Origin of the sequence: Phenylobacterium sp. (assembly GCF_035569475.1) — a bacterium.
Lineage (GTDB): Bacteria > Pseudomonadota > Alphaproteobacteria > Caulobacterales > Caulobacteraceae > Phenylobacterium.
Genome location: NZ_DATMNA010000007.1, coordinates 1 through 41,096, shown reverse-complemented (window position 1 = coordinate 41,096; position 41,096 = coordinate 1). Strand labels below are relative to the sequence as shown.

38 protein-coding genes, 1 tRNA gene and 1 pseudogene are annotated in these 41,096 nt (G+C 69.8%); 18 read left to right on the top strand and 22 right to left on the bottom strand.

The features are described 5' to 3' along the window. The 3 genes from rpoD to VNW53_RS00995 form a co-directional block, all read left to right on the top strand. Positions 1–785: RNA polymerase sigma factor RpoD (rpoD, locus tag VNW53_RS01005; protein ID WP_325552996.1), on the top strand; the 785-nt coding region annotated here is incomplete at its 5' end. Between the two features lie 31 nt (positions 786–816). Next, entirely contained in the window at positions 817–1,107 is a 291-nt protein-coding gene (locus VNW53_RS01000; RefSeq protein ID WP_325552995.1) for a hypothetical protein, read from the top strand. Next, positions 1,104–1,376 (top strand): type II toxin-antitoxin system RelE/ParE family toxin, encoded by a 273-nt coding sequence (locus VNW53_RS00995; protein ID WP_325552993.1) that lies wholly within the window; start codon positions 1,104–1,106, stop codon positions 1,374–1,376. The genes VNW53_RS01000 and VNW53_RS00995 overlap by 4 nt, the downstream gene beginning before the upstream one ends. 6 nt (positions 1,377–1,382) lie before the next feature. Here VNW53_RS00995 and VNW53_RS00990 read toward each other — a convergent pair whose 3' ends face one another. Further along, entirely contained in the window at positions 1,383–2,003 is a 621-nt protein-coding gene (locus VNW53_RS00990; RefSeq protein WP_325552992.1) for a TIGR02466 family protein, read from the bottom strand. A gap of 130 nt (positions 2,004–2,133) precedes the next feature. Here VNW53_RS00990 and VNW53_RS00985 point away from each other — a divergent pair, with 130 nt between their 5' ends. The 4 genes from VNW53_RS00985 to VNW53_RS00970 all read left to right on the top strand — a co-directional run bounded on the left by VNW53_RS00985 (position 2,134) and on the right by VNW53_RS00970 (position 5,364). Next, positions 2,134–3,024, top strand: coding sequence for a hypothetical protein (locus VNW53_RS00985; RefSeq protein ID WP_325552990.1), 891 nt, complete (start codon positions 2,134–2,136; stop codon positions 3,022–3,024). An 86-nt stretch (positions 3,025–3,110) separates the two neighbouring features. Beyond that, positions 3,111–3,569, top strand: coding sequence for a DUF6152 family protein (locus tag VNW53_RS00980; protein ID WP_325552988.1), 459 nt, complete (start codon positions 3,111–3,113; stop codon positions 3,567–3,569). A 344-nt stretch (positions 3,570–3,913) separates the two neighbouring features. Further along, positions 3,914–4,528 carry a DUF6644 family protein gene (locus VNW53_RS00975; RefSeq protein WP_325552987.1) on the top strand — a complete coding sequence of 205 codons (615 nt, stop codon included), beginning with the start codon at positions 3,914–3,916 and terminating at the stop codon, positions 4,526–4,528. Beyond that, complete coding sequence (locus VNW53_RS00970; RefSeq protein ID WP_325552986.1) at positions 4,525–5,364, top strand: DUF6644 family protein; 840 nt, start codon at positions 4,525–4,527, stop codon at positions 5,362–5,364. The genes VNW53_RS00975 and VNW53_RS00970 overlap by 4 nt, the downstream gene beginning before the upstream one ends. A 54-nt stretch (positions 5,365–5,418) precedes the next feature. Here VNW53_RS00970 and VNW53_RS00965 read toward each other — a convergent pair whose 3' ends face one another. Beyond that, positions 5,419–5,658 (bottom strand): flagellar basal body rod C-terminal domain-containing protein, encoded by a 240-nt coding sequence (locus VNW53_RS00965; RefSeq protein ID WP_325552984.1) that lies wholly within the window; start codon positions 5,656–5,658, stop codon positions 5,419–5,421. Between the two features lie 160 nt (positions 5,659–5,818). Between VNW53_RS00965 and VNW53_RS00960 the strand changes: the two genes are divergently transcribed. Continuing rightward, positions 5,819–6,184 carry a hypothetical protein gene (locus VNW53_RS00960; protein ID WP_325552983.1) on the top strand — a complete coding sequence of 122 codons (366 nt, stop codon included), beginning with the start codon at positions 5,819–5,821 and terminating at the stop codon, positions 6,182–6,184. Between the two features lie 5 nt (positions 6,185–6,189). On the opposite strand, the gene VNW53_RS00955 is transcribed toward VNW53_RS00960, so the two are convergent. Beyond that, complete coding sequence (locus tag VNW53_RS00955; protein ID WP_325552981.1) at positions 6,190–7,440, bottom strand: serine hydrolase domain-containing protein; 1,251 nt, start codon at positions 7,438–7,440, stop codon at positions 6,190–6,192. Positions 7,441–7,625: 185 nt separating this feature from the next. Between VNW53_RS00955 and VNW53_RS00950 the strand changes: the two genes are divergently transcribed. Together VNW53_RS00950 and VNW53_RS00945 are read left to right on the top strand one after the other, a co-directional pair. Continuing rightward, positions 7,626–8,501 carry an alpha/beta hydrolase gene (locus VNW53_RS00950; RefSeq protein ID WP_325552980.1) on the top strand — a complete coding sequence of 292 codons (876 nt, stop codon included), beginning with the start codon at positions 7,626–7,628 and terminating at the stop codon, positions 8,499–8,501. A gap of 54 nt (positions 8,502–8,555) precedes the next feature. Next, positions 8,556–9,020: a hypothetical protein gene (locus VNW53_RS00945; RefSeq protein ID WP_325552979.1), complete on the top strand. Its 465-nt coding sequence runs from the start codon at positions 8,556–8,558 to the stop codon at positions 9,018–9,020. Here VNW53_RS00945 and VNW53_RS00940 read toward each other — a convergent pair. Continuing rightward, a complete protein-coding gene (locus VNW53_RS00940) occupies positions 9,017–9,751 on the bottom strand; it encodes an SIMPL domain-containing protein (RefSeq protein ID WP_325552978.1) in 735 nt (244 codons plus the stop codon). The two genes, VNW53_RS00945 and VNW53_RS00940, sit on opposite strands and share 4 nt — an antisense overlap. Before the next feature lie 125 nt (positions 9,752–9,876). On the opposite strand from VNW53_RS00940, the gene VNW53_RS00935 reads away from it, so the two are divergent. Beyond that, positions 9,877–9,952 (top strand) — tRNA-Ile (locus tag VNW53_RS00935). Between the two features lie 18 nt (positions 9,953–9,970). Here the strand turns inward: VNW53_RS00935 and VNW53_RS00930 are convergent. From VNW53_RS00930 to VNW53_RS00900, 7 genes are all read right to left on the bottom strand, one after another. Next, the gene (locus VNW53_RS00930; protein ID WP_325552977.1) at positions 9,971–10,384 is read right to left on the bottom strand and encodes a hypothetical protein; all 414 of its coding nucleotides are present in this window, start codon (positions 10,382–10,384) and stop codon (positions 9,971–9,973) included. Then, positions 10,384–14,934, bottom strand: a complete 4,551-nt coding sequence (locus tag VNW53_RS00925; RefSeq protein WP_325552976.1) for a S8 family serine peptidase — start codon at positions 14,932–14,934, stop codon at positions 10,384–10,386. Before VNW53_RS00925 ends, VNW53_RS00930 begins: the two co-directional genes overlap by 1 nt. Before the next feature lie 76 nt (positions 14,935–15,010). Further along, complete coding sequence (locus VNW53_RS00920) at positions 15,011–15,700, bottom strand: hypothetical protein (protein ID WP_325552975.1); 690 nt, start codon at positions 15,698–15,700, stop codon at positions 15,011–15,013. Between the two features lie 24 nt (positions 15,701–15,724). Then, a complete protein-coding gene (locus tag VNW53_RS00915; protein ID WP_325552974.1) occupies positions 15,725–16,318 on the bottom strand; it encodes a hypothetical protein in 594 nt (197 codons plus the stop codon). Beyond that, positions 16,305–16,958, bottom strand: coding sequence for a hypothetical protein (locus VNW53_RS00910; protein ID WP_325552972.1), 654 nt, complete (start codon positions 16,956–16,958; stop codon positions 16,305–16,307). Before VNW53_RS00910 ends, VNW53_RS00915 begins: the two co-directional genes overlap by 14 nt. Next, positions 16,945–18,225, bottom strand: coding sequence for a hypothetical protein (locus tag VNW53_RS00905; RefSeq protein ID WP_325552970.1), 1,281 nt, complete (start codon positions 18,223–18,225; stop codon positions 16,945–16,947). The genes VNW53_RS00910 and VNW53_RS00905 overlap by 14 nt, the downstream gene beginning before the upstream one ends. A gap of 25 nt (positions 18,226–18,250) precedes the next feature. Continuing rightward, the gene (locus VNW53_RS00900) at positions 18,251–18,598 is read right to left on the bottom strand and encodes a hypothetical protein (RefSeq protein ID WP_325552968.1); all 348 of its coding nucleotides are present in this window, start codon (positions 18,596–18,598) and stop codon (positions 18,251–18,253) included. A 300-nt stretch (positions 18,599–18,898) separates the two neighbouring features. Between VNW53_RS00900 and VNW53_RS00895 the strand changes: the two genes are divergently transcribed. Then, positions 18,899–19,630, top strand: a complete 732-nt coding sequence (locus VNW53_RS00895) for a response regulator transcription factor (protein WP_325552966.1) — start codon at positions 18,899–18,901, stop codon at positions 19,628–19,630. Positions 19,631–19,750: 120 nt separating this feature from the next. On the opposite strand, the gene VNW53_RS00890 is transcribed toward VNW53_RS00895, so the two are convergent. From VNW53_RS00890 to VNW53_RS00875, 4 genes are all read right to left on the bottom strand, one after another. Next, positions 19,751–20,488, bottom strand: coding sequence for a GntR family transcriptional regulator (locus tag VNW53_RS00890; protein ID WP_325552965.1), 738 nt, complete (start codon positions 20,486–20,488; stop codon positions 19,751–19,753). Position 20,489: 1 nt separating this feature from the next. Next, positions 20,490–21,383: an N-acetylmuramic acid 6-phosphate etherase gene (locus VNW53_RS00885; RefSeq protein ID WP_325552964.1), complete on the bottom strand. Its 894-nt coding sequence runs from the start codon at positions 21,381–21,383 to the stop codon at positions 20,490–20,492. Positions 21,384–21,391: 8 nt separating this feature from the next. Next, entirely contained in the window at positions 21,392–22,951 is a 1,560-nt protein-coding gene (locus tag VNW53_RS00880; RefSeq protein WP_325552963.1) for a sodium:solute symporter family transporter, read from the bottom strand. Between the two features lie 126 nt (positions 22,952–23,077). Then, entirely contained in the window at positions 23,078–25,810 is a 2,733-nt protein-coding gene (locus VNW53_RS00875; RefSeq protein ID WP_325552961.1) for a TonB-dependent receptor domain-containing protein, read from the bottom strand. Positions 25,811–26,219: 409 nt separating this feature from the next. Here VNW53_RS00875 and VNW53_RS00870 point away from each other — a divergent pair, with 409 nt between their 5' ends. The 6 genes from VNW53_RS00870 (at position 26,220) to VNW53_RS00845 (ending at position 33,981) form a co-directional block, all read left to right on the top strand. Beyond that, positions 26,220–27,233, top strand: coding sequence for an SIS domain-containing protein (locus VNW53_RS00870; protein ID WP_325552960.1), 1,014 nt, complete (start codon positions 26,220–26,222; stop codon positions 27,231–27,233). Then, entirely contained in the window at positions 27,230–28,372 is a 1,143-nt protein-coding gene (gene nagA / locus VNW53_RS00865; RefSeq protein WP_325552959.1) for an N-acetylglucosamine-6-phosphate deacetylase, read from the top strand. The genes VNW53_RS00870 and nagA overlap by 4 nt, the downstream gene beginning before the upstream one ends. Before the next feature lie 221 nt (positions 28,373–28,593). Next, entirely contained in the window at positions 28,594–29,853 is a 1,260-nt protein-coding gene (murA, locus tag VNW53_RS00860) for a UDP-N-acetylglucosamine 1-carboxyvinyltransferase (RefSeq protein WP_325552957.1), read from the top strand. Continuing rightward, positions 29,850–30,740 (top strand): N-acetylglucosamine kinase, encoded by an 891-nt coding sequence (locus VNW53_RS00855; protein ID WP_325552955.1) that lies wholly within the window; start codon positions 29,850–29,852, stop codon positions 30,738–30,740. Before murA ends, VNW53_RS00855 begins: the two co-directional genes overlap by 4 nt. Positions 30,741–31,079: 339 nt before the next feature. Further along, entirely contained in the window at positions 31,080–33,482 is a 2,403-nt protein-coding gene (locus VNW53_RS00850; protein ID WP_325552954.1) for a TonB-dependent receptor, read from the top strand. Positions 33,483–33,519: 37 nt separating this feature from the next. Beyond that, the gene (locus tag VNW53_RS00845; RefSeq protein ID WP_325552953.1) at positions 33,520–33,981 is read left to right on the top strand and encodes a hypothetical protein; all 462 of its coding nucleotides are present in this window, start codon (positions 33,520–33,522) and stop codon (positions 33,979–33,981) included. Between the two features lie 40 nt (positions 33,982–34,021). Here VNW53_RS00845 and VNW53_RS00840 read toward each other — a convergent pair whose 3' ends face one another. From VNW53_RS00840 to VNW53_RS00810, 7 genes and pseudogenes are all read right to left on the bottom strand, one after another. After that, positions 34,022–35,467, bottom strand: coding sequence for a HAMP domain-containing sensor histidine kinase (locus VNW53_RS00840; RefSeq protein ID WP_325552952.1), 1,446 nt, complete (start codon positions 35,465–35,467; stop codon positions 34,022–34,024). Next, positions 35,464–36,210 (bottom strand): response regulator transcription factor, encoded by a 747-nt coding sequence (locus tag VNW53_RS00835; protein WP_325552950.1) that lies wholly within the window; start codon positions 36,208–36,210, stop codon positions 35,464–35,466. The genes VNW53_RS00840 and VNW53_RS00835 overlap by 4 nt, the downstream gene beginning before the upstream one ends. Positions 36,211–36,265: 55 nt before the next feature. Then, positions 36,266–37,051 (bottom strand): phosphatase PAP2 family protein, encoded by a 786-nt coding sequence (locus tag VNW53_RS00830; RefSeq protein WP_325552949.1) that lies wholly within the window; start codon positions 37,049–37,051, stop codon positions 36,266–36,268. Between the two features lie 345 nt (positions 37,052–37,396). Further along, positions 37,397–38,008 carry an ABC transporter substrate-binding protein gene (locus VNW53_RS00825; protein WP_325552947.1) on the bottom strand — a complete coding sequence of 204 codons (612 nt, stop codon included), beginning with the start codon at positions 38,006–38,008 and terminating at the stop codon, positions 37,397–37,399. A 4-nt stretch (positions 38,009–38,012) separates the two neighbouring features. Then, the gene (dxs, locus tag VNW53_RS00820; RefSeq protein ID WP_325552945.1) at positions 38,013–39,908 is read right to left on the bottom strand and encodes a 1-deoxy-D-xylulose-5-phosphate synthase; all 1,896 of its coding nucleotides are present in this window, start codon (positions 39,906–39,908) and stop codon (positions 38,013–38,015) included. Between the two features lie 48 nt (positions 39,909–39,956). Beyond that, positions 39,957–40,913: a farnesyl diphosphate synthase gene (locus VNW53_RS00815; protein WP_325552944.1), complete on the bottom strand. Its 957-nt coding sequence runs from the start codon at positions 40,911–40,913 to the stop codon at positions 39,957–39,959. A 2-nt stretch (positions 40,914–40,915) separates the two neighbouring features. Next, positions 40,916–41,096, bottom strand: a pseudogene (locus VNW53_RS00810) (4-hydroxy-3-methylbut-2-en-1-yl diphosphate synthase); the annotation flags it as partial.

Below are 41,096 nucleotides of genomic sequence, written 5' to 3'. Positions count from 1 at the left end.
TGCCGATCGACGACTACCGCCGCATCGTCCAGACCGTGCAGAAGGGCGAACGCGAGGCCCGCCAGGCCAAGAAAGAGATGGTCGAGGCGAACCTGCGCCTGGTGATCTCCATCGCCAAGAAATACACCAACCGCGGCCTGCAGTTCCTGGACCTGATCCAGGAGGGCAACATCGGCCTGATGAAGGCGGTCGACAAGTTCGAGTACCGCCGCGGCTACAAGTTCTCGACCTACGCCACCTGGTGGATCCGCCAGGCGATCACCCGCTCGATCGCCGACCAGGCCAGGACCATCCGCATCCCGGTGCACATGATCGAGACGATCAACAAGATCGTCCGCACCTCGCGCCAGATGCTGCATGAGATCGGCCGCGAGCCGACGCCGGAGGAACTGGCCGAAAAGCTCGCCATGCCGCTCGAAAAGGTCCGCAAGGTCCTGAAGATCGCCAAGGAGCCGATCAGCCTCGAAACCCCCATCGGCGACGAGGAGGACAGCCACCTCGGCGACTTCATCGAGGACAAGAACGCGATCCTGCCGATCGACGCGGCGATCCAGTCGAACCTGCGGGAGACCACCACCCGCGTGCTCGCCTCGCTGACCCCGCGCGAAGAGCGCGTCCTGCGGATGCGCTTCGGCATCGGCATGAACACCGACCACACCCTCGAAGAGGTCGGCCAGCAGTTCAGCGTCACCCGCGAACGCATCCGCCAGATCGAGGCCAAGGCCCTGCGCAAGCTGAAGCACCCGTCGCGGTCACGGAAGCTGCGGAGCTTCCTGGACAGTTGACGGCCGTCGCCGCCGGACGGAGCATCGCGCCATGGCCGATGGCGAAACGACCCTAAGACTGGAAGTCACAATCAGTGACTTGGCGCTCCGTCACCTCAAGGAGCGGGCGGAGAAGCTTGGCATCACGCTGGGGGCGGCCGCCGCCGAGGTCATCGAACAACAGATGTTCGACTATGAAGACTATGACTGGGGCGGCGATCCCGAAAATGATCCGCGCACCGCGTCCGTTCGCGAAGACCTGGACGAGCCGACCTATCCTGCTGAGGAGGTTCTTGCCGAGTTTCGCGCGGAGCTTGAGAAGCGGCTCGCCGTCAAGCGGTGAAAGTCCTTTTCGGTCGAAGGGCGCGTAGCGATCTTATGTCTCAGATCGCCTGGCTCGCCGAACATGCCCCGGGTGCAGCGGCGGTGGCTGCGGATCAGGTCGATGCCGCCGTCGAACTGCTGGGCGACTTCCCGCTTGTGGCCCCGGCCGTAGGCGATCTGTTTCGGGAACTGCCCGTCGATTTCGGTCGGGACGGTTTCGTATTGCGCTACAAGGTGACTGATGTCGTCACCATCGTTCGGGTCTTCCACGGACGGCAGCGGCGCTGAACGTCCTTACCGCCAGCCGTAGTTGAAGCTGATCGAGATGCGTTCGGCCTTGGCGCGGTTGGCAGGCACCTCGTGGCGCAGCCAGCTCTCCCACATCAGCACGGCGCCGGGCTCCGGCTGCAGATAAACGAAACTCTGGGCGTCCTGCGGCGCATCGGCGCGCCGGGGCGGCGCGGCCATCATCAGCGGCAGGCGCGGGTCCTCCAGCTTCAGGGCGCTCGCGCCCGGCGGGGTGGCCACATAGACCGTGCCGGAGATCGCGCTGTGCGGGTGGATGTGGCCGGAGTGGGCCGCGCCAGGCTTCAGGACATTGACCCACAGGCTGTCCAGCTTCAGCCGTCCGCCCCGCAGGTCGAAGCTGAGGGCCTCGGCGAAGACCTTGGCGTGGCGGTCCAGCAGGGTCTTCAGCTCTCCGAACACGCTGGCCCGGGTCGGCAGGTCGTCCAGCGAGGCGTAGGAGGTGTAGCCGCCATAGCCGTTGGCCTTGCACCAGGCGCGGCCGGCCGCGTCCTCCGCCGCCAGCATCCGGCAGGCGGCTTCCAATTCCGACCTGAAATTTTCGAAACTCCGGTGCGTGCTAAGCGACGCTTCATAGACCGGAGTCGTGAACAGTGGACGCAGCGCCATGTGAGGCGCGCTAAGCTGCAAGCGAGGCATTGTAAAGTCAGGGCGGCTGGCGCTTCGTCCAAACGTCCGTTAGAAATTTGAGAAATACGACTCTGCCACGTCGAGGGCGGAGGGGATCTGGGGAGCAATTATGATCAGAACCATGGTGGCGCTGGCGTTGGCCGGTGCGGTGATTGGCGGTCAGGCGCAGGCGCAAACCGCGCCTGCCAAGGCCAAGCCGGCGGCGGTGAAGGCCTCCGGCAAGGCGATGGCCTATCGCGCGCCGCGCGGCCCGGACGGCAAGCATCCGGACCTGAACGGCGTCTGGCAGGTGATGAACACCGCCAACTTCAACATCGAGCCGCACGCCTCGAGCGCGGCGCTGCAGATGCGTCCGGGGCCGGTCGTTCCGGTGCCGGCCAAGGAAGTCCTGGCGCTGGGCGCCGTGGGCGCAGTGCCCGCAGGCCTCGGCGTGGTCGAGGGCGGGGCGATCCCCTACAAGCCCGAAGCCCTGAAGGTCCGCGACGCCAACAAGGCCGACTGGATCCACAAGGATCCCGAGATCAAGTGCTACCTGCCGGGCGTGCCGCGCGCCAACTACATGTCGCTGCCGTTCCAGATCTTCCAGTCCGAGAGCGCGACCCTGATCGCCTATGAATATGCGGGCGCGGTGCGCAACCTGCAGTTCAAGGATCCGGGCCCGGCGCCGGTGGATAGCTGGATGGGCCAGTCGGTGGCCCACTGGGAAGGCGACACCCTGGTCGTCGTCGTCACCGGCATGCTCGACTCCACCTGGTTCGACCGGGCCGGCAACTACCACACCGGCGATGTGAAGGTCGTCGAGCGCTGGACGCCTACCGGCCCCGGCGTGATGCGCTACGAGGCGGAGATCACCGATCCGGAGATCTTCACCCGCCCCTGGAAGATGAGCATGAACCTCTACAAGCACGTCGGCGAAGACGCGCGCCTGCAGCAGTTCAAGTGCGTCGAATTCGTCGAAGAACTCATGTACGGTCACCTCCGGAAAGAGCCGCTGAAGTGACCTGACCCGCCCTGTCCTTCTTCGTCGCAGTGAACGCGGCGCGGGAGGATGATAAGAAAGCAGCATCCTCCGCTGGAGACGTCCAAATGAACTTCCGTCGTTTCATTATCCCCACTGTGATTTCCGCCGGCCTTCTGGCCGCCGCCAGCCTGGGTGTGACCCAGGCTGTCGCCCACCACGCCTTCGCCGCCGAATTTGACGGCAAGTCGCCCGTGCTGCTGCGCGGCAAGGTGACCAAGGTCGAGTGGATCAACCCGCACGCCTGGGTGCATGTGCAGAACACCAACCCGGACTTCGCCCAGGTCGAGTGGATGGTCGAGGGCGGCACGCCCAACACCCTGCTGCGCGCCGGCATCGACCGGAACTCCTTGAAGGTCGGCACCGAGATCGTGGTGCGCGGCTATCAGTCCAAGGACAAGGCCTGCACGCCGATCTGCAAGGCCAACGGCCGTGACGTGACCTTCCCCGATGGCCGCAAGCTGTTCATGGGCTCGTCCGGCACGGGCGCGCCGAAGGACGGCGCCGACGCCACCGAGAAGCCGTAGTCGGTCGACGCCGGAATTCGAAAGGGGGGCGGTTTCGCCCCCCTTTTTTCTGACGGCGGGTTTCGCCGCGGTCGGGGGGCCGGCGGCGGGTTACGGCAGGTTGCAGGGCGAACTCTCCGAGGCGCGTCACCGCCGCCGTCGCCGGCGGGTGCAGGCTTCGGCCGGCGCGGCGGTTCCGCTTGGAAAGGGTTCGGAATTCTGCGCTGTAACGGATGCGTAACGGCGCGGGAACCGTACGCTGCTTGATTGCCGGCTAGCGCCGGTGTGTGTGCGCAAGGCTTGACCGGGCGGATTCGCGCCGAAAGCTTGGGGAACGGGATGAACGGACATCGGGAGCCGCGTCGATGATCGGCGCATTCTTGAACTGGCTCGAGCACTCGCTCGGCAAGGGCGGCGGCGACACGGCCCAGTCCTGGAGCGAGGCCCTGCTGGGGTCGCTGAACTTCTGGAACCTGCTTGAAGGCACCCACCTGATCGCGCTGATGCTGTTCGCCGGCACGATCATGGTGGTCGACCTGCGCCTGCTGGGCGTCACCTTCCGCAAGACCCGCGTCTCGGTGATCAGCGACGCCATCCTGCCGCTGACGGTGTTCAGCTTCGCCTTCGTGGTGATCACCGGCATGGGCCTGCTCTTCGCCAAGCCGATCTTCTACTATCACAACGTCTGGTTCCGGGTGAAAATGGTCTTCCTGGCCCTGGCCCTGATCAACATCGTGGTCTTCCACGGACGGGTGCAGGCCACGCAAGGCTCCTGGGATTCCGATGAGCTCCCGCCGCGCGCCGCCCGCCTGGCGGCCGCCGGCTCGCTCATCCTGTGGCTGCTGGTGATCGGCTGCGGCCGCTTCATTCCCTACAACTGGTACGAATGCGGCAAGCCCCAGACGGCTTTCATCAACTGGGTCGAGGAGTGCAAGACCTCCGAGCAGGGCGAAGTCAACCTGGCGGGGCAACATCCATGAGCCTGAACCTCGAGCAGCTCTTCCCCCACGCCAAGCCGTGGGTCGACAATCTCGCCAACATCCCGCCGGCGACCTGGGTCAACGGGCCGAAGTTCGGCTTCGCCACCTGGGAGGTGGGCCACATCCTGTCGCTGATCGTCCTCGGCGGCACGACCATCCTGATGAACCTGCGCCTGCTCGGCGCTGGGGTGACGCAGGAAAAGCCCTCGGAGATCTACCGCAACCTGCGCTTCTGGCAGAACGTCGGCGTCATCGGGATCGTCGTCACCGGCATCTTGATCGGCTCGGCCAATGCGGTGCGCCTCTACGACAGCGCGGCCTTCATCGTGAAGATGCTGGCCCTGCTGGCGGGCGTCATCCTGACCTACGGCGTCAGCCGGCCCGTGGCGGCTGCGGAAGGCGCCGTGGGCCCGATGCAGAAGATCTGGTTCGCCCTGGGAAGCGCGATCTTCCTTCTGGGCATCTATGTCTTCGTGACTTCGGAGCTGATCAATGTGGGCGTCTACCACATCATCACCGGGGCGGCGCTGATCGTGCTGTTCGCCACCCGCGGGCGGCTGCGGTGGGTCTACGCCGGCGTGCTCGCCGCGCTGATCGTCGCCCAGTTCCTCAACACCCACGTCCTCATCAAGCCGGACGACTACGACCACCTCACGCCGGTCAACAAGGTCTGGACGGGGGTCTTCACCGCCTGGATCGTGGGCGTGGCGCTGTTCCAGCTATTCCGCGCGGGCAAGGGCGAGGAGGGCGGGCCGCTCACCAAGATCATCGCCTACGCCACGATCCTGGTCTGGGTGATGGGGGCCGCGGCCGGGCGCTGGATCGCGTTCGCCTAGCGTGCGTCCCGGTCGACTTGGATCGGGTCAGCCGATCGGGACGCGCGATCGGCCCTAGCCGTGGTGGCTGCTGGACGTGCTCTGCAGGTCGAGCAGGGACTGCCACATCTGGTCGGCGACCTTGATCACGCCCACGTTGGCCTGGAAGGACTGCTTGGCCTGGATCTGGGTCACCGTCTCGGCGGCGTAGTCGACGTTGCCGCTGGGGCCGCCGGCCGCGACGCGGCTGGCCGAGGCGGTCAGTTGCTGGGTGGCGGCCATCATGCCGTAACGGGCGGTGGAGATCGGGTCCATGTCGCCAGTCTGCCCACACGACGGTTAAGCTATCGCGAGGTTTCGTGGTGAACGGCTCAGGCGCCTGTCGCCGCTGTTTTGCGCCAACCGCGGCGGTTGACGCGCACGTCAGATCGGCGGTTCAATGCCGGCGTGCGGGGGACAAAGACGGAGACGCGCCATGAGGCTTCCCATCCTTCTCACCTCGGCGGTCCTGAGCCTGAGCGCCGGCGCATTCGGCGCGGGCCTCGCCTCGGCGGACACGCTGGACCGCAACTCGACCAGCATCTGCCTGGACGGCAGCGGCCATCAGAAGCCGGTCCATTGCCGCGGCCAGGACGCCAGCCGGCTGAACCAGCAGACGGACATCTGCATCTGTCCCGGCGCGACGCGGCAGGTGACCGCGCCCCTGTGCCCGCCCGGCGTCAAGGCGCCGCCGGAGAGCATGGACTACGTCCAGGCGCGGCTGAAGGCGATCAACAACGGCAGCGTCGTGGGCGCCACCTGGCACGGCCAGCCGATGTGCGTGGCGCCGCACAGCGGCTGAGCCGGCTATTTGCCCAGCGCGCCGTAGACCATCTTCTGGAAGACGGGCAGGGCCGCGCGCCCGCCCATCCGCTGGCCGGTCGCGAGCTGCGCGGCCAGTTCGGGGCCGAGCGGCATGGAGTTCTGGATCAGGTAGATCACCACCATGTCCTGCGCCGGATCGGCCTGCCACCAGGTGCCGAAGGCGCCCGGCCATCCGAAGGCGCCCTTCGATCCTGCCCCCATCCAGGCCTGTTTCTCCGGGTCGGTGATCGTCGAGACGCCCAGGCCGAAGCCCTGGCCGAGCCAGAAGGGAATTCCCATGAACGGGATCTGACGCTGGGCCTCGGTCAGCCGGTTCTGGGTCATCGTCTCGAGGGTGGAGGTCTTGACCAGGCGCACGCCATCGACCTCGCCCTGGCCCAGCATCATGCGGGCGAACTTCAGATAGTCGTCGGCGGTGGAGATCAGGCCGCCGCCGCCGGCTTCGAACGCCGGCTGGCTGTCGACATGCGGGAAGGAGACGTCCTGCAGGCGGTCGGTCTGCGGGTCGATCCGATAGAGCTTGGCCATCCTGTCGCGCTTCTCCGGCGGGCACCAGAAGTCGGTGTCGGCCATGCCCAAGGGCGCGAAGATGCGGTCCTTCAGCACCTGGCCGAGCGGCTTGCCCTCGATGCGGGCCACCAGGAAGCCCAGCACCTCGGTGGCGTGGCTGTAGTGGAAGCGCTCGCCCGGCGCGTAGGAAAGCGGCAGGGAACCCAGCCTGGCCAGCCAGTCGTCGGGCGCAAGGTGGCCGGCCAGCGGCGGGCCCAGCGCCTTCTCATAGGCCTCGCCGATCGGCCCCACCGAGGTGAAGGCGTAGGCCAGGCCGGACCGATGGGTCATCAGGTCCTCGACGGTGATCGCCCGCGGCGCCGGCGACGTGTCGTCCACCGGCCCGGCGGCGTCCTTCAGCACCCGCATGTCGGCGAACTCGGGCAGCCATTTCGTGATCGGGTCGTCGAGCTTCAGCTTGCCCTCCTCCCACAGCATCAGCGCCGCGATGGAGGTGACCGGCTTGGTCATGGAGGCGATGCGGAACAGGGTGTCGCGGGTCATCGGCAGGCCCGCCTCGACGTCGCGATGGCCGATGGTGTTGACCTGGGCCACTTCGCCCTTGCGCCAGATCAGGGTGACGAAGCCGGAGAGGTCGCCCGCGTCCACGACCGCCTGCAACGCCGGTGGAATCTGCGCGAGGCCCGCCGCCACGAACCCGCCGTTTGCCTGATCGCCGTCCATGGCCGCACTCCCTGCCGTCGCCGGTGATCGGCGTTAAGGTGGCCATTGGCGCGGGCGCGAGGCGCCGCGTCAAGGCGATCCGCCGCGCGGCGTCGTGGCGCGTCTCCGTCCAGGATTCCCCCGTATAGTCGAAGGGCAGGCGGGAGAGTTGCGGCGCGCCGCGCCGTGACCTAGCTGGGGACGCGATGAGCCAGACGGGACGAGTGACGCGCAGGGTAAGCCTGACGGCCGCGGCCGCGGCGCTCGCGTCGGCCTGCGCCCCGCTCAGCATGTTCGCGACCTTCACGCCCAAGGACCCGGCGATGCGCAGCGCGCGCAACGTGGCCTATGGCCCGCAGGCCCGTCAGCGGCTCGACGTCTACGCGCCGCGGCGCATCGGCGGCCAGGCCGCGCCGGTGGCGGTGTTCTTCTACGGCGGGTCCTGGGACACCGGCCGGCGGCAGGACTACAACTGGGTCGGCCAGGCGCTGGCCTCGCGCGGGTTCGTGACAGTGGTGCCCGACTACGGGCTCTATCCGGCGGTGCGCTATCCGGGCTTCCTGGAAGACGGCGCCCGCGCCGTGCGGTGGGCCCAGGACCATGCGGCCGAGTATGGCGGCGATCCCAGCCGGATCGTCCTGGCGGGCCACTCGGCCGGCGCCTACAACGCCGCGATGATCGCGCTCGATCCCCGCTACCTGACCGCGGCCGGCGTCGATCCGCGGCATGTCAAGGCGCTGGCCGGCCTGTCGGGGCCCTACGACTTCCTGCCGCTCACCGATCCGATCGCCCAGCGGACCTTCGGCGAGGCCGAGGACCTGGCCGCCACCCAGCCCACCACCTTCGTCACGCCGGCCTCTCCGCCGGCCTTCCTGGCCACCGGCGACGACGACACCATGGTCTATCCGAAGAACACCGTGAAGCTGGCCGCCAAGCTCCGCGCCGCGGGCGTCGAGGTGCGCGAGGAGCACTATCCGGGCATCGACCACGTGCGCATGGTGCTGGCGCTTTCGCGCCCGTTCCGCGGCCGCGCCCCGGTGCTGCAGCAGATGAGCGAGTTCCTGCACGCCCACGCCGGCTAAGGATCGCGGGGTCCCCGCGTTGAACCGGCGGCGCTTCCTGCGTATTGGAACGCCATGTGGTTTCCCCGCGTCGCCGCCCTCAGCCTCTCCGTCCTGGCGCTCGGCGCCTGTTCGCCCGGCGCGCCCAAGGGGGTCGACAAGGACACCCTGGACGCGGCGGTCTCGCGCGCCATCGGCGATCCGGCCTCCTGCCTGCTGATCGCCGAACAGGGCAGCGGCAAGCTGGTCTACCGCTACAACACCCACACCGCCTGCGCACGCAGCCTGCCCGCCTGCGCCGGCGCAGCGACCAGCGAGCAGACGCTCGACCAACTGCTCAAGGCCACCCTCAAGGACGGCCAGGCCCGCACGCTGAGCTGCAGCTCGGTCAAGGACGCCTCGCGCGGCGTGGGCTGGGCCTCTGGGCCGATCCCCGGCAAGGGCCTGGTCTATGCCGCGATGATGGAGGGCGACCGGGCCTTTCCGGGCCGGATGATGGCCGACCGCCTGGCCAGGGCCTTCAAGGACGCCGGGCTTTAGCGAGCCAGTTCATAGACAGCGGCGACGTCCACGCGGACGTCCAGTTCGCCGGGCGCGACCGAGGTTTCGGCCTTCTGCGCGCGAGCCATGGCCATCATCGGCATCGGCGGCCGTGGGCCTTCCGACGCCGCGCCCTCGCTCAACGACACCAGGCGCGAGACGCGGTAGCCGGTGGCCCGGGCGTAGAGGTCGGCCTTGGCCTGCAGGGTGTGGACCGCCTGCTCGCGCGCCGCATTTTCCGCAGCCGTCGGATCGGCCAGGCCGAAACTGATCCCGTTCACCTGGTTGGCGCCGGCGCCGACCGTGGCGTCCACCGCCGCGCCCAACCGCGTCAGGTCGTGCACCGTGACGCTGAGCTGGTTGGCCGCCTGGTAGCCCGTCAGCCGCGGCGCCTGGCCCTGCTCGTAGGCGTATTGCGCATTCAGGGTGAGACCGGAGGTGCGGATGTCCCGGGCCGCCACCCCGGCCGCCTTCAGCGCCGCCATCACCTGGCCCATGCGCGCGGCGTTGTCGGCCAGGGCCTGGGCCGCGGTGCGCGCCTGGGTGGTCACGCCCAGGCCGATGCTGGCCATGTCCGGCGCGGCCTTGACCTCGCCGACCGCCGCCAGATTGAGGGTCGTGGCGCGGAACAGGGTCTCGGCGGCTGGCGGATCCGCGGCGGCTTCCGCGGCCGACATCGCCCCGGCGGCGAGCAGCAGGCCCAGCGCGCCGGCCCGCAGAAAAGTCTTCATCGCAGTCTCCATCGGCCCATGCCAAACGCCAAAGCCTCGCAAAGCGCGCATGAACGCAAGCTTTAAGGCCCAAGCTTTGAGCCCCCGGCGGCGCGTGGTAACCGCCAAAGGACGCATCGCTGCTGGGGCCTGTAGCTCAATGGTTAGAGCCGGCCGCTCATAACGGTCTGGTTGCAGGTTCGAGTCCTGCCGGGCCCACCAGCGAGGCTTCCATGCCGCTCAGGCGCCGACGAGTTCGCGCAGCTCCCGTCGGCGAAAGTCCAGGTTCTCTGCCGTGAATACGGTTTCCTGGGGCAGATTCTCGGCGGCGCCGATTTGCTCGATGACCTGTTCCACGGTTCGGACCGCCGTATCCACGCGGCTGAGGAGCCGGCCCGCCAGGGCGCGCACGCGCTGCGGTTCGGCGCCGGCCACGTGCTGCAGGAACGCGGGCAGATAGAGCCGGGAGAGCTGACGCAAGTCCGCGGGGCGGCGGACGTAGAGCCGCTCGAAGGTGTCGAGGTAGCCTCCCGGGTCGGACTTCACCCGCGCGAGGACCTCGTCATAGAGGACGCCCAGGGCGTCCTTGGTGAAGTTTCCCCCGACGATCAGGTTCAGGTCGTGCTCGCGCCGCCTCTCGTTGCTCGGGGTCATCAGAAGGCTCCTACAAGCGTGTTGCCCGTACGGGTGTTGGCCGCATCGTTTGGCCCGGCGGTCACTTCCGCGCCGGCCGGACCGAAGCGGGTGGTTCGCCGCCGCTTGTGCCAGTTGAGGATGCCGTCGTTGTTCGGATCGTTGTCGGGATCCCGCGCATGCAGATCCTGAATCCGGCGATATACCCTCACGTCGGGGGGCGGGTGGGCCAAGCCATCGGGAGCCGTCGTATTGAAGGTGAAGAACGGGTCGGGCACGGGGGCGTCCGCACGGTTGTAGATGGCATGGTGGAACTCATGGGCCAAAGTGTCGAGGTCGACGCCGATGCCCATGAAGATGAAGTATCGCTCGCCCAGCGCCGACTGCGCCCGTCGGAACAGGGTCGTGTAGGCGCTCGACCCGCGCAGTCGGACGAATACGACGGTGATGGTGTTGTCCGCGGTGGCCCCGATGAGGTCTGTGAGCGCGGCCTGCTCGTTCGGGCTGTCGAGGCCGCCGGGATACTGGCCGGTGCTGTCCAGAACCCCCGCCGGAATGGCGCGATTGGCGGTGGCCTGCGGGTCGATGGCCAGACCGACCTGGTTCCAGCGGTTGTTGGCGTTGCGGAACTGGTCGGCGATGTAGGGCGCGGTGGCATGGCCCCCATAGTTGATGACGCGGACCGTCAGCCGTCGGCGCGCGTCGGTCGGCCTGCGCTGGAAGACGGCGAGCGTGAGCTCCACAGGCGCGCCGGTGGCCGGCGCGTAGCGGGCCCGCACCGAGCCGTCGATCTGGCCGCGCCGGAGCCGGTGGTTGCTCTGGCCTCGGTTCCGGATTCCCGCGTCTGGGGTGGGCGCGGCGAGGCCGCTGTGGGTCGGCTGGTTGGCGTCCACATTGTCCGTGACCAGCATCAGGGCCTTGGAGACATAGACGTGCGACCCCGGCGCGGTGACCGTCAGGGTGATGTCCTGGCTGGCCGGGGCGTCGTCGTCGTTCCCGTTCGCCAGGAGGGTGCGCCAGGTGGCGGTGATCGTGGCGCCGGTGGCGGCGGGATCGTGGACGCGAATGTAGAATCGATGGCGGTCGGAGCCGACGAAATTGTCCGCCTCGGCCTGGCCGTTGCGCACATCGCCCGCGGCGTCGTAGGCGTGGTTCCAGATGCCCATGTCGACGAAGGTGGCGACGGGCGAAGAGCCGTCCACGCGATGATCGTCGTCGTCGTCCTTCACAATGGCGATGTCGACGGCCTGCGCCGGGGCGAGGGGCGGGAAGGCGAAGGGCGCGATCACCTCCACCCGCCGGCTGGCGGCTGCGTCGCCAGGCACCTGGTCACGCTCGCCGCGAGACTCGACGGTGATGGCCAGGCGTGTCGCGTCGGCGCCCAGCGCTCTGATCGCGGCCACGAGCTGGTCGCGCACGGCCTCCGCGCGATGCCGCCCCAGGACGTCGTTGTCGGCGTCCGTCCCGACCGGATCGGTATGGCCGACCAAGGTGAGCGTCGTGATCGGCGTCGGGCTGCCCCAGCTTTGGACGATGCAGGCGGCCGTGTTGGCGATCTGCGGTTGATGCGCCGGGGTCGTCTCCGGCCGGCCGAAGACAAAGTGATCGAGCACCTGCCGGACGGGCAGACCTGCGCAGGCCGCGCCCAGAGGCGCCTTCTGCTCGCCCAGCAGCGCGCGGAGCGCAGCCAAGGTCCGCGGCCCGGCGACGCCATCGGCCGCCAGCCCATGCTGCTGCTGGAAGCGCCGGACGGCTTCGCGGGTCCCGCGGCCCGCGATTCCGTCGACGACGAGGTTCGTCCCCATGACCTGGTTGAGGGATGCCTGGAGCCAGCGCACGTCGGTCTGCCCGCCCGCGGCCTCGGCCGTGTCGCCTATGACAACGAGAGGATGATCCTCAAGGCGCATCAACAGGGTGTCCGGCGGCACCAGGCCGGCGGCGTTGGTCAAGCGGCGCGCAAAGGGGCGCTGGTCGACGTTCGCCCAGGGACCGGGCTCGAGGACTTGCACATAGCGGCCGGGCGGGGGACTGGGATCGCCCTCGCCGCGCCAGCCGCGGGCAGGCAGATGTTCGCGCAGAACCATCCCCGCGGCGCTGACCACGCCCACGCAGCCCCATCTCTGTCCGCGGGCGGCGCGGATTAGCAGGTCGCCGGGCCTTGGCTCGAAGTCCCCCGCCGGCTGGTTGGGCCGGGCCACGATGACCAGGCGTCCGCCCCCGAATGTCGGTCCAACCTCCCTCAGCGGGTCGACGCCCAGCAGGGCGAAGAGCGTGCTCGCCGACAGCCGTGGCGCTCCGGGGAGCCGCTCATCGCCAAGCGCCCTGGACAAGGCCGAGAAGTTCGCCGCCGAGTGCAGGCTCTCTCCGGATTGGGCGAGGTCGGCCTGCGTCCTCACCAACTGTTCGCCTGGCCCCTGGCCCTCAGATGCGGACCATTGCGCGGCCTCGGGCGCGCCCGCGAGCAACTGCGGGTCGGGGGCGGCGACCACGAGGGGAGGGTCCGCGGGCGCCGCCGGCTCACGGGGCGCCGCCGCCGCCGGCGGAGGGGCCGCGCTCGGCGGGGCCGGCGGAGCGCCCAGTGGGACGGCCAGGGCGAACGGACTCGCCGGGCCGCCGATCGGCACGGCGATGCCGGCCGGACCGCCGCCCAGCGGTATCTGGAACTGAAAGGGCAAGGCGGCCGGGCCGCGGCGGTAGCGGCCGTCCGAGGCCTCGCTTCCCTCGCCGGCGACCGGAAGGCCGTCGTCCCAACGTTCCGCGTCCTGATGTGCGTCTGCTTCAGTGGTCATGACCGTCTCCAGCGCCAACGCATCGGGCTCGTCCGGCGGCCCGTGTGGGGTTGCAGTCCGCGCGGCTTCGACGGCCGCGGCGATGTCGAGGTAGCCCCCGCCCAGGCGCAATCGGTCCTGCCAGGACACGCCTTCCGCCGCCGGATCGGCCGTCCGGAGCAGAATCGCGCGGATCTCGTGGATGGACAGGCGACGGGGCGCTGCGGCGAGAACCAGCGCCACCGCGCCGGCCACGTGCGGCGCGGCCATGCTGGTGCCGTTCATGCGGATGAGCGGCGGCGCGCTGCCGCTGCGTGGCGGCGAACGCGACGCGAGGACACGCACCCCTGGGGCGGCGATGAACGGCTTCAGGCGGCGGTGGTCGCGCGTGGGGCCTGAACTGCAGAACCGCCCGAGCGGCCGGTCGGGAGAATGGCCGTCATAGGCGGCGACCGCGATCGACCAGAGGCTCGTGGCGATGGTGCCCAGGGTCAGCTCGCGCCTCACCTCGTCGGCGACGAAGCGCATCCGGCGCTGGGCCCCGGGAGCGACCCGCTCGATCCAGGCATGCACGCGCCCATCCGCGACATGAACGCCGGTCAGGCGGAGCGCCCAGGCGCCCGCGGGCGCATCGGCGTCCAGTGTCAGGAAGACCTGATTGTCATGGTTGTTGGGGTCGTCGATCCGATGATAAATCCGTCCGACAACGCGACCCTCGGCCGTGATCTTGGCCCGTTCGCCCGGCGCGACCGACACATCGCGCACCCCGCCTGGCCCGCTCAGTTCGACGCCGAGACGGTCGACGCCGCGGTACCAGAGGTCTACCTCCGCCTCGCCGCGTCCCGCCGGCAGCTCGAAGTGCAACGTGGCCACGCCGCCCGGCGCCAGTTGGCGGGTGGTGTGGGCTTCTTTCTCGAAATAGTTCCCGGCGCTTTGCACCACCGCGCGTCCGGGCGCCGCCAGCAGGAAGGCGTCGATGCCTTGCTCGGTCAGGGTCCGCCCGTCCTTCTGCCCCGCCTGCCGGCCCAGGCTGGCGTTGATCACCAGGCGACGCTCGCCCGCGCAGCGTGCGACGAAGTCCATGCCTTCCAGGAAGGCGACGGAGTCGCCGAGCGGCGTCGGTCCGTCCGGGGTCCGGGTCGAGAGGTCGACGAACACGATGTCGGCCTCGGGCGCGATGCCCTGCGGCCCGCCGTCCAGGCCGTTGCCGCAGGAGATGCTGGTCGTGTGGGTCCCATGGCTGCCGCCGCCCGGGGCGGCGATCCAGGGCGCATATCCGAGGGTCCGGTAAGGGTCGCTGGAGCGCAGCGCCGCGTCGATCTCGGCGCGGCCGTGGATCCGGCCATAGCCGAAGGCGTTGGGGTGCGCCGGGTCGTAGGCCGCCGCCTGGTCCCAGATCGCGAGGATCCGCGTGGAGCCGTCGGCCTTGCGGAAGGCGGGGCAGGCTATGTCCAGGCCCCAGTCGATGTGGGCCACGACCACGCCTGCGCCCGTCGGCAGGCCGCCCGCCGGTCGGCGCTGGTCGGTGGCAGTCGGCTCGAGGTCGTCCTCGTCTTCGATGGGCTCGACGTCCAGGCCTTCCAGCGCCGGCCCGTAGAAGCGCGCCGCCTTCATGCTGAGCACCTGGGCCTCGGCGCGAACGCGAAGGATGTCGCCCCGCCGCAACCGGCACGTGGCGATCGGCCCGAAGCGCGAGACCACCGTCACGCCTGACGGCGGCGGTCCGGGCGCCAGCCGCAGGATCACCGAAACGATGTCGTCGGCCGACCCGTCCTCGAACAACTCGACCAGAGCGGGATCCATGAGGGGGCCCCTTTCTGCGCACGCGGCGGCTCAGGGCGGCCGCGCCGGGGCGCGCGGCCGCCAAGGGCCTGGCGTTTCACTTCCGCTTGAGGCTGTCCGCCGCGCCGGTCGCCGAGGACGGCGAGCCGGAGTCCGCCGTCGTCCCGGGAGGCGAGACCGGCGGCGGCGGGGACGGAGGCGCGGGCGGTGACGGCGGCGAGAGCTTGTCGACGGTCGCTTGCAGCTTGTCGAACTTGCCGTCGACGTCCGCCTGCAACTTGTCGACCTTGCCTTCGATGGCCTTCATCTCGTCCAGCTCCGGGTCCGGCGCGGGGCCCGGCGGCGAGCCGTTCTTGCTGACGGTCAGCCGGACCATGGAGTTCAGCGGGACGACAGCGTTCTCGTGGGGGTGCGCCGAGAGCACGACGCCGTCCTTCTGTTGCGACCAGACCTGAGCCCATTCGGCGACCAGGCCCGCGCCCTTGAGCGCTGCCCTCGCGGCGTCAAGGGCCGACCCCACCAAGCCCGTGGGCACCTGGACGAAATCCGGCGTCGGATCAGGCGGCGGAGGCGGCGTGGCCGTCTGGTAGCGCATGTGGGCGCGCCGGGCTCCGATGGAGCTGCCGCCAGCCTGTCTCGCCGCACTGGCGGCCACGATGGCCGGCGCTATCCCGAGAAGGCCGGGGGTGATCGCAGCCACGGCGGTGACCCCGGCGCGCTCGCCCGGAGAAACCTTGTAGTTCCGCGTCAAAAAGTAGGCGGCGAAGGCGGGCAGTGGATAGAGCACGGCTGTTCTCCTTCCGCTTTGGGGTCAGATTGCGCCGAAGGCGCCGCTCGCCACGGCGATGGCCGCGATCGCCAGCAGGTTCGAGCCGCTCAGCAGGGACCCCGAGGACCCGGAATTCGAACTCGACGACGAGCCGCCCGACAGGGTGTCGCCCGGCACCAAGTGCAGCAGCGGCGCGAGCGTCGGGATGGGGCCGGGCGCCATGTTGGCGGTGATCATCGGGATGATCGCCGACAGCTCCTTGGTCTGCTGCAGGTCGCGCTTGACGGAGTCGAGCTCCTTCTTGCGGTCGGCCGTTTCCTTGCGGACGAAGGCGCCGAGCTTCTTCTGGTCCTCGGTGACGCCGCGGACCCGCCCGTCGACCGTCTTGATCGCGTTCGAATTGAGCGTGATCTGCTGGCCGACCTTGCTCAGCGCTTCCTTCAGCTGAGACTGGGTGACGGGCCGGTCCGTCCCGGAGCGCGGCGGGGCGTAGGCGGTCTTGCCGGCCGACGGCTTGACCGGCGGCGGGCGCCGCTTGGCCTCGCTGTAGTCCGGCCAGTCGGGATAGGCGTCGTAACTCGCGTCGCTCCACTCGCTGTCGTAGTCGGCGCTTTCCGCCGTTTCATAGTCCAGCATGATTGGCTCCTTGGTCTGAGAACTGAGGCGCAGGCCCGGCGCGCGGATCGTCCCGCCGCTGGGCCTCGGTGAGGCGTCGCACCCGCATCACGGCCGGGAGGACATAGGCGCGGTAGGCTTCCGGCTTGGGCGGGCGGGAACCCGGCCGACCGCGACCCCCGCAGCGCGGGCAGAGGAGGTCGCTGCCGAAGCACACGCCGCACGCGCCCAGGGCGGCGGCGATTTCCACGGATCTGGACCGCAGCGTCTCGACCTCGGCGTAGAGCGTGTCGACCATGGAGGTCAGCTCGTCCAGCCGGGCGGCGGCCTCGGCCTCGGCCGCCTCGTCGACTTCCGGGGCCGGCGGGTCGCGGCGCTGGAGGAGCGAGGCCAGCATGCCGACGCTCGGATTGTCCGGCGCGTTGGCCGAGATCTGCGAGAGCAGCAGCGACATCGGGTCCGTCGCGCCGGAGGCCAGGCTCTGCAGCAGAGCGTTCGGGTCGACCCCTGGCGATGGCGGCGGCGCGGCGGCGGCGTCGGGGCCGACCGCAGCGGCGGCGGCTTCGGCGAGGGGATCGCGCGCAGGATCGTGGACACCGTCATGCTCGACGATGTCGTCCGGCCCGACGATGATGACGTCCTCGGGGCTATGCGTCGGCATATTCGGCCTCCCCCGCGAACTCCGATTCGCTGTCCGCGGACTCGGACTCGCTGTCGCCCCACGCACTGTCGCCCCACTCGCTGTCGCCGGATTCCGCGTCGAGCACGTCGAGGGTGTCGAACCACTCGGCTTCGGCGTCGGCGTCGGCGTCCCAGTCGGTCCAGGTCTCGGCCTCGGTTTCGGCGACGCGCGGCCGGGGCGCGCTCGGCGCGGCGGCCATGGCGCCCAGCACCCGTTCGGCCTGGGCCTCGTTCAGCAGGTCCCAGACCCGGGACGCACGGTCGCGGCTGAAGGCGGGATCGCCGACGTACTCGCCTTCGGCGTCCTGCATGTATCCGAGGGCCGCTTCGGCGTCGCCGCCCCAGCCGGCCGCTTCGGCGCTCACCTGGTCGGCCAGATGCGACAGCACCTCCGGGAAGGCGGCTGTCGGCACCGGCGTGCGCGCGGCGCCCACCGGCACGGTGGGCCGTCCGAGCTGGCCAAGCTGCAAGGCGGCGAAGGCCTGCTGGGTCTCCGGCCGCTGGATGAAGTTGGCGAGCTGGCCTGCCGCCGAACTGCCGCCGAAGAGGCCGGCCAGCGCTTGCGCCGCGGCGGGCGATTGCAGCAGGCCGCCGATGGCCTGGCCCATGCCCCCGCGCGCGCCGCCGCCGAGCAGGCCGCTGAGCGCCTGGCCCGCGCCGCTGCCGGCTCCGCCGCCCGCTGCGCCGAGCAGGCTTCCGATCATCTGGCCTGCGCCGCCGCCGGCCCCGCCGGTCGCCGCGCCCAGGATGCCGTTGAGGAGGCCGGTCGCCGCCCCCGCGGCGCCCCCGCGGCCGCCGCCGGCCAGGCCGCTGATCGCCGGGCCCAGCGAAGCGCCGACCCGGCCCATGGGGCTGAATTGGCCTGCCAAGTTGGTGACGCCGGTGAGGGCCGCGCCGATCTTGCCTGCGGTCCCGCCGCCGCCGTATTGGCTCAGCGCCGTGCCGGCGCCGCCCACGGCCGCGCCGGCGATGATCCCGGGCAGGCCGAGCGAGGATCCGGCCATGGCGCCCTGGAGCACGCCGCCGCCGACATTGGCCACCACCGGGGCGGCCTTGCTCACGAACTTGCCGATGTCGCCCCAGAGGCTCTCAAGCTGGTCGTTGTAGACCTCGGCGGCGCCCTCGCCGAACGCCGCTTCCATGTGCGCGCGGATGATGGGCGCCGGCGCGATCGCGAGATCGGGCGCAAGCACCTGGCGCAGGGCGACGTAGGTTGTGTAGTCGTTGTCGGCGGCCGCGTAGTTCATATGCCAGGCTCCTTCCGACGGGCGGTCACATCAGGCGGGCGGCCACGCGGCGCACCGCCGCGGCGAGCCCGCCCTCCGCCGCCTCGATTGGGTTGCATTCGGCGTCGATGTGCAGGGTCCAGCCCCTGCGGCCGTTGGCGGCGATGCAGAGGATGGCCGGGGGACGGGGCGCCAGGGCCGCCGCCATCAGCCCCTCACTCGCGGGCTGCTCCTGCAGCAACAGCACATCCGTCGGCTCCGCGCTGGCCAGGTCCATCGCCTGGCCGACGGTGTTGGCGCGGCCGACGACCGCGATGTCCGGCTCACGGGCGAGAAGGTCGGTGATCATGTCGGAAAGCATCGTGTCCATGGCGACCAGTTGGATGCGGATCACGGCGGGGGCCTCCTGCCGCGCCACAACTTCCGCTAGGAACGCCGGCTCCGCCACGGATCGAAGGATGCGGAATTGGCCCGGGCCGCGCCCGCGGCGTCGGTCGCCCGAGAACCCGGGCTCCGCCGTCGCGGAACAGGGGTTTCACAGGGGGCGGACGCGCCGGGTCTGGATCTTTGGATCTGGTCCTGCAGCCGCCGGAAGGCCTCGATGCCATATCGCGGGTCACCGAACGCGATTGCCTCACAGCAGTGCTAGGTTGTATTGTCCAAGAATTATCCGACGCTCCGTTGTGGGCGTTGCGTGACGAATTTCAGCTATCAGCGTGACCTGCGTCCGCCAGGGATGCTGAGGGTTTTTTGCGCCGCGGCGAGGGCAGTGATGATGTCTCGCAAGACGGAAGAGACCGCGCCCCGCGTGCTCGTCGTGAGTGACGTCTTCCTCTACCGGGAGGGCCTTTCCGCGAGCCTGTCGCGCGCCGGGCTGAACGTCGTCGGCGCCGCGCCCGCGGCGCGCGCCGAAGATGCGGCGCAAGGCATCGATGTCATCGTGCTCGACGCATCGCTGGACGGCGCCCTTCGTCTCGCCCGCAGCCTCAGCGCGCGAGGGCGTCGCAAGGTGATCGGGTTCGGCATCGGCGATGCCGACGAGGAGGTGCTGGCCTGCGCCGAGGCGGGTCTTGCCGGCTTCGTTCCGCGCGACGCCGGCACCGAGGGCTTCCACGCCGCCATCGCTTGCGCCATGCGCAACGAGGTCCGGTGTTCGCCCCGCGCCATGGCGCTCATTTTTGCCCGGCTCGCGGCCCTGGCGGGGCCGTCGGCCGCCAACCCGACGCCCTTGACCCGGCGCGAGCGCGAAGTGGCCCGCCTCATGGCCGAGGGTCTCTCCAACAAGGAGATCGCCGGCGAGCTGCGCCTGGGCCTCCCGACGGTGAAGAACTACGCCCACACCGTGCTCAGCAAATATGGCGTGCGCCGACGCAGCGCCGTGGCCGGCCACCACTTCGGCGGCGCGAGCGCCGACGCCCGGGCGTAGGTCTGCGCCAGCTACTACCAGAGGTGGTCCCGCGCGCCCGCCGCGGTCGTTGGGCAGGCGGCGTACGACGCGGACAAAGCGCGCCGACTGCCTCCGCAATTCGAGCCCCGCCGGGCCCGCTCAGCGGTCGGTGGGCTCGTACTTGAGCTCGCTGACGAAATCGTAGCGATCGCCGCGATAGGCCGAGCGGGTGAACTCCACGGGCATGTCGTCGGCCAGGCGGGTCAGCCGCTCGATCCTGAGTACTTCGGATCCCTCCCGGATCGACAGGATCCCCGCCTCGGTCGGCGTCGCCAATGAGGCGCGAATCCGCTGTCTTCCCCGGACGGGCCGGAAGCCCCCAGCGTCGAGGGCCGCGTAGAGGGACTCCCCCAACTGGGCCAGGTCCGGCAGGTACCTCGCCGGCACGACGGCATGCTCGATCGCCAGGGGTTCTCCTCCCGAGAGCCGCACCCGGCCCAGCCGCGCGACCTGGGAACTGGCGGGGATCTCCAATGTCGCAGCCTCCTCCTCGGTGGGGGCGGCGTACTGCTTGAACATCCAGATCACGCCGGGGTTTTCGCCCCGCCGGCGGGCGTCGTCGCTGAATCCGGTGAGGAAGGCCGGCGCTTCGATCCGCGGCGCGACGAAGGTGCCGGAGCCCTGTTTGCGGAACAGCAGCCCCTCTTCGATTAAGGTCTCGATCGCCTTGCGGATGGTGACGCGGGACATCCCGGTCATTTCGCTCAGGTCGCGCTCGGAGGGCAGGGCGTTGCCCACCTCGATCCCGCCGGCGCTGATGTGCTTGCGCAGGTTGCTCGCGAGCTGCAGGTAGAGCGGGGTGTTGTCCGCAGGGTCGGTGGCCAGCTTTTCCCGCATTTCAGGCCTGCCCGGACGAGGTGTGAGCCAGCGCGGCCCGAAGGTTTCCCCGATTCGCCGACAATAGCGTACCGACGGTCTCGGGTCGCACGCCGGAGGCGATCAGCACCGCCTTGCGGATGTCGTTGTCGGCGGCGGCGAGGGCGGCCTCTGCCGCGGCGTCGGTGACGTCGGCGAGTTCCTGGACGATGGCCCGGGCCCTCAGGGCCAGCTTCTCGTTGGACACCCGCATGTTGACCATCAATCCGCGGAAAACGAGCCCGCACCGCACCATGATGGCGGTCGACAGCACGTTGAGCACCGCCTTCTGGGCGGTGCCCGCCTTCATCCGGGTCGACCCCGCGATCAGCTCGCTGCCGGTGTCGGCCAGGATCGGGTGCTCGGCCGCGTCGAGCAGCAGCGACCCCGGATTGTTCGCCAGGCCGATGGTCAGGGCGCCGCGAGCGCGGGCCCGTTCGATCGCAGCGACCGTGAACTTGGTCCGGCCGCTGGCGGCGACCCCGATCACCACGTCGTCGGCCGTGAGGCTCGCGCCGTCGACCTGGGCGCGCGCGTCCTCCTCGTCGTCCTCGGCGCCTTCGACGCTCTCCGCCAGGGCGGTGAGGCCCCCCGCGAGGAGAAAGACCAGCCGCTCGCTGGGCCAGTCGTAGGTGGGCGACAGCTCCACCCCGTCCTGCACCGCGATCCGGCCGGAGGTTCCGGCGCCCACATAGACCAGCCGCCCGCCGTCCAGCATCTTGGCGGAGGCTGCGTCCGCCGCCGCCGCGATGCGGTCGATCTGGCTGTAGACCGAAGCGACGGCCGCGAGCTGGCCCTCGAGCATCGCCGCCACCGCCAGGGACGTGGGCCATTCGTCGATCTCGATGAACCTGCGGTCGTGGGTTTCGGTGGACATTGGGGCTCCTACAGTTCAGCGGCCGCCGCGGTGCGGCCGACCCGGCCGGGACTGCCGGCGACGCAGGTGACGAAGGCAGCCGCCGTCCCGATGCAGAGCTGCCAGGGGAAAGACAGGCCGCGAAGGACGTGGGGCAGTCCGATGGCGGTGGCCACGACAGGCTGCAGGGCGACGATCGCGAGGAAACCGACCAGCAGGGCCGCATAGACCGAAAGAGCCGATCCGCGATCGGTGAAGACTGCCGTGAAATAGACGCCGAGCAGGCCCGCGTAGGCGAAGTTCATCACCGACAGCACGAACTCCAGCAGGGCCGCGCCGGTGGAGTGCTGCCAGTAGTAGGAGACGATCGCCATGCCCAGGGTGGCCAGCCCCATGAGGCCCATCCCGATCCTTCCGGCGAGCACGAAGTGCGCCTCGGGCGGCTTGTCCCGGCGCGCCCGCCAGGGGCGGTAGAAGTCCTCGACCAGCACCGAGGCCATGGCGTTCAACGCCGACATGGTGGTGCCCACGGCGGTGGCGATCACGCCCACCGTCATGACGCCGCGCAGGCCCGGCGGCAGCTCGGTCAGGATGAAGTGCATCAGCACGGTGATGTTTTCGCCGTGGAACTTGGCGGCCGGAGCGGCTTGCCCCACGCCGCCATTGTAGAAGAGGTAGAGCAGCGAGCCGATGGCGATGAACAGCCAGACCACAGGCACGGTCGCGGCGATCGACAGATAGAGCCCGCGCGCGCCGGCCCGGGCGTCCTTGCAGGCCAGGAGCCGCTGGGTGGTGTCCTGGTCCAGGGCGTAGTTGCCGACATAGAGCAGGAAGACGCCGGTGAGCACCGCCGGCAAGGCGAAGGGGTCGGCGGGGTTCAGCGACAGGTCGAACAGCCTCAGCTTGTCGTGCCCGCCGGGCGCCGCCGCCAGGTGCTGGACGATGGTCGCGATGGGCGCGTGCAGCCGCCAGAGCAGAAGGCCGCCGATCGCCAGCGCGGCGCCGACGTAGGTGATGAACTGGATCAGGTCCAGCCAGACGATCGCCCGCAGCCCGGCGTGGAAGGTGAACAGGAAGGCCGCGACGATCAGCGCCAGCGACGCTACGGCCACGCCGCCGGGGGTCACGTCGGCGAAGATCATCATCGAGACGGCGATAGCGGCCAGATAGAGGCGTGCGCCCCCGGCCAGGATGCGCCCGAGCAGGAACATGGCTCCGGCGGCCCTGGTGGCGCCGGCGCCGAAGCGGCGGCCCAGCAGCTCGTAGACCGTCGTCACCCGCTCGGCATAGAAGCGCGGGATGAACACGTGGGCGACCAGGATGACCGCCAGCAGGGCGCCCAGGCAGGTGCTGAGGTAGGTGAAGTCGCCGCGGTAGCCGTAGTCGGGCCCGCCCAGGAAGGTCGCGGCCGACTGGGTGGTGGCCAGGACCGAGATCGCCGAGAGCCATGCCGGCACCGCGCCGCCGGCCAGGAAATAGTCCCGCGCATCGGTCGTGACGTGCCGGTTGAGCAAAGCCCCCGCGACCGCGATGGCGGCGAAGTAGAGTCCCACCGCGCCCCAGTCCAGCCAGCCGAACGACGCCGTCATGGGCAGGGGCGCCGACCGCGGTGAACGAACCTCATAACCCACTCCAGACTTCGGCCGCGCGCCGTCGGGACCGGCGCGAACAGTCTATCCGCCAGCTCATGATCGCGCGCGGCCGGAGATCGGACCCTAGCGCCTCGCGGTCAGCGTGAGGGCGAACGTTCTTCCCAGGACGTCGTAGGTGTCGGGCAGGGTGTTGAACACCGACCCGGCGCCGACGAAGGGGGGATCCTTGTCGAACAGGTTGTGGATGCCGCCGGTGACCGTCAACCACGGCCGCACGCGGTAGGAGGCGTTCAGGTCGAAGTAGTCCTGGGCGGGGATCCGGGCGTTCGAGCCGGGCGTGCTGTCGCGCACCTTGCCGATCCGCTGCCAGTTGAGCTGCAGCACGCCCCAGTCGAAGCCCCAGTTGATGTTGGCGTTGTGACGATAGTCGGGCTGCACCAGCGTCGTGGCGTCGCTGGAGCAGATGGCGCCGAAGGTGCCCTTGCAGTCGATCGCCGCGACGGTGGGGTTGGGCTGGAAGAGGTAGCGGGTGACGATGTTGCCCGCATAGGAGAAGCGCAGGCTCTCGCCCGGCATCCAGTCCGGGACGGGCATCGAGTAGTTCACGTTCACGTCGACGCCCTGCTGGTCGATACGGCCCAGGTTCTGGTTGTTGACCAGGGCGTTCAGCAGGTGGCCGTTGGCGGGGTCGCGGGTGACCAGGGCGCACAGCGGATTGTTGGCCACCGGATTGGTGATGTAGCAGCTCGTCAGGTCGTTGACCGGCTGGATCACGCCGATCGCCCCGAAGAGGTCGAGGTCGTAGTAGTCGACCGTGATGTTCAGGCCCCGCGCGAATTGCGGCGTCAGCACCACGCCGAAGGTCTTGGTCACGCCGGTCTCAGGTTTGACCTGCGAGTTGCCCCCGAAGATGTAGCTGCCTTCGAGATAGGACGGCGCGAACGAGTTGGTCGATCCGGCGGGCGGCGCGCCGAAGCGGGCGCATTGCTGGACATTGCCGGTTCCGAGCACGCAGGGGTCGCCGGCGTAGCGGGGCGTGAGCCTGGCCACGGTGATCAGCGAGCTGAACGGCAGGGAGGATTCCGTGGCCGCGAACTCGCCGAAGTTCGGAGCGCGGATCACGCGCTGGACGGTGCCGCGGAAGTGGATGTTGTCGTCGACCGCCCAGGTGAGTTCGGCCTTCGAGGTGTTGTGGCTGCCGAACACCGAATAGTCGGAATGGCGGAAGGCGTAGCCGAGGTCGAGCTGCTTGATGAAGGGCAGGTCCTTGACGATCGGCACCAGGAGTTCGGCGAACTGCTCGTTGGTGCTCACCGCGCCGCTGTACGCGGCCAGGGAGCCCTCGCGGAAGCTATTGCCCGAGAGCAGGGCGGAGTCCTGGGTGATGCTGAGGGTCTCGCGGCGGTACTCATAGCCGACCGAGAAGCCGATCGGTCCGGCAGGCAGCGAGTAGATGCCCGCCGTCGTGCCGCTCACGGTTCCGGCCGCCACGAACTGGTCCCGCACCCGATTGTTGCCGATCAGCGTCGAGCCGAGCGCCGCCAGGCCCGGCGCGCTGGGAGCGAAGATGTTCACCGTGTTGGCGATGGCCGCGAAGTTGTTGGCGCCTGCCGCGTTGGTGACCAGGCCGTCGCCGGTGATGGGCGACACCTCGCTGGAACGGCCGTACTGGGCGTAGGCGTTCCACTTGATGTCGTGGGTGAGGTCGCCGCGCAGGCCGGCCTGGAACTGCTCGGTGTCGCGCTGGGTGTGAAAGGTGATCAGGCCGAGGTTGGCCAGCGACTTGTTGACGTTCACCTGCGCGACGCCATTCACGAAGGTGAGCTGGCTGGCGATCTGCGGGGTCAGGAACGGATTGTTCTGGTTGATCCCGACGACCTGATTGATCGCGACCGGCGTCGGCCCGGGCGTGCCCGATTCCTGCGACTGCACGTTGGTGTACATCGCGCGGCCGTAAAGCTGGACGCGGTCGGTCAGGTCGTACTGGAAGAGCCCCGTGACGTTGTAGCGCTTGAGCGGCACGATCAGCGGGAACTGGGACGAAAAGTTCGACGTCTGCGGCGTGGTCGTGAAGTCGCCGCCCGAGGTGATGGAGAACTTCCGGCCGCTGGCCACGTCGGTGAAGTTGCCGCCGACCGGGGCCACCGTCGTGTTGGGCGTCACCGCCCAGTCGCGGGTGGACACGTCTGCCCGCTGCCGCTCGGTGTAGTCGAAGGCCACGACCACGTGCCCGCGGTCGTTGATCGGCCCGCCCACGGTCAGCGATCCGCCGAATTCCGAGCCTCCGTGCTGGGACGTGCGGTCCGTGGCGGACATCTCCACGCCTTCGAAGTCGGTGTTCAGGATGAAGTTGACGACGCCCGCGACGGCGTCGGCGCCGTAGACCGCCGCCGCCCCGCCCGTCAGCACGTCGACGCGCTTGATCAGCGACGCCGGGATCGAGTTGACGTCGACCGAGTTGCGGAAGCTGAAGGGCACGGCGCGCGTGCCGTCGATCAGGGTCAGGGTGCGGCTTTGGCCGAAGTTGCGCAGGTCGAAGACCTGGGCTCCGAAGGAGTCGCTGCCCTGGGCGGCCTGCCGCACGCCGCCGGCGAGCTGCGGCAACTTGGTCGAGAAGTCCTCGATCGTCAGCGCCTCTTGCAGCTTGATGTCCTCGCGCGTCGTGGAGACGACGGGACTGGTGGCGGTCAGGTCGGTGCGCGGGATGCGCGAGCCGGTCACCACCACCTCTTCGACGCCGGCCGCGGCGGCCGCGGGAGCCGGGCTCGCGGCTTGCGCGGAGGCTGCGCCCGCGCTCAGGGCCGACAGGACCAGCGCTACGGCGGTCGCGCTGACATAGGTTTGCTTGTTCCGCATTGTCTTCCCCCAAGTCGACCGTCGGCGCGGCCGTTCTCCTCTGTACCCAGACTATAACCGGTTCGGTACAGCTGAAAAGAGGTAAGATACCAATCAAGACCATGAGCGGATCGGGGTCGTGCGGGGCGACGCCTTGCCGGCCCGCGGAGGTCGGGCCTGGCGGCCACTCGTGGGACCCGGCCAGGCCTGGAATTGAAGGTTTCGCCGCTTTGAAGGAGATTCCACCCGCCGCTGGCCCAGCCGGCGCGGCTCGCCGAGATTCGCGCTGCGGCCGTCTCGAACTGCGAGGTGCGGGATCCCTGCCCGCTTTATAATACCACTAGGATACCGATTGCGGGGGATGGCGCAATGCTGGTATAGGCAGGGGAGGGGATTGGAACGGGTGCCGGTGCAGCCTGCCGAAACGCGCATGTTCAGGGAAGCGGCGGAGGCGGCGGGGCGGTTGCGCGTCCACCGCGACGGCGCTGCGGCCCGGGCGCGGGTGGCCGCCGAGGCCCTGAAGCGCTTCGATCCGGCCTTCGTCGCCACCGTTGCGCGGGGGAGTTCCGATCACGCCGCGACCTTCGCGAAGTACCTGATCGAGACGCGCGTGCGTCTGCCCACCCTGTCCTATGCGCCCTCGATAAGCTCGCTCTACGAGGCGACATCGGACAAGCTGGCCCGGGCCGCGATTTTCTTCCTGTCGCAGTCCGGCCGCAGCCCGGACCTGCTGAAGTCCGCCCAGGCGGCAGGGGAGGCGGGCGCGTTGCGGATCGGCCTGCTGAACGACGTCGAAACCCCGCTGGCCGAGGCCGTCGACATCGTGGTTCCGGTGTTCGCGGGCCCCGAACTCAGCGTCGCGGCCACCAAGAGCTTCATCGCCACCCTCGCCGCCCTGGTCGCCCTGGTGGCCGAGTGGACCGACGACGCGGTGTTACGCGAAGCGTGGAGAGCGCTCCCGGAAGGGCTGGACGCGGCCTGGTCGCAGGACTGGGCCGAGGCCGTGGCGCCCTTGGCGCAAGCGGACAATCTTTTCGTGCTGGGGCGCGGCCTGACGCTGGGGATCGCCCACGAGGCCGCCCTGAAGCTCAAGGAAACGGCGGGCCTGCACGCCGAGGCTTTCAGCATCGCCGAGGTGGCCCACGGGCCCATGGCGCTGGCGGGGAGGGGCTTTCCCGTGCTCATCTTCCCGCCGCACGACGCCGCGTCGGAAGGGCTGAGCGACCTGATCGCGGCCTTGTCGGCCCGCGGCGCGGTGACGCTCGTGGCGGGGGAGGGTTTCGGCGGCGACATCATCCTGAAGCTTCCGTCCGGACTGGATCCGGCGACCGCGCCGATCGCGGCGATCCAGCGCTTCTACCGCCTCGCCAACGAGGTCGCCTTGGCGCGCGGATTCGATCCGGACCGCCCGCCGTTCCTCAGCAAGGTGACCGAAACCCTATGAGCGCCGCGGCTTTCGTGGGGGCGGACCTCGTCACGCCGATCGGGACGGTCGGCGGCCAGGCGCTGCTCGTGCGGGACGGCCGGATCGCCGGAATTGCGCCGCGCGAGGATGTCGGCGTGGGCTGGGACCTCGTCGAGTTGGCGGGCGGCGTCCTGCTGCCCGGCTTCGTCGACGTCCAGGTCAATGGCGGCGGGGGCGTGCTGTTCAACGACAGGCCGACCGCCGACGGGGCGCTGGCGATCGCCGCCGCCCACCTGCGCTTCGGTTCGACGGGCGTCATGCCGACGCTCATCAGTGACGACCCGGAGAAGATCGACCGGGCCATCGACGCCGTCGAGGAGGCGATCTCGCGCGGCGCGCGGAATGTGCTGGGCGTGCATATCGAGGGGCCCTACCTCAACCCCGGCAAGCGCGGCATCCACGACGCCAGGAAGATTTCCAGCCTGGACGACGCGGCGGTTCAGCGCCTGATGCGTCCCGGCCTGGGCAAGCGGATGGTCACCCTGGCGCCGGAGCTGGCGCCGGCGGGGGCGATCGCCGAGCTGACGCGCGCCGGAGTCCTGGTCTGCGCCGGCCACAGCATGGCGACCTACGAGCAGGCTCGCGACGCCCTGGCGGAGGGGGTCGCCGGGTTCACCCATCTGTTCAACGCCATGACCCAACTCGGCTCGCGCGAACCGGGCATGGTGGGCGCAGCGCTGGAGGATCGCGGCAGCCTGTGCGGCCTGATCGTGGACGGCGAGCATGTTCACCCGGCCACCCTGCGGGTCGCCTTGGCGGCGCGCGGCGCGGAGGGGCTGATGCTGGTCACCGACGCCATGCCGACGGTGGGGTCGGCGCAGGCCAGCTTCCAGCTCGGCGAGATCGAGATCGAGGCGCAGGGGGAAGTCTGCAGGGCGCCGGACGGGACCCTGGCCGGCTCAAATCTGAGCATGGCCGCGGCGTTCAGAAACGCCGTCTCCATGCTGCGGGTGGATCTCGGCGAGGCGTCGCGCCTGGCGAGCGGCAATCCCGCCCGCTTTCTCGGCCTCGATGTTGAGCGCGGGCGGCTTCAGCCCGGGCTGGCCGCCGATCTGGTCCACCTTGACGGCGCCCTGCAGCCGCGGGGCGTCTGGTTGGCGGGCGAGCCGGTCATCTAGCGCCGCCGATCGCGCCGGCGATCGCGGGGCGCGGACGTAATTGGTCTCATTGAATGGCGGGGTTATAGGCGGTCCGGCCCTCGGGTAAGCGGAGGCATTGATTGATTTCAGCGTACCATAGACGTACCATTTCATCACCAGTGCGGACGAGTTTCGCCATGGACATCGCCCGGGTTCTTGGCCTTGATCGGCGCCCTGCGCAGAAGCGATAGGAGACCCGGATGGACCGGCTGATCGTCCGTGGAGGGCGTCCGCTCGACGGCACGGTGGACATCGCCGGGGCGAAGAACTCGGCCCTGCCGCTCATCGCGGCCAGCCTGCTCAGCGAGCGTCCCCTTGTCCTCACCCGCATTCCGGCGGTCACCGATGTCGACACCTTGCTGTCGCTTGTGGAGAGCTACGGCGTGCGGGTGGATCGCGACCACGCACACCAGGTCACCCTGGACGCGGCCCAGGCGGTCAACGTTGAGGCGCACTACGATGTCGTGCGCCGCGCGCGGGCGACCGTCCTGGTGCTCGGTCCGCTGCTGGCGCGGTTCGGTTCGGCCAGGGTCTCGCTCCCCGGCGGCTGCGCCATCGGCGCCCGTCCAATCGACCTGCACCTGATGGCCTTGAGCGCGCTCGGGGCCGAGGTGAGCGTCGAGGGCGGCTACGTCGAGGCCCGCGCGCCCGGCGGCCTTACGGGCGCGCGGATCGTCCTGTCTTCGCCGTCCGTGGGCGCGACCGAGACGGCGATGATGGCCGCCACCCGCGCCCGAGGCGAGACGGAGATCCTCAACGCGGCGCGCGAGCCGGAGGTGGCCGATCTCGCCGCCTGCCTCATCGCCATGGGGGCCAGGATCGAGGGCGCGGGGACCCACCGCATCCTGGTGGCCGGCGACGCGACCTTCCAGGCCGCCGCCCACGAACTGATTTCCGACCGTATCGAGGCCGGCACCTATGCGGTCGCGGCGGCGATCACGGGCGGGCGCCTTGAACTCATCGGCGCGCGGCTCGAACACCTTGGAGCCGAATGCCAGGTCCTGGAGCGAGCCGGCGCGCGGGTGTTTCCCACGGACCGCGGGCTGATGGTGGAGCGGACCGGGCGCCTGTCGGCCACCGATGTCTCCACCGAGCCGTTCCCAGGCTTCCCGACCGACCTGCAGGCCCAGTTCATGGCCTTGATGTCCGTCGCGGAGGGCGCGGCCCTGATCCGCGAGACGATTTTCGAGAACCGCTTCATGCACGTACCCGAGCTGATGCGCCTCGGGGCCGACCTGACGCTCCGGGGCACGACGGTGATGGTGCGCGGGGTCGAACGCCTTCGCGGCGCGCCGGTGATGGCGACGGACCTGCGCGCCTCGGTCTGCCTGATCCTGGCGGGGCTGGTGGCGGAGGGCGAGACGGTGGTCAGCCGGGTCTACCACCTCGACCGTGGCTATGAGGACCTGGCGCGCAAGCTGGTGCGCTGCGGGGCCGACATCGAAAGAGAGTCCGAATGACCGCGTCGGCAGGGCGGGCCGCCGGGCTTTTCCTGGGCGTCGACGGCGGCGGCACCGGCTGCCGCGCCCGAGTGGAAGACGCGGAGGGGAATGTCCTGGGCGTCGGGATCGCCGGTCCCGCCGCGACCCGGTTCGGCGTCGAGGCTTCGTGGAACGCGATCCGGACCGCCTTCGAAGGCGCCCTGCGCGAAGCCGGCCTCGACGCGGCCGACACCGCGAAGGTCCGCGCCGGCGTCGGCGTGGCCGGCCTGACCCGCATGGGGGCCCGGGAAGGCCTCGCGGCCTTTGCGCATCCGTTCGCTTCGATGGTCTTCGACACCGACGGCATGATCGCCTGCCTGGGCGCCCACGCCGGCCAGGACGGCGCCATCGTCATCGTCGGAACCGGCTCCTGCGGCATCGGCCGCGTCGCCGGCCGCGAGCTGAAGATCGGAGGCTATGGCTTTCCGATCTCCGACGAGGGAAGCGGGGCGGACCTGGGGCTGCGGGCCATCCAGATCGCCCTGCGCGCCCACGACGGCCGGCGCGACCCCAGCGCCCTGACCCGCGAAATCATGGCCCGTTTCCACGACGATCCCATCGAAGCCGTCGCCTGGATGGACAAGGCCACGGCGACCGAATACGCGACCTTCGCGCCTTCCGTGCTGCGCCACGCCGACCAGGGCGATGCGGTCGCGCGGGAAGTGGTGCAGGTGGCCGCCGAGCAGATCAACGAGCTGGTCCGCACCCTGTTCAGCAACGGGGTTCCGCGCCTCAGCCTCATCGGGGGTTTGGCGAGCGCGCTGGAAGCCTGGCTGGCGCCCGACGTTCGCCGGCGCATCTCGCCGCCGCTCGGCGACGCCGTCACGGGCGCCCTGGCGCTCGCTGGGCGCCCACCGCCGGCCTGACGTCGGTCGCAAGGCGCGGGTCAGAGGTTCGGGCGGACGCGCCGCGCCGGCGCCTGAACGCGGCAAACCGCAGGAAAGAGACCTTCCTAGAATTGGCGGCCGGCCGCGTTCAAGGCGGAAGATATTGAGAAATCTCAATGCTCGATCCGGCTCGAGGGCGATATCGGCGAGATGTCGATTTCCCGCGCTGAATCCATCACTTGAGCGGATGTAGTATAACTGTCGTCATTCCGTAGTGTTTGCTTCACTTGTCCTGAAAAGGGGCGTGACGGTTAGTCCCCGGTAGGCCGCGCGCAAGCCTCTCCTCGCGTGAGCGTCGGCCGAACAGGGGAATATTGCATGATCATCGACAACAGACGCGTGCGCCGCATGGCGTTCGCGACGAGCTCGATCTTGGCCTTGGCGATCGGCTCGGGCTTCGCGGGCAAGGCTGAGGCCGCCGCCGCGGCCGCGCCAACCGACGTCCCGGAAGTCGCGCAGGTGGAGGTCACCGCGCCGCCGACCGCGGTGACCGCGGTCGCGCCGGTGCGCGCCTCGCTCGCCGAGACCGAGCCGCAGGCGATCATCACCCGCAAGTTCATCGAGGAGGGCGCGCCCCGGGTCGGGGACTTCACGACCATCGCGACCTTCGCGCCGTCCATGGTCGCCAGGCCCAATCCGAACGGGCCGGGCCTGTCGGACGGCGGCAAGGTGACCATGCGCGGGTTCGCCGACGGCCAGTACAACGTCACCTACGACGGCATCCCCTGGAACGACACCAACGGGCCCAGCCACCACGGCACGGCCTTCTTCCCGTCCTCGACCATCGGCGGCATCATCGTCGACCGCGGGCCGGGCAACGCCACCGACCTCGGCCAGGCCAACTTCGGGGGCTCGGTCAATCTGCTGTCGCTGCCGCTGGAGCAGGTCGCCAGCGTGACGGCGATCGCCACCGCCGGATCATGGAGCACCTATCAGGGCGTCGTGACGCTGCAGAGCGGCAAGCTCGACGACGCCCATGACGCCCACCTGCTGGCCAATTTCCAGGCGCTCGGGACCAACGGCTACCTCACGTACAACCGCGCCTGGTCCAACAACGAGATGATCAAGGGCGACATCGCCCTCACCGAGAACTGGAAGCTCACCGGCCTGTTCGAGCATTCGACCGGCTTCTACAACAAGTCGGATATCGGCGACGCCAGCGTGGCCCAGATGGAAGCCAACGGGCGCAACTTCGCGCTCAGCAACAATCGGCTGCTGGAAAATTACTACGGATACAACTGGGTCCATAAGGACACCGACTTCGCCTACCTGCGCCTCGAGGGCGACCTGGGCCACGGCTGGCGCCTCAACGAGACGATCTACGACTTCGACTACAGCAACAACACCGAGTCCGGGGCCAACAACCTGGCGACGACGTCCGCCGATCTCGTCACCCTGACCCCGGGGACGACCTATCCCGCGCCGGGCAAGGGCTATTCGAGCACGCTGCAGACCGCCGGCGTCCCTGCCTACTACAAGAAGAATCAGTACATCGTGAGCGGCGACGTCACCAAGTTCGCCAAGGACACCGACTACGGAACCTTCACGGCCGGCGTACTCTACGAGGTCGCCAAGTCCAACCGCCACATCTGGGACATCGACGCCCTGACGGGCCTGCCCGACTACCGCGAGAAGTCGGCGACCACGCCGGGGCCGAGCGGGGTCTACGTCAACACGCCGCTGAACATCTCCTACACGGAGTTCTCAGGCTGGCATCAGTACCAGCCGTTCGCCCAGTTCGTCTGGAAGGCCACCGACCGGCTGACGATCACGCCCGGCGTGAAGTACGTCCACTTCGATCTCTATGTGAACGCTCCGGTGGAGAAGCTCTCGGTCGGGCCGCAGCCGCTCTACACCGACCAGGTGTTCACCAAGACCCTGCCGTTCCTCACCGCCAACTATAAGATCACCGACAGTTGGTCGACCTACGGCCAGTACGCCCAGGGTTTCCTGGTGCCGAACATCGGCAATCTCTACGTGGCGAACGTCTCGACCAAGATCGTTCCGCAGGAATCCACCAACTACCAGCTCGGCACGGTCTACAACCACGGCAACCTGAGCCTGGACGCCGACGTCTACTACATCGACTTCAAGCACAAGATCCAAAGCTTCATCGATGGGACGACCGGACAGAGCTACGACACCAACAGCGGCGGCGCCTACTACCAGGGCGTGGAGTTCGACGCCGACTACGCCGTCACCAGGGAATTCAGCGTCTACGGCAACTGGTCGCGCAACGAGGCGGTCGGCAAGGACGACCCGTCGAACCCGCTCTACAACGGCCACCAGCTCACCGGGGTCTCGAGCTGGACCGCCGCGCTCGGCGCCCGCTTCTCGCGCGACCACGTCTTCACCGAAGACGACACCCTGACAGCGGTGCTGATCAACAAGTGGGTCGGGCCGCTCTACGTGAACAACGCCACCTGCTCGTCGGCCCCGAACGGCGTCTGCGCCGCCAACGCGGTCCTGACCCCGGTCAGCGGACTCCTGAAGACCAATTCCGAAGCCAATCTGACGCTCACCTACCGCCTCGGCCGCTACAGCATCGAAGGGCAGATCCTGAATCTGCTGGACCAGCGCTCGGTCATCGTGGCCAAGGGCAAGGCCTATGTTCCGGGGACCAGCTACTTCGCCCAGTCCTCGGCCCTGGGCGGAGGCGCCAACGCGCTCGAGTACCAGGTCCCGCGCAACTTCGAAATCACCCTGCGCGCCCGGTTCTAGGCGGATGGCGAAACGTGGGTGGAGAGCGGGGCGGCCCGTGATCGAGCGGCCGGCGCAGGGGCGGGCGCTGTTCCATCCCGCCCGCCTGCGCACGGCGCACAGCTATTGCGGGGCGTTGTTCGCGCCGGCGCTGCTGTTCTTCGCGGTGAGCGGCCTGTGGCAGGTTTTCGACCTCCACAAGCCGCAGCCGGGGCGCGGCTTCGAGCCCCCGCAAGCGCTGCGCAGCCTGAGCGCGCTGCACAAGGACCAGACGCTGGCGACGCCCGCGCGGCCGGCGCGGAAAGGCCCGTCGCCGGGGCCGAAGCGTCCCGCGCCGCCGGCGATGGGCCTGGGTCAGGCGCTCCTCAAGGCCTACGCCGCGGCCACCTCGGCCGTCCTGGCGCTGGTCACCTGTCTGGGCCTCTACATGGCGCAACGGAGCCCGCGCGACCGGATGTGGATCGCCGGCCTCTTCGCCCTGGGCTTGGCCGCGCCGATGGCGCTCCTGTTCATTCGCTGAGGGCAGGAGGGGCGCGCGCCCCGGCCGGCCGGGTTCGGTCCTAGGCCGCCTTCGGACGTCCCGTCTCCGCGACGACCGGCGCTTCCGGGCTCGACTGCAGCCGGGGCTCGGGAAAGCTGACGGTGACCACCAGGCCGGGCGCGTTGTCCGCCAACGACAGCCGCGCCTCGTGGCGGGCGGCGATGGCCGCGACGATCGAGAGCCCCAGTCCGGAGCCCGGCGAACCGCGGCTCTGGTCGAGGCGGAAATAGGGGGTCAGCACCGCCTCGCGCATGTGCGCGGGAACGCCCGGCCCGTCGTCGCTCACGGTCAGTCGCGCACAGCCGTCGCGGGCCTCCACGCCAAGCCGCACGACCGAGCCCGTGGGCGTGTGGCGCAGCCCGTTCTCGACCAGGTTGGCGAGCATCTGGGTGAGCAGGGCCGGGTCGCCGACGACGGTCGCGCTCTCGGCGGTCACCTCCAGCCTGCGGCCGCTGGCCTCGAGGTCGGGCTGGAAGGCCTGGGCGACCCGCAATCCGATCTCGGCGAGATCGAAGGCGATCCCCTCGTCGGCCAGCCGCCGGCTCTCGATCTCGGCCAACTGCAGCAGGGCGTCGAACGTCCTCAGAAGCTCCATGAGGTCGCCGTGGACCGCCCTGACCGCGCGCCTGTGCGGCGGATTGAGGTCGCGGGCCCGTTCGAGCGCCTCCAGGCGCTGGCGCATGCGGGTGAGCGGGGTGCGCAGGTCGTGCGCCACGTCGGTGGTGACGCGGCGAAGCTGGTCGATGAGGCCGCCGATCCGCTCCAGCATGGCGTTGAACGCGGCGCTCAACCCATCGATGTCGTCCCCGGTGCGTCGGTTGGGGGCCGGCGCCCGGACATTCAGGCGTCCCTCCGCGACGAGGCGGGCGGCGTCCGACATCCCCTCCAGCCGCCGCCAGGCAGAGCGGAAAAAGAGCACCCAGCCCGCCAGGCATACCGCGGCCCCGCAGGCGCCCGCCGCCAGCAGCCGCCAGGTGACGAGCAGCATCGCGCGACGTTCGCCGGCCAGGTCCTTGCCGACGAAGAGCCACCCGCCTTGCGGCGTCCGCTGCGACAGCACCAGGAAGGTCCGCACCTGGCCGGACGCCATCGGCTGGTTCACCTGCGACCAGCCGGAACGGCCGCGCGGCGGGCTGAGCCGCCCGGCGAGACGCTCGCCATCCGGCCCGTCGAGACCGTAGTCGAACCCGCGCCACAGCCGCGTCCGGCGATCGACCGTACCGGGCAGGCGGCTTGCGCCCAGCCGCGTGATCTCATCCTGAAGCGAGGCCATTTCGCCGGTGATCTCATGACGTAGCGTGGCTTCGTTCGCCGAACGGATCTCGGCCCGCGCCATGAGGTCCGCGGTCCCGAAGGCCGTCAGGACCACCAGCATCTGGACGGCGGCCAGGCGGACGCCGGTGCGGCGCCAGAGCCCCTGGACCCGCCTCCGCGCGGCGCCGGCTACATGGCGCCCCACGCTCATGCGGTGGCCGAGGCGGCCTCGGGGCCGATCACATAGCCCGCGCCGCGCCGCGTGCGGATCAGCGGCGGGCCGCCGGCGTTTTCGAGCTTGGCGCGCATCCGGCTGATGTGCGTCTCGACGATGTTGGTCCGCGGATCGAAGTGGAAGCCCCAGACCTGTTCGAGCAGCATCATCCGCGTCACCGGCTGGCCGGCGTTCAGCAGCAGCACTTCCAGCAGCCGATACTCCAGCGGCAGCAGCTCGACCGCCCGATCGCCGCGCCGCACCTCGCGGGCGAGGCGGTCCATGACCAGGTCGCCGCATTGCAGGCGCGTGGCGCCCTGCCGCGGATCGGCGGTGCGGCGGCTCAAGGCCTTGACCCGCGCGTGCAGCTCATCGAACGCGAACGGCTTCACGAGGTAGTCGTCGGCGCCGCCTTCCAGGCCCGCCACGCGGTCGGCGACCGTGCCCAGGGCGGTGAGGAACAGCGTCGGCGTGCCCACGCCCCGGGTGCGCAGGGCGCGCAGCAGCGACAGGCCGTCGAGGCCCGGCAGCAGCCGGTCGACGATCATCACGTCGAACGTCTGGGCGGAGGCGGCGCTCAGCGCCTCCAGGCCGTCCCCGACGACGTCGACGCGATAACCCTCGGCGGCAAGGCTGCTCGCCATATGCCGCGCCGCCTCGACCTCGTCCTCGACCACCAGGAGGTGGAGCGGCGGTCCAGGCGACGCGGCGCCGGCCGCGGCGGTGATGACCCGATCCATGACGCCCTGGTAAGCGGCCCAGGCGACAGCTCGGTGACGGCGCGGCCGATTCCGCCTAGCGCCCGCCTGCGGACGCCATCTTGGCGGCGCCCGTGAGCCCCGCCGCCTGGAGCTCCGCGCGCGCCGCCTCGACCATCGGGGCGACCTTCGGACTGGCCAGGAGCTCCAGCCCCACGACCGTGCCGAGCACGTGGCTCGCCTCGGTGTCCGAGTGGTAGTGGGCGCCGCAGATCTCGCGGCTGTAGGCGTAGTCGGCCGCGCGGGCGAGGATGGCGTCGGATTTTTCCGGGATCAGGGCGGCCAGCACATAGCCCACGGAGTAGCTCAAGGTGGCGTGGCCGCTGGGGTAGGAGCTCCGCGGATTGGCGCCGGGCTTGTAGTCGCAGGCCACGATGCTGGTGTCGATCGCCCAGGGCCGGTTCCTCAGGAAGTAGCGCTTGGCGATGTTGGCGCTGACGGACTGCTCGTTGTCGACCAGCTCGAGAAGTTTGGCCGTCTGCGGGAGCTTCGCGAGGTCAAAGGCCGGGCCCAGGGTGCTCGCGAAGAGCGTGGGGTCCTCGTGGGTGTCGTCCCATTTCGCCTTGGCGTAGCGATCGGGGGTGCGGGTCCGGTAGACCTTCTGCAACTCGGCCAGGTCGGCCTGTTGGAGGGCCGAGCCGTCGGCCGGCGGCGCGGGCAGCAGCCGGCGCGGATCGACCTGGTCCGGGGTGAGAACCTTGAGCGCCTTGGTGGTCTTGGCCGGCATCGCAGCCGGCGCGGGCTCCGCGGCGACGGCCGCCGTCGTGCAGAGGAGCATCAGGCTCGCCGCGGCGAGGGCCACCGATTGGGTTCGAATGCGCATGGTCTCTTCACGTCCTTCGCAGGGGCGGCGGCGCCTCCGGGGCGTCGCTGCCGGGTCAAGCGGCGGTTCGGTCGGCCTCATGATCTCAAGGTCATGGATGCGCTGCCCGCCGAGGGCACCCGAACAGCTTCGCCGTGACGAGACAAATGAACAAATGACGACAGTCGCCGGCTGAAATCCGAAATCTTCAACCGCACGATGTTGAATTGAAACGGAATTGCGCAGGATTTCGGCGCTGGTCTGCTCTGGACGACGCAGACATTGAGATTTTTCAACTTGAAACGGGACGCTTCCCGCCGCGATGCGGTCCAGGCGCGGCGGCGAGCGCCCGCCCGGACCGGGCCGTCAGCGGCTGCGCAGGAGTTCGTCGGCGTGGCTGTTGAGCTTGCGGGTCAGCGCCGGCGCGCCGCCCGCCGCCAGGGTCGCGGCGTACTCCGACCGCTGGCCCAGGAGAGAGCTGACCGTGCCGTTGTAGTAGATGTCGATCACCTTCCAGGCGCCGTCGGCCTGGCGCATCCGATAGGCGAGTTCAATCGGCTGACCGGCCCCGACGAGGTGGGTATGGACCAGCTTGTCGGGCCCGCGCGTTTCGACCTTCTCGATGGTGAAGGTCTCGCCGTTGTAGCCGTCGAAGTTGTGCGCATAGGTGGCCGCCGTCAGGCGCGAGAAGGCGCGGACGAGCTCGGCCTGCTGGTCCGGGGGAACGGTCGGCCAGGCGGATCCCACGGCAAAGCGGGTCATCGCTGCGACGTCGAAGGTCTTCTCGATGACCGGCTGGAACATCTCGAAACGGCCGCGAGGTCCCAGCTTGCCGCCCTGTTTCATCATATTGACCAGGGCGTCGTCGAAAGCGTGGATCTGCTGGGCGGCGGGATCGGCCGCCTGGGCGTGCGCCGCAGGACCCACCGCCATGCAGCCGAGGGTCAGGGCGAAGATGAGGGCGAGGGGTCCGCGCATCGGTCTACGCCGTCTTGGCCAGGTGGACTTCGACGACGCGGACGATGTCGGCGGCGTTCAGGCCGGCGTAGGAATACTGCTTCTGCGGATCGTCGTGGTCCTGGAACTCGTCCGGCAGGATCAGGGTGCGCACGGAGAGGCCCGATCGCATCAGGTCGTTGTTCACCAGATAGTCGAGCACCTGGCTGCCGAACCCGCCGATGGCGCCCTCCTCGATGGTGATCAGCATGTGATGGCTCTGAGCCAGCCGGCGGACCAGATCGCGGTCGAACGGCTTGACGAACCGGGCGTCGGCGACCGTGCAGGAGATGCCGCGCATCTGCAGCCGCTCCGCCGCGTTGAGCGCGGCCTGCAGGCGGGTGCCGACGCTGAGCAGGGCGACGTCCTTGCCCTCGCGCAGGATCCGGCCCTTGCCGATCGGCAGCACCTCGCCCCGCTCGGGCAGGGCCACGCCCACCCCCTCGCCGCGCGGATAGCGGAACGCGATCGGGCCCGCGTCGTAAGCCGCCGCGGTCGCCACCATGTGCGTCAACTCCGCCTCGTCCGCCGCCGCCATGATCACGAATCCGGGCAGGCAGCTCAGGTAGCTCATGTCGAACGCGCCGGCGTGCGTCGCGCCGTCGGCGCCCACCAGCCCGGCCCGGTCGATGGCGAACCGGACGGGCAACCCCTGCAGAGCCACGTCGTGGATCACCTGATCGTAGGCCCGCTGGAGGAAGGTCGAATAGATGGCGCAGAACGGCTTGTAGCCTTCGGTCGCCAGGCCCGCGGCGAAGGTCACGGCGTGTTGCTCGGCGATGCCCACGTCGAACATCCGGTCGGGGAACCGCTTCTCGAAGAGATCGAGCCCGGTCCCGGACGGCATGGCGCCGGTGATCGCGACCACGCGGTCGTCCGCCTCGGCCTCCCGCATCAGCGCCTCGGCGAAGACCTTGGTGTAGCTCGGCGCGGCGGCCTGCCCCTTCGACTGCACGCCGGTCAGGACGTCGAACCGGCTCACCGCATGGAGCTTGTCAGCGGATTCGGCGGCCGGCGCGTAGCCGTGCCCTTTCTCCGTCACGACGTGGAGCAGCACCGGGCCGTCGAAGTCGTTGTCGCGGATGTTCTCCAGCACCGGCAGCAGGTGGTCGAAGTCATGGCCGTCGATCGGCCCCAGGTAGAGGAAACCCAGTTCCTCGAACAGGGCGCCGCCCGTCACCAGGCCGCGGGCGTATTCCTCGGCCCGCGCGGCGGCGGTGTGCAGCGGCCGGGGTAGCCGCTCGGCGATGCCGCGGCCGAACGCGCGAAGGTGCTGATAGCTCTTGGATGAGACCATCTTGGCGAGATGCCGGCTCAGCGCGCCGACCGGCGGGGCGATCGACATGTCGTTGTCGTTGAGGATCACCAGGAGCTGGCCCTTGCGCGCGCCGGCGTTGTTCATCGCCTCGTAGGCCATGCCGGCGCTCATGGCGCCGTCGCCGATGACGCAGATCACCCGGTTGTCGCCCCCGGAAAGGTCGCGGGCCACGGCCATCCCGAGGCCGGCGGAGATCGAGGTCGACGAGTGCGCGGCGCCGAAAGGATCGTACTCGCTCTCGCTGCGCTTGGTGAAACCGGACAGGCCGCCCGCCTGCCGCAAGGTGCGGATGCGGTCGCGCCGCCCCGTCAGCACCTTGTGCGGATAGGCCTGATGACCGACGTCCCAGATCAGCCGGTCGTTGGGGGTGTCGAAGACGTAGTGCAGGGCGACGGTGAGTTCGACCACGCCGAGCCCTGCGCCCAGGTGCCCGCCGGTCACCGAGACGGCGTCGATCGTCTCCTGCCGAAGCTCATCAGCCAGCCGCCCGAGGTCGTCCTTCGACAGATCGCGCAGATCGGCGGGTAGGTTGATCTGGTCCAACAAGGGACGCTCGACGCTCATGTAGGCCTCTCTAGATGTTTCAACCGGGCGGCTGGCCGCGCGTCGCGCTCAGGTGCGGCGGTTCAGCAGGTAAAAGGGCAGGGTGCGGAGCCGGTCGGCGGCCTCACCGAACGGAGCCAGGGCGGCGCGCGCGCTCATGGCGAGGCGGGCGGCCTCGTCCCGGGCCTGCTGCGCGCCCCAGTGGGAGACGAGGGTCGCCTTGCCTTGGGCGGCGTCCTTGCCGACCTGTTTGCCTGCGAGCTCCGCGGACCCCTCCACGTCGATCAGGTCGTCGCTGATCTGGAAGGCCAGGCCGAAATCGCGTGCGAAGGCGACCAGCGCCGCCTGCTCGCGGGGCGCCGCGCCGCCGAGGATGGCGCCGGCGAGACAGGAGGCCTCGAAGAGCGCCCCGGTCTTCTTGCGCTGAAGCTCGATGATCTGGTCGGGCCCGAGGTCGCGGGTCGGGGCCTCGATATCGATCATCTGGCCGCCGATCATGCCCTCGCTGCCCGCCGCCCGCGCCAGGGTCGTCACCAGCGCCGCACGGATATCCCCCGAGGGGTGGGTGGCCGGATCGGCCAGCAGTTCGAACGCCAGGGTGAGCAGGCCGTCGCCTGCGAGGATGGCGGTGGCTTCGTCGAACTGGCGATGCACGGTGGGCTTGCCGCGCCGCAGATCGTCGTCGTCCATCGCCGGCAGGTCGTCGTGCACCAGGGAATAGGTGTGCAGGGATTCCATGGCCGCCGCGACCCGCAGCGCGCCCTGGACGGGCGCCCCGAACAGCGCGGCGCTCTCCAGAATGAGGAACGGCCGCAGGCGCTTGCCGCCGGCGAACACGGCGTAGCGCATCGCCTCCTGGGCGCGGGCGTGCAGTCCCGCCGGCTTCGGCAGCAGGTCGTCCAGCGCGGCCTCCACCTGAGCGGCGGCCTCGGTCATGCCCGCCGCCAGGCGCTCGTGCGCCGCGGCGTCCGGCTGGGCCGGGACTTCATGGCTCTGGGGACGTCCGGCCGCCGCGATGCTGTTCAAATCTAGGCCTCCATCGCCTGTTGGGTCCGGGCGGGCGCCGGGGCCGCCTGCGGGACCGCGGCCAGCTCCGCGGCGCGGGCTTCGACCAGCTCGACGATGTGGTCGACCATCCGGTCGTTGTCCATCTTGTGGTCGGGCCTGCCGGCCACATAGACCATGCCCGAGCCCTTGCCGCCGCCGGTG

Coding starts and splice junctions, on each gene's coding strand:
- VNW53_RS00980 (WP_325552988.1), top strand. CDS start 3,111: ATGAACTTCCGTCGTTTCATTATCCCCACTGTGATTTCCGCCGGCCTT.
- VNW53_RS00855 (WP_325552955.1), top strand. CDS start 29,850: ATGACCGCGTCGGCAGGGCGGGCCGCCGGGCTTTTCCTGGGCGTCGAC.
- VNW53_RS00945 (WP_325552979.1), top strand. CDS start 8,556: ATGTGGTTTCCCCGCGTCGCCGCCCTCAGCCTCTCCGTCCTGGCGCTC.
- VNW53_RS01000 (WP_325552995.1), top strand. CDS start 817: ATGGCCGATGGCGAAACGACCCTAAGACTGGAAGTCACAATCAGTGAC.
- VNW53_RS00975 (WP_325552987.1), top strand. CDS start 3,914: ATGATCGGCGCATTCTTGAACTGGCTCGAGCACTCGCTCGGCAAGGGC.
- VNW53_RS00870 (WP_325552960.1), top strand. CDS start 26,220: ATGTTCAGGGAAGCGGCGGAGGCGGCGGGGCGGTTGCGCGTCCACCGC.
- dxs (WP_325552945.1), bottom strand. CDS start 39,908: ATGAGCGTCGAGCGTCCCTTGTTGGACCAGATCAACCTACCCGCCGAT.
- VNW53_RS00960 (WP_325552983.1), top strand. CDS start 5,819: ATGAGGCTTCCCATCCTTCTCACCTCGGCGGTCCTGAGCCTGAGCGCC.
- VNW53_RS00910 (WP_325552972.1), bottom strand. CDS start 16,958: ATGCCGACGCATAGCCCCGAGGACGTCATCATCGTCGGGCCGGACGAC.
- VNW53_RS00930 (WP_325552977.1), bottom strand. CDS start 10,384: ATGACCCCGAGCAACGAGAGGCGGCGCGAGCACGACCTGAACCTGATC.
- VNW53_RS00905 (WP_325552970.1), bottom strand. CDS start 18,225: ATGAACTACGCGGCCGCCGACAACGACTACACAACCTACGTCGCCCTG.
- VNW53_RS00985 (WP_325552990.1), top strand. CDS start 2,134: ATGATCAGAACCATGGTGGCGCTGGCGTTGGCCGGTGCGGTGATTGGC.
- VNW53_RS00875 (WP_325552961.1), bottom strand. CDS start 25,810: ATGCGGAACAAGCAAACCTATGTCAGCGCGACCGCCGTAGCGCTGGTC.
- VNW53_RS00915 (WP_325552974.1), bottom strand. CDS start 16,318: ATGCTGGACTATGAAACGGCGGAAAGCGCCGACTACGACAGCGAGTGG.
- VNW53_RS00885 (WP_325552964.1), bottom strand. CDS start 21,383: ATGTCCACCGAAACCCACGACCGCAGGTTCATCGAGATCGACGAATGG.
- VNW53_RS00950 (WP_325552980.1), top strand. CDS start 7,626: ATGAGCCAGACGGGACGAGTGACGCGCAGGGTAAGCCTGACGGCCGCG.
- VNW53_RS00880 (WP_325552963.1), bottom strand. CDS start 22,951: ATGACGGCGTCGTTCGGCTGGCTGGACTGGGGCGCGGTGGGACTCTAC.
- VNW53_RS00830 (WP_325552949.1), bottom strand. CDS start 37,051: ATGCGCATTCGAACCCAATCGGTGGCCCTCGCCGCGGCGAGCCTGATG.
- VNW53_RS00825 (WP_325552947.1), bottom strand. CDS start 38,008: ATGCGCGGACCCCTCGCCCTCATCTTCGCCCTGACCCTCGGCTGCATG.
- VNW53_RS00955 (WP_325552981.1), bottom strand. CDS start 7,440: ATGGACGGCGATCAGGCAAACGGCGGGTTCGTGGCGGCGGGCCTCGCG.
- VNW53_RS00940 (WP_325552978.1), bottom strand. CDS start 9,751: ATGAAGACTTTTCTGCGGGCCGGCGCGCTGGGCCTGCTGCTCGCCGCC.
- murA (WP_325552957.1), top strand. CDS start 28,594: ATGGACCGGCTGATCGTCCGTGGAGGGCGTCCGCTCGACGGCACGGTG.
- VNW53_RS00840 (WP_325552952.1), bottom strand. CDS start 35,467: ATGAGCGTGGGGCGCCATGTAGCCGGCGCCGCGCGGAGGCGGGTCCAG.
- nagA (WP_325552959.1), top strand. CDS start 27,230: ATGAGCGCCGCGGCTTTCGTGGGGGCGGACCTCGTCACGCCGATCGGG.
- VNW53_RS00850 (WP_325552954.1), top strand. CDS start 31,080: ATGATCATCGACAACAGACGCGTGCGCCGCATGGCGTTCGCGACGAGC.
- VNW53_RS00970 (WP_325552986.1), top strand. CDS start 4,525: ATGAGCCTGAACCTCGAGCAGCTCTTCCCCCACGCCAAGCCGTGGGTC.
- VNW53_RS00990 (WP_325552992.1), bottom strand. CDS start 2,003: ATGGCGCTGCGTCCACTGTTCACGACTCCGGTCTATGAAGCGTCGCTT.
- VNW53_RS00925 (WP_325552976.1), bottom strand. CDS start 14,934: ATGGATCCCGCTCTGGTCGAGTTGTTCGAGGACGGGTCGGCCGACGAC.
- VNW53_RS00965 (WP_325552984.1), bottom strand. CDS start 5,658: ATGGACCCGATCTCCACCGCCCGTTACGGCATGATGGCCGCCACCCAG.
- VNW53_RS00835 (WP_325552950.1), bottom strand. CDS start 36,210: ATGGATCGGGTCATCACCGCCGCGGCCGGCGCCGCGTCGCCTGGACCG.
- VNW53_RS00890 (WP_325552965.1), bottom strand. CDS start 20,488: ATGCGGGAAAAGCTGGCCACCGACCCTGCGGACAACACCCCGCTCTAC.